This is a genomic window from Cryobacterium sp. PH29-G1 (assembly GCF_030063365.1).
Taxonomy (GTDB): Bacteria; Actinomycetota; Actinomycetes; order Actinomycetales; family Microbacteriaceae; genus Cryobacterium.
The window spans coordinates 56,338-99,524 of sequence record NZ_JASISY010000009.1 but is presented as its reverse complement, the minus strand read 5'-3'; the positions used below and the strand labels follow the sequence as shown (position 1 = coordinate 99,524).

The 43,187-nt window shown below is 66.2% G+C and carries 43 protein-coding genes (1 of these 43 running past the window's edge); 25 read left to right on the top strand and 18 right to left on the bottom strand.

From position 1 onward, the window contains the following. Positions 1-350: 350 nt before the first annotated feature. The 3 genes from QMK22_RS12390 to QMK22_RS12380 all read right to left on the bottom strand — a co-directional run bounded on the left by QMK22_RS12390 (position 351) and on the right by QMK22_RS12380 (position 2,991). Positions 351-1,217: a universal stress protein gene (locus QMK22_RS12390; RefSeq protein ID WP_283497954.1), complete on the bottom strand. Its 867-nt coding sequence runs from the start codon at positions 1,215-1,217 to the stop codon at positions 351-353. A 126-nt stretch (positions 1,218-1,343) separates the two neighbouring features. Then, positions 1,344-1,910 carry a flavodoxin family protein gene (locus tag QMK22_RS12385; protein ID WP_283497953.1) on the bottom strand — a complete coding sequence of 189 codons (567 nt, stop codon included), beginning with the start codon at positions 1,908-1,910 and terminating at the stop codon, positions 1,344-1,346. 25 nt (positions 1,911-1,935) lie between these two features. Then, positions 1,936-2,991, bottom strand: a complete 1,056-nt coding sequence (locus QMK22_RS12380; RefSeq protein WP_283497952.1) for a zinc-dependent alcohol dehydrogenase family protein — start codon at positions 2,989-2,991, stop codon at positions 1,936-1,938. Positions 2,992-3,253: 262 nt separating this feature from the next. Here QMK22_RS12380 and QMK22_RS12375 point away from each other — a divergent pair, with 262 nt between their 5' ends. Beyond that, positions 3,254-4,108: a universal stress protein gene (locus tag QMK22_RS12375; protein ID WP_283497951.1), complete on the top strand. Its 855-nt coding sequence runs from the start codon at positions 3,254-3,256 to the stop codon at positions 4,106-4,108. 67 nt (positions 4,109-4,175) lie between these two features. After that, the gene (locus QMK22_RS12370) at positions 4,176-5,936 is read left to right on the top strand and encodes a GAF domain-containing sensor histidine kinase (protein ID WP_283497950.1); all 1,761 of its coding nucleotides are present in this window, start codon (positions 4,176-4,178) and stop codon (positions 5,934-5,936) included. Here the strand turns inward: QMK22_RS12370 and QMK22_RS12365 are convergent. Both QMK22_RS12365 and QMK22_RS12360 read right to left on the bottom strand, forming a co-directional pair. Further along, positions 5,836-6,522, bottom strand: coding sequence for a response regulator (locus QMK22_RS12365; protein ID WP_283497949.1), 687 nt, complete (start codon positions 6,520-6,522; stop codon positions 5,836-5,838). The two genes, QMK22_RS12370 and QMK22_RS12365, sit on opposite strands and share 101 nt — an antisense overlap. Positions 6,523-6,623: 101 nt before the next feature. Next, positions 6,624-6,941 (bottom strand): metal-sensitive transcriptional regulator, encoded by a 318-nt coding sequence (locus tag QMK22_RS12360; protein ID WP_283497997.1) that lies wholly within the window; start codon positions 6,939-6,941, stop codon positions 6,624-6,626. 131 nt (positions 6,942-7,072) lie between these two features. Between QMK22_RS12360 and QMK22_RS12355 the strand changes: the two genes are divergently transcribed. The 5 genes from QMK22_RS12355 to QMK22_RS12335 all read left to right on the top strand — a co-directional run bounded on the left by QMK22_RS12355 (position 7,073) and on the right by QMK22_RS12335 (position 12,017). Beyond that, positions 7,073-7,297 (top strand): heavy-metal-associated domain-containing protein, encoded by a 225-nt coding sequence (locus tag QMK22_RS12355; RefSeq protein WP_283497948.1) that lies wholly within the window; start codon positions 7,073-7,075, stop codon positions 7,295-7,297. Beyond that, positions 7,297-9,549 (top strand): heavy metal translocating P-type ATPase, encoded by a 2,253-nt coding sequence (locus QMK22_RS12350; RefSeq protein ID WP_283497947.1) that lies wholly within the window; start codon positions 7,297-7,299, stop codon positions 9,547-9,549. Before QMK22_RS12355 ends, QMK22_RS12350 begins: the two co-directional genes overlap by 1 nt. A 176-nt stretch (positions 9,550-9,725) precedes the next feature. After that, positions 9,726-11,402 (top strand): FAD-dependent oxidoreductase, encoded by a 1,677-nt coding sequence (locus tag QMK22_RS12345; RefSeq protein WP_283497946.1) that lies wholly within the window; start codon positions 9,726-9,728, stop codon positions 11,400-11,402. Then, positions 11,399-11,701: a rhodanese-like domain-containing protein gene (locus tag QMK22_RS12340; RefSeq protein WP_283497945.1), complete on the top strand. Its 303-nt coding sequence runs from the start codon at positions 11,399-11,401 to the stop codon at positions 11,699-11,701. Before QMK22_RS12345 ends, QMK22_RS12340 begins: the two co-directional genes overlap by 4 nt. A gap of 1 nt (position 11,702) precedes the next feature. After that, positions 11,703-12,017, top strand: coding sequence for a metal-sensitive transcriptional regulator (locus tag QMK22_RS12335; RefSeq protein ID WP_283497944.1), 315 nt, complete (start codon positions 11,703-11,705; stop codon positions 12,015-12,017). A gap of 92 nt (positions 12,018-12,109) precedes the next feature. Here the strand turns inward: QMK22_RS12335 and QMK22_RS12330 are convergent, their stop codons facing one another. Together QMK22_RS12330 and arsB are read right to left on the bottom strand one after the other, a co-directional pair. After that, complete coding sequence (locus QMK22_RS12330) at positions 12,110-12,514, bottom strand: arsenate reductase ArsC (RefSeq protein WP_283497943.1); 405 nt, start codon at positions 12,512-12,514, stop codon at positions 12,110-12,112. A 54-nt stretch (positions 12,515-12,568) separates the two neighbouring features. Continuing rightward, on the bottom strand, positions 12,569-13,729 hold the full coding sequence (gene arsB, locus QMK22_RS12325) for an ACR3 family arsenite efflux transporter (protein ID WP_502857617.1): 1,161 nt from the start codon (positions 13,727-13,729) through the stop codon (positions 12,569-12,571). Between the two features lie 68 nt (positions 13,730-13,797). On the opposite strand from arsB, the gene QMK22_RS12320 reads away from it, so the two are divergent. The 4 genes from QMK22_RS12320 (at position 13,798) to crcB (ending at position 15,683) form a co-directional block, all read left to right on the top strand. Next, positions 13,798-14,187 (top strand): ArsR/SmtB family transcription factor, encoded by a 390-nt coding sequence (locus QMK22_RS12320; protein ID WP_283497941.1) that lies wholly within the window; start codon positions 13,798-13,800, stop codon positions 14,185-14,187. Between the two features lie 28 nt (positions 14,188-14,215). Further along, on the top strand, positions 14,216-14,716 hold the full coding sequence (locus QMK22_RS12315; RefSeq protein WP_283497940.1) for a universal stress protein: 501 nt from the start codon (positions 14,216-14,218) through the stop codon (positions 14,714-14,716). A gap of 137 nt (positions 14,717-14,853) precedes the next feature. Then, a complete protein-coding gene (locus tag QMK22_RS12310) occupies positions 14,854-15,306 on the top strand; it encodes a fluoride efflux transporter FluC (protein ID WP_283497939.1) in 453 nt (150 codons plus the stop codon). Then, positions 15,303-15,683, top strand: coding sequence for a fluoride efflux transporter CrcB (gene crcB, locus QMK22_RS12305; RefSeq protein ID WP_283497938.1), 381 nt, complete (start codon positions 15,303-15,305; stop codon positions 15,681-15,683). Before QMK22_RS12310 ends, crcB begins: the two co-directional genes overlap by 4 nt. A 78-nt stretch (positions 15,684-15,761) precedes the next feature. Here the strand turns inward: crcB and QMK22_RS12300 are convergent, their stop codons facing one another. The 3 genes from QMK22_RS12300 to xylA form a co-directional block, all read right to left on the bottom strand. Next, entirely contained in the window at positions 15,762-16,637 is an 876-nt protein-coding gene (locus QMK22_RS12300) for a DsbA family protein (protein ID WP_283497937.1), read from the bottom strand. A 253-nt stretch (positions 16,638-16,890) separates the two neighbouring features. Next, positions 16,891-18,348, bottom strand: a complete 1,458-nt coding sequence (locus QMK22_RS12295) for a xylulokinase (RefSeq protein ID WP_283497936.1) — start codon at positions 18,346-18,348, stop codon at positions 16,891-16,893. A 158-nt stretch (positions 18,349-18,506) separates the two neighbouring features. After that, a complete protein-coding gene (xylA, locus tag QMK22_RS12290) occupies positions 18,507-19,703 on the bottom strand; it encodes a xylose isomerase (RefSeq protein ID WP_283497935.1) in 1,197 nt (398 codons plus the stop codon). 68 nt (positions 19,704-19,771) lie between these two features. Between xylA and QMK22_RS12285 the strand changes: the two genes are divergently transcribed. Beyond that, the gene (locus tag QMK22_RS12285) at positions 19,772-20,398 is read left to right on the top strand and encodes a substrate-binding domain-containing protein (RefSeq protein ID WP_349361036.1); all 627 of its coding nucleotides are present in this window, start codon (positions 19,772-19,774) and stop codon (positions 20,396-20,398) included. 32 nt (positions 20,399-20,430) lie between these two features. Here QMK22_RS12285 and QMK22_RS12280 read toward each other — a convergent pair whose 3' ends face one another. Next, a complete protein-coding gene (locus QMK22_RS12280; RefSeq protein ID WP_283497934.1) occupies positions 20,431-21,276 on the bottom strand; it encodes an NAD-dependent epimerase/dehydratase family protein in 846 nt (281 codons plus the stop codon). A 174-nt stretch (positions 21,277-21,450) separates the two neighbouring features. On the opposite strand from QMK22_RS12280, the gene QMK22_RS12275 reads away from it, so the two are divergent. The 3 genes from QMK22_RS12275 (at position 21,451) to QMK22_RS12265 (ending at position 24,892) form a co-directional block, all read left to right on the top strand. Then, the gene (locus QMK22_RS12275; protein WP_283497995.1) at positions 21,451-22,704 is read left to right on the top strand and encodes an ROK family transcriptional regulator; all 1,254 of its coding nucleotides are present in this window, start codon (positions 21,451-21,453) and stop codon (positions 22,702-22,704) included. Positions 22,705-22,726: 22 nt separating this feature from the next. After that, a complete protein-coding gene (locus QMK22_RS12270) occupies positions 22,727-24,004 on the top strand; it encodes a multidrug effflux MFS transporter (protein ID WP_283497933.1) in 1,278 nt (425 codons plus the stop codon). A gap of 183 nt (positions 24,005-24,187) precedes the next feature. Further along, on the top strand, positions 24,188-24,892 hold the full coding sequence (locus QMK22_RS12265; RefSeq protein ID WP_283497932.1) for a phosphatase PAP2 family protein: 705 nt from the start codon (positions 24,188-24,190) through the stop codon (positions 24,890-24,892). A gap of 13 nt (positions 24,893-24,905) precedes the next feature. On the opposite strand, the gene QMK22_RS12260 is transcribed toward QMK22_RS12265, so the two are convergent. After that, entirely contained in the window at positions 24,906-25,463 is a 558-nt protein-coding gene (locus QMK22_RS12260; protein ID WP_283497931.1) for a hypothetical protein, read from the bottom strand. A gap of 158 nt (positions 25,464-25,621) precedes the next feature. Between QMK22_RS12260 and QMK22_RS12255 the strand changes: the two genes are divergently transcribed. From QMK22_RS12255 to QMK22_RS12245, 3 genes are read left to right on the top strand one after another with little or no spacing between them, the layout of a single operon-like run. Beyond that, positions 25,622-27,016, top strand: coding sequence for a TrkH family potassium uptake protein (locus QMK22_RS12255; protein ID WP_283497930.1), 1,395 nt, complete (start codon positions 25,622-25,624; stop codon positions 27,014-27,016). Then, positions 27,009-27,707 (top strand): potassium channel family protein, encoded by a 699-nt coding sequence (locus QMK22_RS12250; protein ID WP_283497929.1) that lies wholly within the window; start codon positions 27,009-27,011, stop codon positions 27,705-27,707. The genes QMK22_RS12255 and QMK22_RS12250 overlap by 8 nt, the downstream gene beginning before the upstream one ends. After that, positions 27,704-27,931 carry a putative acetyltransferase gene (locus tag QMK22_RS12245; protein WP_283497928.1) on the top strand — a complete coding sequence of 76 codons (228 nt, stop codon included), beginning with the start codon at positions 27,704-27,706 and terminating at the stop codon, positions 27,929-27,931. Before QMK22_RS12250 ends, QMK22_RS12245 begins: the two co-directional genes overlap by 4 nt. Here the strand turns inward: QMK22_RS12245 and QMK22_RS12240 are convergent. The 4 genes from QMK22_RS12240 to pdhA all read right to left on the bottom strand — a co-directional run bounded on the left by QMK22_RS12240 (position 27,928) and on the right by pdhA (position 32,206). Then, positions 27,928-28,605, bottom strand: a complete 678-nt coding sequence (locus tag QMK22_RS12240; RefSeq protein ID WP_283497927.1) for a helix-turn-helix transcriptional regulator — start codon at positions 28,603-28,605, stop codon at positions 27,928-27,930. The two genes, QMK22_RS12245 and QMK22_RS12240, sit on opposite strands and share 4 nt — an antisense overlap. A 122-nt stretch (positions 28,606-28,727) precedes the next feature. After that, entirely contained in the window at positions 28,728-30,083 is a 1,356-nt protein-coding gene (locus QMK22_RS12235) for a dihydrolipoamide acetyltransferase family protein (RefSeq protein ID WP_283497926.1), read from the bottom strand. A 9-nt stretch (positions 30,084-30,092) separates the two neighbouring features. Beyond that, complete coding sequence (locus QMK22_RS12230; protein ID WP_283497925.1) at positions 30,093-31,121, bottom strand: alpha-ketoacid dehydrogenase subunit beta; 1,029 nt, start codon at positions 31,119-31,121, stop codon at positions 30,093-30,095. Then, positions 31,121-32,206: a pyruvate dehydrogenase (acetyl-transferring) E1 component subunit alpha gene (gene pdhA / locus QMK22_RS12225; protein WP_283497924.1), complete on the bottom strand. Its 1,086-nt coding sequence runs from the start codon at positions 32,204-32,206 to the stop codon at positions 31,121-31,123. The genes QMK22_RS12230 and pdhA overlap by 1 nt, the downstream gene beginning before the upstream one ends. A gap of 142 nt (positions 32,207-32,348) precedes the next feature. Here pdhA and QMK22_RS12220 point away from each other — a divergent pair, with 142 nt between their 5' ends. The 6 genes from QMK22_RS12220 (at position 32,349) to QMK22_RS12195 (ending at position 40,737) form a co-directional block, all read left to right on the top strand. Further along, on the top strand, positions 32,349-33,074 hold the full coding sequence (locus QMK22_RS12220; protein ID WP_283497923.1) for a helix-turn-helix transcriptional regulator: 726 nt from the start codon (positions 32,349-32,351) through the stop codon (positions 33,072-33,074). A 367-nt stretch (positions 33,075-33,441) separates the two neighbouring features. Then, a complete protein-coding gene (locus QMK22_RS12215; RefSeq protein WP_283497922.1) occupies positions 33,442-37,215 on the top strand; it encodes a nitrate reductase subunit alpha in 3,774 nt (1,257 codons plus the stop codon). Then, positions 37,215-38,897 (top strand): nitrate reductase subunit beta, encoded by a 1,683-nt coding sequence (gene narH / locus QMK22_RS12210; RefSeq protein ID WP_283497921.1) that lies wholly within the window; start codon positions 37,215-37,217, stop codon positions 38,895-38,897. Before QMK22_RS12215 ends, narH begins: the two co-directional genes overlap by 1 nt. Then, complete coding sequence (gene narJ, locus QMK22_RS12205; protein ID WP_283497920.1) at positions 38,894-39,619, top strand: nitrate reductase molybdenum cofactor assembly chaperone; 726 nt, start codon at positions 38,894-38,896, stop codon at positions 39,617-39,619. Before narH ends, narJ begins: the two co-directional genes overlap by 4 nt. Then, positions 39,616-40,374, top strand: a complete 759-nt coding sequence (narI, locus tag QMK22_RS12200; RefSeq protein ID WP_283497919.1) for a respiratory nitrate reductase subunit gamma — start codon at positions 39,616-39,618, stop codon at positions 40,372-40,374. Before narJ ends, narI begins: the two co-directional genes overlap by 4 nt. A gap of 9 nt (positions 40,375-40,383) precedes the next feature. Further along, positions 40,384-40,737 (top strand): DUF488 domain-containing protein, encoded by a 354-nt coding sequence (locus tag QMK22_RS12195; protein WP_283497918.1) that lies wholly within the window; start codon positions 40,384-40,386, stop codon positions 40,735-40,737. Positions 40,738-40,791: 54 nt separating this feature from the next. Here QMK22_RS12195 and QMK22_RS12190 read toward each other — a convergent pair whose 3' ends face one another. Continuing rightward, complete coding sequence (locus tag QMK22_RS12190; protein WP_283497917.1) at positions 40,792-41,484, bottom strand: ABC transporter ATP-binding protein; 693 nt, start codon at positions 41,482-41,484, stop codon at positions 40,792-40,794. Next, positions 41,481-42,551, bottom strand: coding sequence for an ABC transporter permease (locus QMK22_RS12185; RefSeq protein ID WP_283497994.1), 1,071 nt, complete (start codon positions 42,549-42,551; stop codon positions 41,481-41,483). The genes QMK22_RS12190 and QMK22_RS12185 overlap by 4 nt, the downstream gene beginning before the upstream one ends. A 160-nt stretch (positions 42,552-42,711) precedes the next feature. Between QMK22_RS12185 and QMK22_RS12180 the strand changes: the two genes are divergently transcribed. Further along, positions 42,712-43,187: the 5' end (the start) of a sensor histidine kinase gene (locus QMK22_RS12180; RefSeq protein WP_283497916.1), read on the top strand. The gene runs 706 nt beyond the window's last position; 476 of the gene's 1,182 nt are visible here — the first part of the coding sequence; the start codon lies at positions 42,712-42,714; its stop codon lies off the right edge, out of view.

The following is a 43,187-nucleotide window of genomic DNA, read 5'->3' as shown; positions in this document are numbered from 1 at the left end:
GGGGGGGGGGGGGGGGCGCCCCCCCCCCCCCCCCCCCCCCCGCAACTCCCGCCCGTCGCGGTACGCGGGAGTTGCGGCCACGCCCGAACTCCCGCGTACCGGCGTACCTCCCGCGCAAGGCGGCGCGAGGCAGCGGATGCCCGCCACAGCAACTCCGCGCACCTGCATAATCCGCGTGCGCTGGCCTGGATGTCGTGCACCGGCGTGAATGCCGTGCACCGGCGTGATTTGCGTGCATCGGGCCCACCTTATGCAAGTGGGCCCATGATCTAGCATGGGCCCACTTTCCGGGCCCGGGCCCGGGCAAAGGAGGGCGGGCGGGGCGAGAAGGCGGGCGGGCGGCGCGGGGGCTAGACGGGCGGGGCGGGGATTACTACCAGGGGGGACTGGATGTTGAGCACGATGGAGTGGCTCACCGAACCGAGCAACAGCTTCGTGACGCCCTTGAGCCCGTGGTTGCCCACCACGAGTAGAGCGGCACCGTGGGCGGCGTCGAGAAGCGCCGACTGCGGGGCGCCGCGCAGCAGCGAGGCACGAATGTGGAGTGCCGGAAACCGCCGCGACACCGCGAGCAGCGACTCGTCGAGGATGCGTCGATGCGAGCTCTCGATGGACTGCAGAAACCGGGCGTCGGGCTGGGACGTGTCGCGCCACACCAGCGGTTCCTGCCAGGCGTGGATCGCGTGCAGTTCCTGGCCGGTGCGATCGGCCTCCGCCGCAGCGAAGTCCACGGCGGCCGCCGAAGCGGCCGAACCGTCGACGCCGACCACGATGCCCGTCCGGTTCATGTTGTCACTCTCCGGAATGATCGCGACCGGTCCGTTGGCCGAACTGGCCAGCCGGGCGCCCAGCGACCATTCATAGCGCAGGGTTGATCCGCGGCGGCGGTGAGTTCCCACCACGACGAGGGTGTCTGCGCCGCTCAACCCGCGCAACTCCGCGATCGGGTCACCCGAGCGCAGATCGGCGTGCACGGTGAGTGCCGCGTGCTGTTGGCCCACCCGGTCGGCCTCATCCGTGAGCACCTCGCGGGCGCGCTCCACCGTGGACTCCTCCACGAAGTAGTCGGCCGATGACACCGTGTGATCGAGGACGTGCACCAGGGTGAACTCGCCGCCGTCGGCGGATCGGGCGAGGGCCCAATCCAGGGCTGATTTGGCGGGGTCCGTTCCGTCCCAGGCCACCACAGTCTGGCTCGGTGTGGGTGTGTGCGTCATGAGCTCGATCCCTCCCGTGGTGCAGCAGCACGAGGGGGATCTCGTGACCATCACCAACGACTAATACTCAGATTAGTCACGACCGGTTCCCCCGCGTAGGGCCTTAAGTCACGTCGCGAACTATTGTCACGCGGTGTCGAGCGAGCCGGTGTTCAGAAACGGATGCTGCGGCGCGGCGGTCGACCGTTGCAGGAGCACGGCACCCCACGCCTCGGCGCGGCGAACCTCGCCCGGCACCAACGCAATGCTCTTGGTCACCAGAAAACTCGTCGCGCCGGACACCAGATCGGCGCCCGCTTCGAGGAGGTGCTTGCCGATGCTCTTGGCGGCGTGCCCGGTCAGCAACACCGGCCCCTCCTGGCGGGTGTCGAATGCTGCGGCCCGGCAGGTCAGCCCGTGCAGGGAGTCGAGCCATTCCCGCACTCCGTTGCCGGCGGCATCCGCTTCGAGATGGAGGATGTGCTGGGGTGTGACGGCGGCGTCGATGGCGCCCCGCCGGGTGCTGGGCCGACTCATGCCGTGCACGTGGGTGGGGCCGCCGACCACGAGCAGGTCAATATTGCTCAGGTCCACTCCAGCCGCCTGGCTGGCGGGGATCAGGATCACCTCGGCCGGCGCCAGGCCGCGCCCGATCGCCTCGGCGACGAGACGGGTATTGCCGTACATCGATTCGAAAACGATCAGGGCGCGCATGGTGCCTCCAAGAGATTATTGCGAACTAACGGGAAATGACAACCTTGAGCGCCTTGGTTTCGGCGGCGCGACCGAAGGTGTCGTAGGCCTCAAGAAACTGGTCGAAGCTGAAGTGGTGCGTGGCTAGCTTCTCGGCCGGCAGCTTCTTGCTCGCCACGAGCTTGAGCAGCATCTTCGTGGTGTTGGCGTTGACCAGTCCCATGCTGATGTTGATGTTTTGAATCCACAGGTTCTCGAGGTGCAGGTCGACGGGCTTGCCGTGTACGCCCACGTTGGCGACGTTGCCGCCCGGGCGCACGATCTCGGTGGCCATGGTGAAGGTCGCCGGAATGCCGACGGCCTCAATGGCCACATCCACCCCGGCGCCGTCGGTGAGCGCCAACACCTGGTCTTTCCAATCGGCGGCACCGGACACGACCGTGTCGGTGGCACCGAAGTCGCGAGCCCGCTCCAGGCGGTTCTCGTCGAGGTCGATCGCGATGATGGTGGCGGCCCCGTAGAGGCCGGCGGTGGCGATGGCAGCGAGGCCAACCGGGCCCGCGCCGATCACGGCGACCACATCGCCGGGCTTGACCCGGCCGTACTGCACGCCGATCTCGAAACCGGTCGGCAGAATATCGCTGAGCATGACGCCCTGGTCGTCGCTGACCCCCTCCGGCAGCTTGTGCAGGGAGTTGTCGGCGTAGGGCACGCGCACGAACTCGGCCTGGGTGCCGTCGATGAGGTGACCGAACACCCAGCCGATGCCTGAGGCACCCTCGTCGCCGAGACAGTGCGAGTAGAGCCCGTTGCTGCAGTTGCTGCAGTGGCCGCAGCTCTTGATGCAGGAAATGATGACCCGGTCGCCGACCTGCAGGTTGCTCACCGCCGAGCCGACCTCGGTGATCGTGCCGACACCCTCATGGCCGAGGATGCGTCCCACCGTGACGGCGGGAACGTCGCCCTTGAGGATGTGCAGGTCGGTGCCGCAGATGGTTGTGGTGTCCACACGCACGATGGCATCGGTCGCACTGTGCAGCGTCGGGTCGGGAACGTCGGTCCAACTCTTCAGGCCGGGGCCGCCATAGACAAGTGCCTTCACGGATATCTCCTTGATTCGCGAAAATGGGCGGCTGATCCACCCGTCATAGTTACGGTACGACCGAAAAGATCGTGCGACTAGGGTCGAAAGTCCCCTCGCGTCGCCTTCGCCGGTTGCCACCAAATATCAGCCCAATCGGGACTTCCGGCCCTATTGGTTCGATGCGTTGGCTGACAGGATGGACTCAAGGCGATGGGCATCAGCTTTTCGCTCGTAGCGGGATTGCACTGCTGCGCCCCCCGATTTAGAACGAGGTAGAGCGATGAACCGGACGATCGTGGTTGGCATTGATGATTCAGCTGCCGGCGAGACCGCCCTGGCGTGGGCCATGACCCGGGCCGAGACGGTGAAAAGCCCGGTGACCCTCATGCACACCGTGTACGAAACCTGGCTGGCCGACGGTTATGGCTACTACGATTCCATCCTCGACGCGGAGAAGAAGCTGCTCGCCGACGCCGCGGAGCGGGCGGCGACCCTGGCCCCCACTGTCGTCACCCAGACCGAGCTGCGTACCGGCAGCGCCCCGCGCGTGCTCAGCGAGTTGTCGAAAGACGCTGCTCTCATCGTCGTGGGCACGGACCAAAAGGGCCGGGTTGAGGGCGAGCTGTTCGGCAGTGTGAGCCTGCAGATCGCCGCCCTGTCGACCTGCCCCGTCGCCGTCATCCCCGCGCTGCCCGATGAAGTGCGCTCCGGTGTGTACGTCGGCGTCGATGGTTCGGCTGACTCTGTCGCCGCGGTGGCGTTCGCCGCCGCGGAGGCTGACCGCACCGGCCAGGAACTGTTCGCCCTCTACGCGGTGCGCCTGCCGAATCGTCGGGTGCTGCGCAGCATCCCCGCCGACGCCGTGAACGAGCGGATGGAGGAGGAACGCGTCGTGCTGTCGGAGAGCGTGGCCGGCCTCACCGAGCACTATCCGGACCTCGTGGTGCACCAGATTCTCGAATCCGATGAATCACCGGCGCGGGCGCTTGTCTCTGCCGCCAAGCACGCCCAATTGCTCGTCGTCGGCACTCGGGGTCGCGGATCGCTGCAGCGGCTGCTGATGGGATCGGTCAGCCACGAGGTGCTGCTGCACATCACCTGCCCGACAATTGTCACCAGAACCACCCGTTCGTAGGGTTAACCCCCCGAAGTCATGCCAAGGTTAGAACACCAGATGGCGTGCTGAAGGGGGGTCGACCACGATGACGGATCAGACCGCCACCGAACTTGCCCTCACTCAGGACCGCATGCGCGGTCTGCTTGACGCCGTCGTGTCGGTGGCTGAAGACCTCAGCCTGGAGGCGGTACTCGAACGTGTCGTCACCGCGGCCTGCCAGCTCGTGCAGGCCCGGTACGGCGCACTCGGCGTGATCGGCTCCGACCAGGCGCTCAGTCACTTCGTCACCGTCGGCTTCGACGAAGAAACCGTGCATCGAATCGGTCCGCTTCCGGTCGGGCACGGCGTGCTGGGTCTGCTCATTCGCAAACCGCACCCCATTCGCCTGCACGACCTGCACGACCACCCGGACTCGTTCGGGTTTCCCGCCCATCACCCGCCGATGAAGTCCTTTCTGGGCGTTCCGGTGCGCGTTAGAGACACCGTCTTCGGCAACCTTTATCTCACCGAGAAAATGGGGGGCGGCGACTTCACCGACGAAGACCAGGAGCTGGCCGTCGCGCTCGCCGCAGCCGCTGGCGTCACGATTGAGAACGCCCGCCTCTACGACGAAGCCCGGGCCCGCGGACGCTGGCTCGAAGCGGTCGCTGCCATGAGCCGCGACCTGCTGCGACCCGACGACGGCGAGAACGGCCTCGACGTCGTCGCCGAGCGGGTGCTCGCGGCGTCTGGTGCCGATCTGGCCGTGATCGGTTTTCCGACCGATGACAGCCTGTACTGCGCGGCTGCGGCCGGCGCCACGACGGGCAGCAGTGGTACGGCAGCCGGCCTGGTCGGTACGACCGTGCTGTTGCAGACCGACGTTCTGCGCGAACTGCAGGAGACCGGCCGGTCTCTGTCGCTCGCCACGCCGCCCCTGCAGAGTACGGATGCCGCTCCCGAATCCGCCGCCCCGTGGTCGCAGCTGGGCTCCACGCTCATCGCAGCGCTCGGGCCGGCCGGCGCGGGACAGGGCGTGATCCTGCTGTCGCGGGCGCCGGCATCCGCTGCGTACAGCGTCACCGACGTGGAGATGAGCGCGGTGTTCGGCGCTCAGGTCTCGCTCGCCCTTGAACTGGCCTCGGTGCACCGTATGCGCGAAGAACAGGCCGTGCTCGGCGATCGCGACCGCATCGCCCGCGACCTGCACGACCTGGTGATACAGCGGCTGTTCGCGGCCGGACTGAGCATGCAGAGCCTGCGGCGGTTCACGAATGATCCCATCGCGTTGGAGCGCATCAACGCCGTTACGACCGAGCTCGATGACACCATTCGAGAATTGCGCGACACGATCTATTCGCTGCGCGGAATGGCCCAGGACACCGGCACGCTGAGCAGCCGCATTCTGGGCGTGATCAAGGAGGGGGCGCAGAGTATGCCGTTCGCTCCGCGCATCCGCTTATCGGGACCGATTGATTCGCCGCTCGCCGACGATCTGAGCAGCAGCCTGCTCGCGGTACTTTCGGAGGGGCTCAGTAATGCTGCCCGGCATTCCCAAGCGAGCTCGATCGACATTTCGGTTGATGCCCAGCTGGATCGCATCAAGGTCGTCATTGCGGACAACGGGTGCGGTTTCAACAAGCCCACGCGGCGCAGCGGCCTGGACAATCTCAAGGAACGTGCGGCGCTGCTCGGCGGTAAATTCTCGGTGCGCAGCACCCCGGGCGAGGGAACCCGGCTGCGCTGGTCGGTGCCGGTGCCGGAAATTACCGTTGGTGTGCGTCTCCACGTTTCGCAACGTACACGGCAGCCTGGGTTCGGCGTTGAAAATCTAGCTTCGCCAGCATCGACGACACGTAATTCTTAACCGTCTTCTCGGCTAAAAACATGGTCTGACCGATTTCACGGTTGGTCAGGCCCCCGCCGATCAGGTCGAGCACCTTGCGCTCCTGCGCGGTGAGTGACGCCAGTCGGGCGTCTTGCGGGTCGGCCAGACCGGCGATGATGCCGGCCTTCACCGCCGGGTCGAACAAGGATTCACCGGCGGCGGCTCGACGGATTTTACCGAGCAGGTCGGTGCTGCGGATTTCTTTGAGCACGTAGCCGGCCGCGCCGGCCAGCACCGCGCCACGCAGCGCCTGTTCGTCGTCGTAGCTGGTGAGAATAAGGCACTGCTGTGCGGGATCGACCGAGCGTACGTCGCGACAGACCTCGATGCCGGTGCCGTCGGGCAGGCGGGCGTCGAGAATAGCCACATCGGGCTGTAGCTGCAGAATCATGCCGATGGCTTCCGTGGCCAGTCCACTGTCGGCGACGACGTCGAAGCCTTCGCCCTCGAGCAGTTCGCGCAGGCCGCGGCGCACCAGCTCGTGGTCGTCGAGAATGAAAACGCGAATGGGAGCGGCGTCGGTCACCTCGGCCGTCGTCGGGGCTGCGCTGGGTGGCAGGTTCATGGTGATCCTTCGGATGGGGCCGGGCAGTAACTATTAACGCTCTGGGTGTTAACAGTGTTGCGCGCGGTCACGCCCGGAGACTAGGGCCAAAGGTCCGTTCCTTAGGAACGCACCAGGCGGGCGATGGCCGCCGACGCCTCCGTCATCTTGGCCTCGGCTTCGGCGCCGCCGGCCATGGCCGCGTGCAACACGCAGTGATTGAGGTGGTCGTCGAGCAAGCCGAGGGCGACCGATTCGAGCGCGCTCGTCATGGCCGAGATCTGGGTGAGAATATCGATGCAGTACTTGTCGTCGGTGACCATGCCCTGCAGCCCGCGGGCCTGCCCCTCGATTCGGCGCAGGCGCTTGAGGTAGGCATCCTTATTGGAGATATAGCCGTGCGGGCCGTCGTGGGTCTCACCCGGGTCTGACTCGGTCATCACACTGTCCTCTGCATCGTTCGGAACCATACCCACACTTTACCCCCTCGGGGTATAGGGTGGACAAGTACCCCCAAGGGGTATCTCCGAATGAATGCTCATTCGGGGGTTGAAGTCAGTGAGGTTTGACTATGAGCACCACCACCGCCTATTCCGTTGCAGGAATGACCTGCAACCACTGTGTTGCGAGCGTGACCGAAGAGATCGGGCTCATCGCGGGCGCCGAAAACGTGAGTGTTGACCTCGTTAAGGGCGGCACCTCGCGGGTGACCGTCACGAGCGCCGATGCGCTGGACCGCACCCTGGTTGCCGCCGCCGTCGAGGAAGCAGGCTACCAGCTGGTAGCCGCCGCCTGATGGCCGCCGACCTCGGCCAGCCGGTCGACCTTCTCGTGGGCGGTATGACCTGCGCCTCGTGTGCCGCCCGCATTGAGAAAAAACTGAACCGGATGCCCGGCGTCTCCGCCACGGTCAACTACGCCACCGAAAAGGCGAGCGTGGTGTTGCCCGCCGATACGAGTATTGACGATGCCATCAAGACCATTGAGGCCACCGGCTACACGGCCGAGCGGCCGCTGCCGCCCAGCGTGGCGGCCACACCCGAAGGCGCGCCAGACGCCGCAGCCCTCGAGGTGTCGGCCCTGCGCCAACGCCTGATCATCTCGAGCGCGTTGGCCCTGCCGGTGGCCGCCCTGTCGATGATTCCCGTGCTGCAGTTCACGAACTGGCAGTGGCTGGCCCTGACCCTCGCGGCCCCAGTCGCCGTCTGGGGTGCCTGGCCATTTCATCGCGCCGCCTGGGTGAACGCTCGCCACGGCGCTGCGACCATGGACACCCTGGTGAGCGTCGGCGTGCTCGCCGCGCTCAGCTGGTCGCTCTACGCCCTGTTCTTCGGTCTGGCCGGTGCTCCCGGCATGACCATGAGTTTCGAGTTCTCGGCGACTCCGGGTAGCGGCGCCAACGAGATCTACCTCGAGGTGGCATCCGCTGTCACCGTGTTCATTCTGGCCGGTCGCTACGCGGAGGCGCGCGCCAAGCGCAACTCCGGTGCTGCCCTGCAGGCGTTGCTCGAGCTCGGCGCCAAAGAGACCACGCTGCTGCGGGATGGTGTGGAGAGCCGCATCAGTACCGCGCAGCTCGTGGTCGGTGACCAGTTCGTCGTACGGCCGGGCGAGAAAATCGCGACCGACGGCGTGATCGTTGATGGCGCATCCGCTATCGATGCGAGCCTGCTCACCGGCGAATCGGTGCCGATCGAGGTGGGACCCGGTGACAGTGTCGTGGGTGCCACCCTGAACTCCGGCGGGCGGCTCGTGGTGCGGGCCACCCAAATCGGTGCCGACACCGAACTGGCCCATATTGGGCGCATGGTGGAACAGGCCCAGACCGGCAAGGCCGAGGTGCAGCGCCTCGCTGACCGGATCTCCGGAGTGTTCGTGCCGATCGTGATCGGGCTGGCCCTGGCCACCCTGGCCGGCTGGTTGCTGGTCGGCGCCGGCGCGGCGATGGCCTTCACCGCGGCCGTGGCGACTCTGATTATTGCCTGCCCCTGCGCGCTCGGGCTGGCCACGCCGACCGCGCTGCTGGTGGGAACCGGGCGTGGCGCACAGCTGGGCATTCTGATCAAGGGACCCCAGGTTCTGGAATCCACGCGCCGGGTCGACACGATCGTGCTCGACAAGACCGGCACGGTCACCACCGGGCGAATGACCCTCTCGACCGTTGAGGTGTACGAGTGCGGTGACGAAGATGAGCTGCTGAAACTGGCCGGGGCGGCCGAGAGCGGGTCGGAGCATCCGATCGCTCGCGCCATCACCCAGGGAGCGCGCGCGCGGATCGGCACGCTGCCGGACGCGACCACGTTTGCGTCGGAGCAGGGGCTCGGCGTGCAGGCCACGGTGGAGGGACGCGAGATTCTGGTCGGACGACCGGCCTGGCTCACCGACCGGTGGCACATCACCGTTCCGGTCTCGATGCAGGCCATGATGGCCACCGCCGAGGGGCTCGGAAAAACCGCCGTCATGGTGGCCTGGGCGGGCCAGGTGCGTGGCGTGCTCACCGTCGCCGACACGATCAAGCCCACCAGCACCGCCGCGATTGCGCGCTTTCGTGCGCTCGGTCTGACGCCCATGCTCGTGACCGGTGACAATGAGATCGTGGCGCGCAGCGTCGCGGCCGAGTGTGGCATCACCGACGTGACCGCCGGAGTGCTGCCCGCCGATAAGGCCAAGGTGATTCGGGAGTTGCAGGCGCAGGGCCACGTGGTGGCGATGGTGGGTGATGGCGTGAACGATGCCGTCGCGCTCGCGACCGCAGACCTAGGCATTGCCATGGGGTCGGGCACGGACGTCGCGATCGAGGCGAGCGATTTGACCCTGATGCGCAGCGACCTGCTCGCGGCGGCGGACGCCATCCGCTTGTCTCGGCGTACCCTCGGAACGATCAAGGCCAACCTGTTCTGGGCCTTCGCCTACAACGTCGCGGCGATTCCGCTCGCGATGGCCGGGCTGCTGAACCCGCTGATCGCCGGTGCCGCGATGGCACTGTCGTCGATCTTCGTGGTGACCAACAGCCTGCGCCTGCGAGGTTTTCGGGCGCTCCCCGCCTAGCGCCCGCTCCAGTTTCCGGGCCTGCTCCTGTTTCCGGGCCCGGGCCCGGAAACTGGGCCCAGGCTAGATCATGGGCCCGGTTGCATAAGGTGGGCCCTGAGCGAACGGATGCCGCCAAACCGGCTCGCGAGTTGTGCGGCGATACCCGCTGGGGCATCCTGATACTGGAGGCAAATGTGAAAATTGTTATCGTAGGCGGAGTTGCCGGTGGCATGTCGGCGGCTACCCGATTGCGTCGACTCGACGAGACGGCCGAGATCATCGTGTTCGAACGCGGCCACTATGTGTCGTTCGCGAACTGTGGCCTGCCCTATTTCGTCGGGGGAGTCATCCGCGATCGCCGTGAGCTGCTGTTGCAGACCCCCGAATCCCTCCAAGACCGCTTCGCCCTCGACGTGCGCATCGACACCGAGGTCGTGCAGATCGACCGCGTGGCCCAGACCGTCTCGGTGCGCAATCTGCTCACCGGTGCCGAGAGCGTCGAAGACTACGACCGTCTCGTGCTCGCCGCCGGTGCCACGGCCCGCTCCGCCGCGACCGACAGCGCCATTCCCACGCACACGCTGCGCACGGTTGACGACGTCGATCACATCACGGCGGTTCTAGCCGACGTTCATGCCGACGGGGGCACGGCATCCGCTGTGGTCATCGGCGGTGGATTCATCGGTCTCGAAGCCGTCGAAAACCTGGTGCACCGCGGCCTGCACGTGACCCTCGTGCAGCGTGGGCCACAGATTTTCACCCCGCTCGATGGCGAAATGGCCGCGCCGGTGCTCGATCGGGTGCGCGAGAGCGGCGTCGATGTGCGATTGAATACCACCGTCACCGGAGCCGCTGAGCCCGGCAGGGTGGGGCTCAGCGACGGCACGACGGTGCCCGCCGACCTCGTGATCGACGCCAGTGGCGTAACGCCCGACGTGACGCTCGCCGAGCAGGCGGGCCTTCGAATCGGTGAAAGCGGCGGCGTCTGGGTCGACGGCACGCAAGCCACCAGTGACCCGCGCATCTTCGCGGTCGGCGACGGTGTTGAGAAAACGGATGCCATCGACCGCTCCGGCGTGCTCATCACCATGGCCGGACTCGCCAACCGCCACGGGCGTTCCGTCGCCGACAGTATTTCCGGCACCGCCGAGCATGCCGCCCCGGCTCTCGGCACCGGAATCCTCGGAATCTTCGGCCTGACCGTGGCCCTGGTCGGGTGGAGCGAAAAGCGTCTGATCGCGGCCGGCCGCGCCCACCGCATCGTGCACACGCACCCCTCCAGCCACGCCGGTTACTACCCCGGCGCGGAGGGGATGTCCATCAAGCTCCTGATCGATGCCGAGTCCGATGCCATTCTCGGTGCCCAGATCGTGGGCGGTGCCGGGGTGGACAAACGCATCGACGTGCTCGCGGTGGCGATGGCGGCGGGGTTGGGGGCATCCGCTTTGGCCCGCCTGGAGCTTGCCTACGCGCCGCAGTATTCCTCGGCGAAGGACCCGATCAACCAGCTCGGCTACGTCGCCGACAACCTGGCGCGGAAAACCAGCGTGAACGTGCAATGGCACGAGCTGGCGGAGGCGCGCGTCTCGGGCGCGGTGCTCGTGGACGTGCGATCGGCGGGCGAATTTGCCGCCGGCAACATTCCCGGTGCGCTCAACGTGTCGCTCGATGAGCTGCGCGATCGGCTGGGGGAGCTGCCGCGGGTGCGGCTGATCGTGCACTGCCAGGTCGGCCAGCGCGGGCACACCGCAGCGCGTATTCTGTCTCAGCATGGATTCGACGTGCGCAATCTCGACGGCGGCTACCGCACCTGGCTCGCCGGAACATCTAGCCTTAGTTTGTCCCCCACCGTTGAAAGGGTTCTGGTATGAAAGAAATCACCGTCACCGAGCTGTCCACGCTGACCGCACCCGTCGTTATCGACGTGCGCGAAACGTGGGAGTACGACGAGGCCCACGTGCCCGGCGTAACGAACATTCCCATGGGCGAGGTCGTTGCGCGAATCGGCGAGATTCCAGCGGATGTGCCGGTGCACGTCATCTGCGCCGCCGGCGGACGCAGCGGGCAGGTGGCCGAATACCTGGCCGCGCACGGCCACGACGCCATCAACATTGCCGGGGGTACCGGCGCCTGGCGGCAGGCCGGCCTTCCCGTTGAGCAGGGGGCCTGAGATGGCGATCGAAGCCGCTGTTGACCCTGAGCTTGGCGCCGCTGCTGCGGCCGTCGCCACGCAGGCGGCCGAGCAGAAGAAGATTCTGAACCGGTTGCGGCGCGCGCAGGGCCAGCTCACCGCGGTGATCGCCGCAGTCGAGGGCGGCGGCAACTGCCGCGACGTCGTCACCCAGCTCGCCGCGGTGTCGAGCGCTTTGGATAAGGCGGGCTTCGTCATCGTGTCCACGGCGATGCGCGATTGCCTGGCCAACCCCGACAACGAGAACTCGCTCACCGTGCCGGAGCTGGAGAAGTTGTTTCTGACGCTCGCGTAGCAGCATCCGCTTGCCGGGCCCACCTTCTGCAAGCGGGCCCATGATCTATCGTGGGCCCGCTTTCCGGGCCCGGGCCCGGGCAATTAAGAGAGTTAGGGGCGGGCGAGCAGGAGCTCGGCGAGCAGATGCTCGACTCGGGCCTTGATCTCATCGCGAATCGGCCGTACGCTCTCGATCCCCTGACCGGCCGGGTCGTCGAGCTGCCAATCTTCGTAGCGCTTGCCCGGAAAGATCGGGCACGCGTCGCCGCAGCCCATGGTGATGACCACGTCGGCCTGCTTGACCGCCTCGATCGTGAGAATCTTCGGCACGTTTCCGGCGATATCGATGCCCTCTTCGGCCATCGCTGCGATCGCCACCGGGTTGATCTGCTCCTTCGGTTCGGAACCGGCCGAGAACACGTCGACACGCTCCTCGGACAGCGCGGTCAGAAAGCCGGCGGCCATCTGCGAACGGCCGGCGTTGTGCACGCAGACGAACAGTACGGAGGGTTTCATAGAACTCTTCTTTCTCGAGGGTGAACTAAACGAGGGTAACGGAGGGAGCGCGCTCTAGGCGAGGGTGCGCGCGGATGCCGCGGCCGGCGTCGCCGCGTCGGCCGCCGGCATCCGCTCGGCGAACAGCCGGGGCTTGAGCCAGAGCGCAACGTAGACCAGGGCGACGAGGGCCGGAACCTCGATCAGCGGGCCGACGATGCCGGCCAGAGCCTGGCCGCTGAGCGCCCCGAACGTGCCGATTGCCACGGCGATCGCGAGCTCGAAATTGTTGCCGGCAGCCGTGAAAGCGAGGGTTGTGGTGCGCTCGTAGGTCATGCGCAACAGGCGTCCGGTGACAAACCCGACGCCGAACATGACCGCGAAGTAGACCAGCAGGGGCAGCGCAATGCGGGCGACGTCGATGGGGTGATCGATGACTTGCTGGCCCTGCAGGGCGAACAGCATGACGATCGTGAACAGCAGTCCCCAGAGCGCGAACGGACCGACCCGCGGCAGAAAACGTGCCTCGTACCAGTCGCGGCCGCGCCTCGCCTCGCCGATGCGCCGCGACAGGTACCCGGCCAGCAGCGGTATGCCCAGGAACACCAGCACGCTCGCGGTGATCGCCCAGATCGAGAACGACGCGCTCGTCGTTGACAGGCCGAGCCAGGCCGGCAGCACCTGCAGGTAGAACCAGCCGAGCGCGCCGAAAGCCACCACCTGGAACACCGAGTTGACCGCCACGAGAAAGGCGGCCGCTTCCCGGTCGCCACAGGCCAGGTCGTTCCAGATCAGCACCATGGCGATGCACCGGGCCAGTCCCACGATGATGAGGCCGGTGCGGTACTCCGGCAGGTCGGGCAGAAAGATCCAGGCCAGGGCAAACATGAGGGCCGGGCCGACGAGCCAGTTCAGCAGCAAAGACGAGATCAGCAGGCGCTTATCACCGGCTACGGCACGGGCATCCGTGTAGCGTACCTTGGCGAGCACCGGATACATCATGACGAGCAGGCCGATGGCGATCGGCACGCTGACCGAGCCGATCGTGAAGGCGTGCAGCAGCTCGCCGACAGCCGGCACGTACACGGCCAGCAGCAGGCCCAGGCCCATGGCGGCGAGGATCCAGACGGGCAACAGCCGGTCGATCGCGCCGAGCCGAGTGGGGGAAGTCGCAGTACTGTTCACGAATCTCCAGAAATTTCTGACAGCGTGCGGTACCGCAAAGCGCGGTAACATTGATCGTTGTCGATGCCTACGCTAGAACACTGCATCGACCAATGTCAATCTAAGGAGACAGTGTTCAGATGACGTTTACTCGAGCATTGCCTCTGGCTGATATTTCGCCGGGCGCTCCCGCCGGCACCGATCAAGCGGATGCCGTCGCCTGCTCCTCCTCGATGGCCCGGGCGGCCATCGCCCCCGAACACGCCGATGCCTTGGCCCGCTCCATCAAGGCCCTCGCCGACCCGGCTCGGCTGCGTATCCTCTCCATCGTCTCCGCGCACGCCGATCAGGAAGCCTGCGTCTGCGATCTGACCGACCAGCTCACGCTCAGCCAGCCGACGATTTCGCACCACCTCAAGGTGCTCGTGGAGGCGGGTTTTCTGCTGCGCGCCAAACGCGGAACCTGGTCGTACTACAGCCTCGTTCCCGGCTCGCTGGATTCCGTCGCCGGAGTGCTCGTCGCTATCTAACCCGTCATGCGCAGAAAGGGAGCCAGCCGTGAGCACCGTCGTGATCGTCGGGGTGACGCCGGGGCAACCCGACGCTGTCGTGCTGGAAGCGGCTGTTGTGGCGGCTCAGTTTCATGCCGAACTGGTCTGTGCCACGGTGGACGCCGGCCGATACCTCGTTGATGAGTACGCGGATGGCAGCATCATGTCGCTGCCGGTCGATCCCGACCTGCTCGACCTCGACGAGGAGGGTTTTCCGATCGCGCTGAGAACCCACCTCGCGACCCTGCTCGATGGCCGCGATCTGGTGTGGTCGACCCGGGCTGTAGCCGGTGACCCGGCACGGGCTCTCGCGCACCTGGCCGACTCCCTCAATGCTGCTTTGATCGTGGTCGGCACCCGCGAGCGGGGGATGCGGGCCAGCCTGCAGGAGTTTTTCGGCGGCTCCGTCGCCGTGCACCTCGCGCACCGCCAGCACCGGCCGGTTTTGGTCATTCCGCTGGCACCGGTCGCCTTCCGTGATGAGTTGCCGTGGGAGTCGGGCGACTAGGGCGTGTATTCTGGCCACGGCGTCGGACCCCGCCGGAGCATCCGCTCACACTGCTCGCGCTGATGGCTCCCACGGATCGCGACGGAACCAGCGACCGACCAGGTAGGTGAACCATCGATACGATTACGCCGCGTGCCGTGCACCTGAGATGGCGCTACCTGGGCCTCGTCTTTGTCGGCGGAACCGTGGGCACGGCCCTGCGTGAAGCGCTCACCCTCGTGCTGCCGCCGGTGGATCTCGCCGCGGGCGCTCGCGTGCCGCTGACTACCCTCGGGATCAACCTGCTCGGAGCACTATTGCTGGGTCTGCTGCTCGAGGCCCTCGTACGCCGCGGGCTGGACGCCGGCGGTCGTCGCACGCTGCGCCTGCTGGTTGGCTCTGGCCTGCTCGGCGGGTTCACCACCTACAGTTCCCTAGCCACGGATAGCGCGCTGCTGCTCCGTGGCGGCGATATTGGCGTCGCCGTGAGCTATGCGCTCGGCACGGTAGTGCTCGGAGGCCTCGCCACCTGGCTCGGCATCGTGATTGGCGCGGCGCTGCACCGACGCACGCACGGTGGCCGGGCATCCGCCGCGGGGGAGAACGGATGACCCCGCTCCTGTTTATCGCCGTCGCCGCAGCCGGCGGGGTGGGCGCGGTGGCGCGCCTGTATCTCGACGGCCTCGTGGGCTCCCGCCTCGGCGGCGCCTTCCCGTTCGGAACCACGCTCATCAACGTGACCGGCTCGCTTCTGCTCGGCCTGGTCACTGGACTTGCCATGAACCATCTGCTCGCGTCGGAATGGAGCCTCGTGCTCGGCGTCGGGCTGCTCGGAGGTTATACGACCTTCAGTACGGCGAGCATCGAGACCGTGCGGCTAGCGCAGGCGCATCGCTACCTGGCTGCGCTGGCCAATTCAGTCGGCATGCTCGTGGCCGCCGTGGCCGCCGCCGCGCTGGGTCTGTGGGTCGGGCTCGCGCTCGGCTGAAGTCGCCGGGCCCATGTTATGCAAGCGGGCCCATGATCTATCCTGGGCCCGCTTTCCGGGCCCGGGCCCGGAAACTCGCTAGTTGCCGGCGGTAATCTGCGCGGTTACGAAGGCTTCGAAGGCGGCGGCGTCGGTGAAGGATCCGGTGTAGCTCACGCCGTTCACCAGCACGGTCGGGGTGCCCTTGACGAGGTCGATGTCAGAGTTGGGGATGGGCCCCGAGAGTGCGCGTTTCGTCGACGCATCGACCCAGCCCGAGTAGGTCTCGTCGGCGATGCAACTGGCGACATCGGAGGAGGTGACCCCGGCGCCGGCGACCAGGCTGGCCAGCTCGTCATTCGTGAGGCCGCTCGAGTTCTCGGCGGGCTGGTTGGCGAACATGGCCGTGTTGAAGTCGAGAAATTTATTGGGTTCGTAGGTGGCCACGCAGGCCGCCGCGTTCGCGGCGCGAGTGGCGTACTTGGTGCCCGAGGACAACTGGTCGAGAATCGAAATCGGGTGCATCTCGAGCGTGGCGTTCCCGGCGGTGACCCAGCTGGTGATCTGCTCGCCGTTGGTGGCTTCAAAGTTGCCACAGATCGGGCAGAGGTAGTCGAGGTACATCACGATGTTGGCCGTGTCGGTCAAGGTACTCTGGTCGGTCGCGATGGGATCGGCATCCGCTGCCTGGGCCGCCGCCGTGGCGGCAGAGACCGTGGTGCCGTCGCTGCCGAGCAGGATGCCGTCACTGGCCATATTGGCCGGACCCGGCGCCGCCGGAGCATTCACGTTGTTTACGATGATGAGGGCGACGATGGCGACGACGGCCAGCAGGGCGACACCGACACCGCCACGCAGAAAGAATCGGTTGCGTTTGTCCCGCTTGACCTGCTCGGCGCGCATCAGCCGGGCATGCTCGCGGGCCTCCTCACGGCGGTCTTTTTTGGGCGGACGGGCCTGACCGGAAGTGCTCATGCGGGAGTTCACCATTCATTCGTCGCTGTGCCGCGAAAGCAGCCGTTGCCTACGACGTTAGCGGTCGCGCCTAACCGTCTGGTTCATGCTGGCTGACAGGCGGCTGGGAAATCGCCCGGGCGGACGCATCCGCGGTGCCCCGCCGGTGGGGCAAACGGATGCTCGGCCAGCGCTGGATTCTCCGCCGGATCATCGGTTCGCGGCGCCCGGGGGCGCGCTGCCGAAGCGATGCGGATGGCCGCGGCGCAGCGGTTTAGGCGGTCGCGTGCGCCGCGTACTGGGTGCGAATGACCGGCTGAAAGTCCGGGTTCGGCTCGGCTGCAATGGCCGCGGCCCAGGTCGGGCGGGTTCCGGTGAGAGCCCAGGCCGCCTGCACTGCTCCGCCATCGGCGACATATTCCCCCGGCGTCGGCACCACGATCGGCGCCGCGAACACTTGGGCGGCGATCGCGCGCACGGCCGGGTTCTGCGCGGCTCCACCGATCAGCAGAATGCGGGTGACGCTCACGTGCAACGACTGCACCGCGTCGAGGCCGTCGGCCAGCCCGCACAGCATTCCCTCGATCGCGGCGCGCGCGAGGTTCGGTCGGGTCGTCGACGCGAGGGTCATCCCGAAAACGGATGCCGTCGCCTCCGGCAGGTTCGGCGTGCGCTCGCCGGCGAAGTACGGCTGCAGCACGAGGCCTTGTGCTCCGGGCTGGGCTTCGAGGGCGAGTCGGCCCAACTCGTCGTAGTCGACACCGAGTAGAGCCGCGATCGAGTCGAGCACCCGGGCGGCGTTGAGGGTCGCGACCAGGGGCAGAAAGTCTGCGGAAGCCGACGCGAAGCCGGCGACCGAGCCGGAGGTATCCGTTGTGGGTTGATTGGTGACGGCGAAAACGGTGCCGCTCGTGCCGATCGAGACGATGACGTCGCCGGCACTCGCGCCGAGGCCGAGGGCGGCGCCAGCGTTGTCGCCGGCACCGGCGGCGACCACGATCCCGGCCGGGAGCCAGACGGCGTCGGTGCCACCGCGTTGCGATGCGACGCCGGCCTGTTCGTCGGCGCCGAGCACGCGGGGGAGTATGGCGCCGTGGCCGAGGGCGAGTTCAAACAGGTCCAGGTCGTACTCTCCAGTGCTCGGCGACCAGTACGCTGTGCCGCTCGCGTCGGAAGGGTCGGTGGTGAGTGCGGTGAGCACGGGGCCGAGGGGATTGGTGTCGGCCGGGCCATCGGCGGAGGTGTCGGCTGGGCCGAAGCCGCGCAGGCGCCAGCTGAGCCAGTCGTGCGGCAGCGCGACGGCCGCGACCCGGGCCGCGTTGGCCGGCTCGGCGTCCCGCAGCCAACGGAGTTTGCTGGCGGTGAAGGACGCGACCGGAACGACACCGGTGCGGGCGGCGTAGTCCTCGGCGCCCACCTCGGCGAGCAGGTCGTGGGCGGCCGGGGCGCTTCGGGTGTCGTTCCAGAGCAGTGCCGGTCGAATGATCCCGCCGTCGAGATCAAGCACCACCATGCCGTGCTGCTGGGCCGCGATCGAGATGGCGGCGACGTCGTCGAGGCCGCCGGCATCAGCAACCGCCTGCTGCAGGGCGTCCCACCAGGCGGCGGGGTCGACCTCGGTGCCGTCGGGGTGGCTGGCCCGGCCCGAACGCACGAGCGCTCCGGTGTCGGCGTCACGAATGACGACCTTGCAACTCTGTGTCGACGAATCGACCCCGGCAACCAGCGTCATGACATGTCCGTTCGTAGTTTGGGTGGCATAACTCCTGCAATTTGCGGCGTTGCCGAGTCGCTTTGCCGCAATTACGCGGAAGTCGATGCGGCCAGCTGATGATTTGCAGGAGTTATGCGCGGTGGTGGCAGGGGCAGTGGCAGGGGCAGGGGCAGGGGCTAGCGGGCGCCGAGCAGGTGCTCCAGGGCGAGCTGCTGCAGGTGCACGAAGCCGAAGCCCTTGCCACCGAAGTACGCCTCGGTGTCGAAATCCTCGTAGGAACCCCGGTCGGCGAGCAGATCGTCGTAGCTTTCACCGGCGGCGAGGGTGTTGGTGGACAGTTCGGGTACCTTCGACGCGGCGAGGGCGGCCTGCACCTCGGGGTCGGCGCGGAACGCGGCGGCCCGCTGCTTGAGCAGGAGATAGGTGCGCATGTTGGCGGCGGCCGAGGTCCACACCCCGGCGACGTCTTCCGTGCGTGACGGCTTGTAGTCGAAGTGTCGCGGTCCGCTGTAGGTCTGCCCACCGTTCGGGCCGCCGTTTTCCAGCAGGTCGACCAGTGCGAACGCGTTCTGCAGGTCGCCATGGCCGAAGACCAGATCCTGGTCGTACTTGATGCCGCGCTGACCGTTGAGGTCGATGTGAAACAGTTTGCCCTGGTACAGCGCCTGCGCGATGCCGGCGGCGAAGTTGAGCCCAGCCATCTGCTCGTGCCCGACCTCGGGGTTCACGCCGACCAGTTCGGGCCGCTCGAGGGTTTCGATGAAGGCCATCGCGTGTCCGACGGTCGGCAGCAGAATATCACCGCGCGGTTCGTTGGGCTTGGGCTCGATGGCGAAGCGGATATCGTAACCCTTGTCGGTCACGTAGTCGCCGAGCAGGTTCACGGCCTCGCGGTAGCGTTCGAGCGCCGAACGGATGTCCTTGGCTGAGTCATACTCGGCGCCCTCGCGGCCGCCCCACATGACGAACGTCTGGGCGCCGAGCTCGGCGGCGAGGTCGATGTTGCGCAGCACCTTGCGCAGGGCGAACCGGCGCACGGCGCGGTCGTTCGAGGTGAAGCCGCCGTCTTTGAAGACGGGGGCGCTGAACAGGTTGGTGGTGACCATCGGCACGACGAGGCCGGTGTCGGTGAGCGCCTGCTTGAGGCGGTCGATCTGTGACTGGCGGACGGCATCCGTCGAACCGAAATCGAACAGGTCGTCATCGTGAAAGGTGAGGCCGTAGGCGCCGAGCTCGGCCAGGTTGGTGACGGCGTCGACGACGTCGAGCGGGGGCCTCGTCGGGCCGCCGAACGGGTCGCTGCCGTTGTAGCCGACGGTCCAGAGTCCGAAGGAGAATTTGTCGTCGCGGGTGGGGGTCAGGCTCTCGGTCATGTCACTTCTTCCAATTCAGCTGCATCGATGATTTGTTGATTCCTCAAACATATATCAAAGAGCGGCGATTGTCGCGTCAATTTGGTGCTGCAGTTCCCCGGAACGGATTCCCAAGGCCGCACCGCCCAGACAGCCGACGCGGGCGTCTGGGCGAAGTATTCACCGAGGTCAAGGACGCCGGCTTTGACAACGCTGACCTATTCGATTCCTGGATTCGCCCGGGAGACCTCTCCACCGCACGCCTGGACGAATTGAAGGCGACCGCGGCCGCTGTCGGAATCGGCGCCCCGTCAATCTCAGCGATTCGGCGCAGCGTTATCGACGAGGCCAACTGGGAAGACAGCCTCGCCTGCAGCCACCGCACGCTCGACGACGGAGTCGCCCCGACGGCGATTTTCGCGGCGAGCGACAGCATCGCTCTGGGGGTGCTCGCCGAGGCGCATCGTCGCGGGCTGCGGGTTCCCCAGGACCTCAGCGTCGTGGGATTCGACGGCACCAGCAACGGCGCGTTGGCGGTGCCGCGTCTCACATCGGTGGCCCAGCCTTTATTCGACATGGGAGCGTCGGCGCTGCGCTCCGTGCTGAGATTGTCCCGCGGCGAGCGAATCGACGCCAACCATATCGAGTTCGAGACGAAGCTGATCGTGCGGGAATCAACGGCTCCGCCCGCTGCGATGGACCGAGCGAAGCCCTGAGCGCGTCCCGACCGGGGCGCGCGATCGACCGGCTACACGTGGTCGCGCCAGCTGTGCTCGGGGGCGAAGCCGAGCATCCGCTTCGCCTTGTCGATTGACAGGAGCGTCTCGTGCTGTCCAACGTGCTTGGTGACCGAAACGTTCGGAAAGACCTCGGCGGCAAGGGTCGCCGAGGAGCGCGTCATCACGGTGTCGGCCGCCGCGATGATGAAGGCCTCGAAGCCCGGCTGGGCCTTCTCGAGCGCCCGCAGCACGGCCTGGGCGCCGTCGCGGCCGTCGATGTAGCCCCAGAGGTTCCACTTGCGCAGGGTGGCGTCGGCGTCGTAATCGGGGAAGGCCGCGTAGTCGTCGGGATCCATCACGTTGGAAAAGCGCAGTGCGGTGATGCTGAGCAGCGGATCCCAGCGCACGAGCTGGATGGCCATTTGCTCTTCGAGGTGCTTGACCAGCGAATACGTGCTCTCCGGGCGGGCCGGATACTCCTCGTCAACGGGAATGTACGGCGGGTCTATGTCGAACGGCAGGCCCAGGGTCGTCTCGCTCGAGGCATAGACAATCGTCTTGATGCCCGCTCGCCGGGCAGCCTGGAACACGTTGTAGGTCGCGAGCATATTGCTGTGAAAGGTAGTCACGTCCGGCGCGATTCCCGGGGCCGGAATGGCGCCGAGGTGCACGAGAGCGTCGAAGCCATCGGTACGGTCGTCGATGCCGAACATCACGTCAAGAACCTGGCCGTAGTCGGTCAGGTCGATCTTGGTGAATCCGGAACCGCGAGCTCCAGACCGGTCGAGGTTGGTGACTGTGTGGCCCTCGCGGGTCAGGCGCGCGACAACGCTGCGCCCGAGCTTGCCACTGCCACCGGTGACGGCGATTCTCATAAGTACTCCTTCGTCAATTTTCTAAGCGGATGCTGCCCGTCACGCCTCGCTGCTCCGGCCCGCGCCGTCCATGATTTGTTGACATTGGCAACGTATCACTCGCCGGAGCCCGTCCGGGCAGTAACCTGAAGTCTGATCGAAAAAACGAGTCGAGAGTCGAGAGCAGTGAACGCCATGCAGGGCAATAATCACGACGACGTGCGCCGGCACAACCTGTCGATCATTTTGCGCCTCGTACACCGCGGCGGCGCCACCTCGCGCGCCCAGCTCACCCGCCTGACCGGCCTGAACCGATCGACGATCGGTGCCCTGGTCGCCGAACTCGCCGAACACGGACTGGTCGAGGAGCGTACCCCCGACCCGACCAAGCTGGCCGGGCGACCCAGCCCGATCGTTGCGGCGAGCGGCCAAGTCGTTGCCATAGCGGTGAACCCCGAGATCGACGCGATTACCGTGGGAGTCGTCGCCCTCAGCGGCGAGGTGTACCGCACCATCCGTCGTGCGACGGCCACCTCGCCGACCGCGACCGAGGCGGTGCAGCTCACCGCGAGCATCGTTGCCGACCTGCGCCGGGAGATGAGCGAATATTCCATAGTCGGAATAGGTGTGGCCATGCCCGGATTGGTGCGGGCGTCCGACGGTCTCGTGCGCCACGCCCCGCACCTCGGCTGGGTGGATGAGCCGTTCTGCGACCTGCTGGCCGCCGCGACCGGGCTGCCCGTCGTCGTCGCCAACGACGCGAGCCTCGGCGCCAGCGCGGAACGCTACTTCGGCGCCGGGCAAGGCATGACCGACCTGATCTACCTCAACGGCGGGTCGAGCGGCATCGGCGGCGGACTGATCGTAGGGGGCGTCGTCGCCGGCGGCCGGGCCGGCTATGCGGGCGAATTCGGGCACACCCGGGTGAGTTCCAGCAGTCGCACCGACTCCGCCGGCATTGCCGGCACCCTCGAAGCCGAGGTGACCAGGGATGCGCTGCTCGAGGTGCTCGGCCTGCGCGGCAGCGAAACGGATGCCGATGCCCTCGAACGCGCGCTCCTCGCCTCCGATTCGCCCATCGTGCACGCCGAGGTCGCCCGTCAGCTCGACTTTCTTGCGGTCGCTTTGGCCAGTGCCGTGAACGTGCTCAACCCGCAACTGATCGTGCTCGGTGGCTTTCTCGCCGCCCTGCACGCTGCCGATCCCGACCGCCTCAGCCGCGCCGTGGCCGCGCGCACCCTCGGGGCCGCGTTCGACGAGGTGCAAATCGCCCCAGCGCTGCTGGGGTCGAATCTGCTCACCGTTGGCGCCGCCGAGCTGGCCTTTGAAGCCCTGTTACTCGATCCGCAGGAAATCGTGGGGAATATTGCCGCGCAGCCCGTGCTTGGGGTTAGAGCGGCCGAGTTGGTCGCCGCGACCAATTTGCACGACCCGCACCTGCCCGACTAGCCAACCAAGGACATCCGCTTTCGTGATTACTGCCAGCATTCCCGTGATTAGCGCCGCGCAACTCGCTTCGACCGCCGCGCACCCCGGGGACCAGCTGAGTCGTCGCCAGCGCATCGTCTACATTCTTATTCTCGGTGCGCTCACCGCCCTCGGGCCGTTCACCATTGACCTCTACCTCCCGGCCTTCCCCACGCTGGAGAGCGAGTTCGGTGTGTTGCCGTCGGTCATTCAGCTCACTCTCACCGGAACCATGATCGGGTTCGGATTCGGGCAACTGGTCGTGGGGCCCTGGAGTGACAAGGTGGGGCGCCGACTGCCTCTGATGCTCGCGACCGGTGTGCACATTCTGGCCTGCGTGGGCGCCGCCCTGTCGAACGACATCGTGATGCTCGCGGTGTTCCGCGTGCTGCAGGGCTTCGGGGCTGCGGCCGGCGCGGTCGTGGCCATGGCCATGGTGCGTGACCTGTTCGGCGGCAAGCCGCTCGTGCGGATGCTCTCCCGCCTCGCCCTGGTGAGCGGCCTGGCACCGGTGCTGGCGCCGGTGATCGGCTCGCAACTGTTGCTCGTCATGAACTGGCGCGGCATCTTCTGGGTGCTCGCCGCCTACGGCGTTGTCGTCATTCTGGCGGTCGCGTTCTGGATCGTGGAGACGCTGCCCGAGAGCGAACGCCACGCGAAGGGCCACAATACCCTGGCGCAGCGCTATAAGGCGGTACTGAGCGACCGCACGTTCGTGGGCGTCGCGATCATCGGGGCGATGACGTTCACCGGATTGTTCTCGTACCTGTCGGCGTCGCCGTTTTTGTTTCAGGACGTCTATAAGTTCAGTCCGCAGGAGTACGGCCTGCTGTTTGCCATCAACTCTCTCGGCGTGGTCACCGGTGTGCAGCTGAGCTCGCGCCTCATGCACCGATTCAACATTGGGCCGCAGTGGATACTGTCCGTTTCTACTGTTGTCCTCCTGCTGACCGCCGGCACGATCGTGGTGCTTGACGCTGCCGGTATGGGGCTGTGGGGCACGCTGATTCCGCTCTGGTTCTTTATCGCTGCCTGCGGCTTCAGCCTGCCCAGTGTGCAGGTCATCGCGCTCAACGCCCACGGTCACGAGGCGGGAACGGCGGCGTCGCTGCTCGGCGCGGCTAACTTCGGTGTGGCGGGTTTGATCTCGCCGATTGTGGGAGTGCTCGGCGTGGGAACGGCGATACCGATGGCATCCGTTATGGGTGTCACCGCGACGATCTCGATTCTTTCGCTCTGGCTGATCGTGCGCCCGCGCAGCGTGCCCGCCCTCGGCCGCTAACCAGCCCCCGGCGACCGGCCCCTCTCCGTGACCGGGCCCACTGCGTGACCGGGCCCACTGCGTGACCGGGCCCACTGCGTGACCGGGACTACCTTGTGACCGGGCCCACCTTGTGCAACTGGGCCCGCGATAGATCATGGGCCCAGTTTCCGGGCCCGGGCCCGGAACGCCTACGATGGCGGGATGACTAACCCGGAACGTGCCGCAGACCCCGCCGCTCGCCGTGTGTCGCGCCGCTGGCCGGTCATCAGCGGGCTCTCCGCCGTGGCGCTGGCCGCCCTGCTCGGCCTCGTCGTGGTGGTGCGGGCGAACGGCCTCGCGCTCGAGCTGGACACCGAGTGGATGGACGAGATCATCGAGCACCGGTCTCCGGTCTGGGAGATTCCGTCGCTGTTCATGAATTCCCTCGGCGGCGGTGTCTTCGGCGTGATCGTGGTGCCGCTGGTCATCGTGCTGGTCATCCTGCTGAGCAAACGACCGTGGGCCGCCGGGTACTACCTGGCGGCGACCGCTCTGAGCGCCGGCGGTGTGCAGGTCTTGAAACAGGTGTTCGGCCGAGCCCGGCCCGAAGACATGCTGGTCACCTCGGATTACGGGTCGTTCCCTTCTGGGCACGTCGCCAACGCGGCCACCATGGCTGTCTGTCTTGCCATCATCGTTCCGCGGCTGTGGGTGGCGCTCGCCGGCGCCGCGTACACCATCGTGATGCTGCTCAGTCGTACCTATCTGGGGGCCCACTGGCTGACCGACACGATCGGCGGGGTGCTGCTCGGCGCCGGTGTCGCCATCGTATTGTGGGCTCCGTTGGCCGCCAAACTCGACGGTGAACGAGAGCTCGCGGCCCGTCGGCGGCTGGAACATCGGCGACAGAAAGTAGTCGGGCGCTAACGACCCGGCTGGTCTAGATTCCCAGACGCGCGACACGTCGCGCGCATCGGGGCACCAGCAGCGGCCGGAGTCGTGCCAGCTCGCCCATGGTGAGCGGGTCGAGCGGACGCACGACGGAAACGTCGAGCGAGTCGATCAGATTCTCCAGGCCGGAGCGCGGCCAGATCTGGCCGCGCAGGCGCAGCAGCACCCCTCCGGCGGAATCGAGCAGGTACAGGTGGGGAAGGGTCTCGACGGTTCCGCTTTGATACAGCTCGACGAGCACGACGCTATTGATATCGGCCGCACTGATTCGCAGCACCCGCCCCAACAGCTTGCGGCATTCCAGCCCGTGCGGGGTGACGGTCACGCGCATCCGCTTGGCACCGAGTATGCCCACCACGGCCAGGATGGTCAGCCCGAGCTGAACGGCGGCAACATACGGCCAGGTGCCGCGGGGAATGGCGAGCCAGTACAGCACGATCAACACCGGGACAGTGAGGGAGAGGGTCGCCACAACAGAGCGTGCGACGAGCTGGCGGCGGGTTCGCAAAACCGGCAGTTCTCCCGGCTCGGTCCCCTCGTGCACCATCAGTAAAAATCCTTCCCCCGATTTGAGTATGGCGCATTTCGGGCATCATTTCTGCCCTAACTGTCGGGGTAGACGAATCGGTCTGATTCGAGTACGGCGGTCTGCCGGTGAATGACCGGACGCAGCCCTGCCGGTGCGCCCGGCGTAGAGTTGGCTCCGTGCACTCACGGGGCGTCCGCGATCGCGGCAACACAGCAAAGCGGCATCGACTGCACCCGGCGCAGGTGGTCGTGTTCGGCTTTGCCCTGACCATTCTGGGCGGCACGGCCCTGCTGATGCTGCCGAACGCTCGGGTCGGACCCGACGGGGCCTCCTTTGTGGAGGCGCTGTTCACCGCGACGAGTGCGGTGTGTGTGACCGGGCTGACCGTCGTTGACACGGCGAAGTATTGGACACCGTTCGGCCAGATCGTTATTTTGCTGCTCATCCAAATCGGCGGCTTCGGCATCATGTCGTTCGCTTCGGTCGTGGGCCTCGCGATTTCACGCAAGCTCTCGCTGCGTTCACGCATGACCGCGGCGGCCGAAACCAAGAGCGTCGGGCTGGAAGACGTGAAGGGGCTCGTGTTCGGTGTCGTGCGAATCTCCCTCGCCATTGAGGTGACGGTGGCGCTGTTGCTCGCGTTGCGCTTCATGATCGGCTACGGCGAGCCGGTGGGCCGGGCCGTCTGGCTCGGGGTGTTCCACTCGGTGTCGAGCTTCAACAACGCCGGCTTTGCCCTGTTCAGCGACAACCTCATGGGCTTCGCCACGGATGCCTGGATCTGCCTGCCGATCGCGGCCGCCATTATTCTCGGTGGCCTCGGCTTTCCCGTGATCGTGCAACTGCGCCGTCAGCTGCGCACGCAGGTGCGGCACCCGTTCAAATGGTCGATTCGCACCTGGACCATGAACAGCCGCATCGTAGTCTCGGGCACGATCGTCTTGCTTATTCTCGGAACGGTATATATCACCGCCGTTGAATGGTCGAATATGAATACGCTGGGTGCCCTGGACTGGCCGGGCAAACTGCTGGCCGGTTTTTTTCAATCGGTACAAACCCGCACCGCCGGTTTCAACAGTGTGGATATCGGACAGCTCGATTCCGCCACCCTGCTCGGTATGGATGTGCTCATGTTGATCGGTGGTGGTCCGGCCGGAACCGCCGGTGGCATCAAGATCACCACCTTCGCCGTATTGTTCTTCATTCTCTGGACCGAGGTGCGCGGCCAGGTTGCCGTGAACGTCTTCGGCAAGCGGCTATCCCGGGCGGTGCACCGGGAGGCCATTACCATCGTTCTGCTCGCTGTCGGCGTCATTATCTCGGCAACCGCCGCCCTCATGCTGCTGACCGACTTCTCCCTCGACGCCCTGCTGTTCGAGGCCATCTCCGCATTCGCCACCGTGGGGCTCTCGACCGGGATTACCGCGGGCCTGCCCTGGGAAGGTCAGATTATTTTGGTTCTACTCATGTTCGTCGGCCGGCTCGGCCCCATCACCGTCGGTTCGGCCATCGCCCTGCGGGAACGCCATACGACCTACGAACTCCCCAAAGAAAGGCCGATCATTGGCTAAATATTCGCTGTTCGGGCATCGCGACCCGGTGCGCCTCGCTGAAGCAGAGTCGGTCGTGGTGATCGGGCTCGGTCGGTTCGGCAGCGCGCTCGCCCTCGAACTCATGAAAAGCGGCACCGAGGTGCTCGGCATCGACGGTGACGAGGAGGTCGTGCAGTCGCATAATCGGCTGCTCACCCACGTGGTGCGCGCCGACTCCACCAAGGAGGCGACCCTGCGCGAGCTTTCCGTGCCGGACTTCTCCAGCGTGGTCGTGGCCATCGGCGGCGACATCCAGGCGAACATTCTCACCGCCTCGCTGCTGCTCAAGCTCGGCATTCCCAACATTTGGGCCAAGGCCGTCAGCGACCCGCACGGCGAAATTCTCACCCAGCTGGGTGTCAACCACGTCATCTACCCGGAGAAGGACATGGGGCAGCGCGTGGCCCACCTGGTGCGCGGCGCCATGCAGGACTACATCGAGATCGGCGAAAACTTTGCGTTGGTCAAGACGGCCCCGCCGCGTTCGCTGATCGGCGTACCGCTCGGCGAGGCCAAGGTTCGTGCTCGCTTCGGTATCACCGTCACGGCCTATCACCGCCCCGGTAAAGGCTGGAGCTACACCTCGCTGAACACGGTGATCGAAGACGGCGACATCATTCTCATCGCGGGGGAATCGGCGCGGGTTGAAGAGTACAGCCTGATGCGATGAGCGGTCCCTTCGCTTTTCTCGCGGATGCCCCGCTGGGCACCCGGGTTGTCGTGCGCACACGCAGTGCGGGCGGGTACACCGATGCGTTGGGGTTTCTGCGGGACCGCACCGCGGCATCCGTTTCGGTGGAAACCAAACGGGGACTGGTCACAATCGCCATGAAAGACGTGGTCGCAGCGAAAGAAGTTCCCCCGGCACCCGAGCCGCGGGCGCGCCGCAGTTAGCTCGGGTTCTGGTTCGGGGTTGACCAGTCGGTTCCGAGATCGACGACGCAGAGGTGCGGGCCCACGAACGGGCGCAGCTCGACCGCGCTGTCGTCGTGGCCCAGCGTGCGGGCGACCCGCTGAATGAGGCCGAGGTGCACGGCGCAGACCACGCCGGGGTTCGCGCGGGCCGCTTCGCGAAACGGGCAGGCACGCAGCGCAATGGACTGGCCGGCGTCGTCGAGTTCCGGAGCGAATTCGAGCTGGTCGAGCAGCTCGACCAGGGGCGTGGCGCCCTCGTCGGTGGATGCTTCGAGGTCGCCGGAGAAGGCCTCCGACCATTTTTCACCGGCCCGCAGAGCCCGGGCCCGACCGCCGTCGTCGTCCTCGGCGAGCACGCTGGCCAGCGCGTGGCTGAGCTGCTCGTGTGCGTCGCCGCCCGCTGCGGAGACGGCGGTGAAGCGGATGCGCGGCCGGCCACGCTGGCCGGACCGGTCGGGTGCGCGTTCAAGGAGCCCAGCGCCCAGCAGGTGGTCCAGATGAAACCGCGCGGTCGTGACGTGCAGGTCCATCTGGCGGGCGACGGCTGCCGCGTCCTGCGGCTCGCCGGATTCGACCAGAAAGGCCAGCACGTTGCGCCGGACCGGTGACGAAAGCGCGGCGTGCCAGGCGGGACTGCGTTGTTCGGATTCCACGATTTAACAGTAGTCCTGCTTTGGGAGTATGCGTGTGCTTTTTATTCAAAAAGGAATCTGGCCCGCCCGGCGGAGATCGCTGTGCGGGCCAGGTGCCCGGCGGATCCCGGCTAGTCCTGCGGTTAGAGAACGATGCGCAGCGGGTCCTCGAGCAGGATCGCGAGATCACGCAGGAACGCGGCCGCGACGGCACCGTCGAGCACCCGATGGTCGGCGGTCAGGGTCATGGTGACCATGGGTACGGTCACCAGAGCTCCCGCACGGACTGCCGGTACGTCTTTCGCTGCCCCGATCGCCAGAATGCCGGCTTCGGGTGGATTCAATACGGCGGTAAAGGAATCAATGTCGAACATGCCGAGGTTGCTGATGGAGAAGGTGCCCCCGGACATTTGGGCGAGCGACAAGTTGCCGCTGCGGGCCAGGCCGGCTAGGGCGCGGGTCTCGGTGGCGATGGCGCTGAGGGACTTTTGATCGGCGTCGACAACCACGGGGACGAGCAGCCCGTCGTCGGTCGCGACGGCCACGCCGACATTGACGTGCGGGTGGCGCAGAATGACGCCGGCGCCCCACGACGCGTTGACCGCGGGGTGCGCCCGTAGGGTCATGGCGCTGGCCCGCACGAAGAGGTCGTTCAGGCTCACTTTGGTGCCGAGCGCGGTGAGCGAGGCGTTCACCTCGGTACGGAACGCGACGAGGCGCTCGACGTCGACGATGCGGGTGAGGAAGAAGTGCGGCACGGCCTGGCTCTCGGTCAGCCGGCGAGCAGTAACGGCGCGGATGCGGCTGACCGGCACGGCAACGGAATCGGTGGCAGTGCGCGGCCCACCGGGCGTCGCACCGCTGGAAGGGGTGGCACTGGTCGCTGTAGCACCAGGCGCTGTGGCGCTTTGAGCTGCGGCGCCTGTCTCGGGCTGCGCTGCGGGAGCCGAGGTCGGCGTGGGCGTTGGGGTGCCCGTCTCCCGGTCGGCGATAGCTGCGTCCACATCGGTGCGAGTGATGCGCCCCTGCGGGCCGGTGCCCACGATGCTGTGCAGGTCGATGCCGTGCTCGCGGCCGATTTTCCGCGCCAGCGGAGAGGTGCGCAGCTCGCCGGTGGGCGTTGCTGAGGTTGCGGGATCGCTGGTGCCGGAGGGAGCCGGAGCAGAGGGAGCCGGCGCAGAGGCATCCGGTGTCGTCGCCGGTACTGCTGGCGCTGGTGTTGCTGCCGGCGCCGCGGGTTCCGCTCCGTCAGCGACGATGTTGCTGCCGTCGCCGATGCGGGCAACCGGGGCGCCGATCGGCACGAGGGCTCCGGTGACGACGAGCAACTGCTCGAGGATGCCATTGTCGAAGGCTTCGAGATCCATCGTGGCTTTGTCGGTCTCGATCTCGGCGAGCACGTCGCCCTTGTGTATCTCATCGCCGACCTGCTTGATCCAGCGACTGAGTTCGCCCTCCTCCATGGTGTCGGAGAGGCGGGGCATGATGACGTCGGGCATGGCCGGCTCCTAATTGTCGATCGAGGCGGAAGAAACGGGGGCGAGGTTGAGCACCTCGCGCACCACGCGGGCGAGGTCGGCGCTGCTGGGCAGCGCCGCTCGCTCGAGCGATTTGGCGTAGGGCAAAGGCACCTCGGCGGCGGCGACGCGGCGCACCGGGGCGTCCAGAAAATCAAACACGCCCTCGCCGATGGTCGCCGAAATTTCGGCGCCGATGCCGTAGCTGAGCCAGTCGTCTTCGAAGACGACGGCGTGCCCGGTCTTCTGCACCGAGGCGCAGATGGTGTCGCGGTCCAGTGGCCGCAGGCTGCGCAGATCGACGACCTCGATCGAGAGGCCTTCGGCCTCGAGTTGGCGAGCCACCTCGAGGGCGGTCGTGGTGCCGCGCGAGTAGCTCACAATGGTGAGGTCGGTGCCGGGTTTCACGACAGCGGCCTTGCCAATTTCGGCGATTTGTTCGCCGTCGGGCACCTCGCCCTTGGCGCTGTATAGCGAGAGGTTCTCGAGAAAGATCACCGGATCGTCATCGCGAATGGCCGCGGTCAGCAGCGCTTTAGCGTCGGCCGGGGTCGACGGAGCGACGACCTTGAGCCCGGGAATGTGGGCGTACCAGACCTCGAGGTTCTGCGAATGGGTCGCGGCGAGCTGCTGGCCGCCACCGCCGGGCATGCGAATGACCAGCGGAATAGACACCTGCCCGGCGAACATCGAACGCATCTTGGCCGCGTGGTTGACGATCTGGTCGATCGCAATGAGGCTGAAGTTGATGGTCATGATCTCCACCACCGGCCGCATGCCGAGCATTGCCGCACCGAGGGCGGCGCCGACGAAACCCTCCTCGGCGATCGGGGCATCAAGTACCCGATCCGGTCCGAAAGCTTCGAGCAGCCCGGCCGTGATCTTGTAGGAGCCCTCAAAGACACCGATCTCCTCGCCGATCAGAAAAACCTTCTCGTCGTGCTCGAGTTCGGCGCGCAGGGTCTCGTTGAGCGCCTGACGGTAGGTGATCGTGCGGGTTGTTGCTATGTCGGTAGTCATCACAGGGCATCCATAACGGGTTCTCCGGGCAAAGCGGATGGCGCATTCGCCACCGCGGTCGCGTACACGTACGCGAACAGGTCCGTGGGGTCGGGCTCCGGGCTCTCCTCGGCGAAGGTGACCGCCTCGGACACCCGCGCATCGGCGGACTCGTCGATGGCGGCGGCATCCGCTTCGCTGAGAACGCCAGAGGCGATCAACTCGGCGCGAAAGCTCGGAACCGGGTCGGACTGCTGGGCGATCGCCGTATCATCGGCTGAGCGATAGCGGGCCGGATCCACCACGGAATGGCCGCGCAATCGATAACACATGACCTCGAGCAGCACTGGCTGGCGCGACTCGCGCGCTTGTTTGAGGGCAGAGCGGGCAGCATCCCGAACGGCGAGCACATCATCGCCGTCGACCCGCAGACCGGGCATGCGGTACGACGCGGCACGCTTGTACAGCTCCGGTTCGGCGGATGCCTTTTCCACCGTCGTGCCCATACCGAGCCCATTGTTGACGATCACATAAACGATCGGCAGCTTCCACAGGCCGGCCAAGTTGAGCGATTCGTGGAACGCCCCGATGTTGGTGGTGCCGTCACCGAGCAGGCACAGCACGGCGGCAGCGTCGGGACCGGCCGCCTCGCGGTATTTCAGTGCGAGTGCGGCGCCGGTGGCCGGGGGGATCTGCCCGCCGACGATGCCGTAGCCGCCGAACAGGCGTGTTTCGGTGTCGAACAGGTGCATTGAGCCGCCGCGACCGCCGGAGACACCGGTGACCTTGCCGAACAATTCGGCCATCACCCGCTCGGGCGACAGGCCGCGCAGCAGCGCGTAGCCGTGATCGCGATACCCGGTGAACAGGTAATCGCGGGCCTCGACGGCCGCCATCAGACCCACCACGGTTGCCTCTTCGCCGAGGTTGAGGTGGCAGTAGCCGCCGATCCTGGCCCGGGCATACATCTCGCTGGCGCGCAGCTCGAAGGCGCGCACCAGCGACATTCGTTCGTAATAGCCTCGCAGGGGCGCGTTGGGTTCGCTACCCGGTTCATCACCGGGAGCCTCGACGGGGTTCGGTCGTATGCGGGCTTTGGCCGCCATGTGGTCCCACTTTCCTTCTGACTGCGTTCGTTAATCCTACGTCTTTGAGGGGAATATTTTCCTTTCAAATCGGGAGGTGGGTAAGGGGGTGCAAAATCGGCGCAAATGGGGGCCGCCGATCATGTGAAGACATAATGGAGCCATGGCCGCCCAACCCCCGAGTTACAAGACGCTCGCCAGCCTGAGCAGAATGAACCTGCTCTACCAGCTGCAGAGCCGCGGAACGATGACGGTGAACGACCTCGCCGAGGCCACGGGACTGCACCACAACACCGCCCGCGAACACCTCGACCGGCTGATTAACGATGGTTTCGTCACCTGTGCGCCCGAGGCGCGTGACAGCAAGGGCCGCCCCAAGATGCTCTACAGCGCCGCGGGCGGGGTAAATACCGAATTGGGTTCCATTCGCAGCCGCAAAATCGCGGCCGCGCAGGAACGTGCCGAGCAACTGCGCCGGATGCTGCCGCTACTGCCCGTCGGCCAACCCACGTTGGCCGGCTGCACCGGCCCGGCAGCCCAGCGACAGCTCGACGCCCTCGATGACCACCTGGACCAATCCGGTTTCGACGCCCGGATGGCCGCCGACGGCGACCAGCTCAACCTGCACGACTGCCCGTACTCGGAGATGATCAGGGAGCACCCGGAGGTGTGCGGCGTGCATTACCGCCTGATTCAGGGCGTACTGGAGCAGGCCGACGGCCCACTGCGCGCGGTCGGCCTCAACCTCAGCAATGCCCCGCATCACTGTGTGATCGACGTGGTGGCCGCGCCGGCGGCATCCGCTGATGAGCCCGCCGAGGAGCCGGCCGGGACGCACACCGATCCGTCCCGCGCAGCGCCGAGGACGTTCCGAGACCTTCGCCGCTAGAGTTCGGCACCCATGCCGGCAGAGGGCTCGTCCCCCCGTTACCTTGTTCGTAACCTCGGATGGTGTGATTATCTGAGGGAGTTGGCCTGTCGGGTCCGGCATGATTGTTGCCCCCGGTCCGGCCCCGCCCGCCTCGTTTCCGCATGAGCCGCCGCACGTGCGCACAACTCCTGCAATTTCTGCGGCACCGCGCTCTCCACCCCGGAATTACGCGCACGATGAGCAGACGGTGCACGAATTGCAGGAGTTATGAGCCGGGGCCGAAACATTATTCACGGTCTTTTGCGGTTGTCGGCCTGGCGGGCAGCGGCGAGGCTCGTTCTGAGGGTGAGTGCTGCTTCGGCATCCCCGGCAGGCAAGGGGCACCGTGAACAAACGCAACGGCACGACGTTCGGATCATCTCAGCCTGGCACCGACGGCCCGGTCGCCGACTCGCTGCTGAAACTCGGCCGTTTTCTGCGCCGCGGCGAGACCAGCGACGATCTGCGCAGCGTGTTCAAAAACGGCGGCCGCGGTGCCGACACGTTTTACCGTGATCGCTGGACCCACGACAAAGAGGTGCGCAGTACCCACGGTGTGAACTGCACCGGCAGCTGCTCCTGGAAGGTGTACGTCAAAGACGGCATCATCACCTGGGAAACCCAGCAGACCGACTACCCCTCGGTCGGCCCGGACAGCCCCGAGTACGAGCCCCGCGGCTGCCCCCGCGGCGCGGCTTTCAGCTGGTACACCTACTCGCCCACCCGGGTGCGTTACCCCTACGTGCGCGGCGTGCTGCTGAACCTCTACCGTGAAGCGAAAGCACGCCTCGGCGATCCAGTGCTGGCCTGGGCCGAGATCACCGGCAACCCCGAAACCGCACGGCAGTACAAGAGCGCCCGCGGCCAGGGCGGGCTGGTGCGCGCCAGCTGGGATGAAGCCGCCGAAATCGTCGCCGCCGCCCACGTGCACACCATCAAAAAGTACGGCCCAGACCGGGTCGTCGGCTTCAGCCCGATTCCGGCGATGTCGATCGTGTCACAGGGCGTCGGCAACCGGTTCATTTCGATGCTCGGCGGCACGATGCTCTCGTTCTACGACTGGTATGCCGACCTGCCGGTGGCCAGCCCGCAGGTGTTCGGTGACCAGACCGACGTGCCCGAATCGGCCGACTGGTGGAACTCCAGCTACCTGATCATGTGGGGCTCCAACGTGCCCGTCACGCGCACCCCCGACGCGCACTTCATGGTTGAGGCCCGCTACCGCGGCCAGAAGGTCGTCACCGTCTCGCCCGACTACGCCGACAACTCCAAATTCGCCGACGAATGGCTGGCCGTGCACCCCGGCACCGACGGCGCCCTCGCGCTCGCCATGGGCCACGTCGTTCTCAAGGAATTCCTGGTCGATCGCCGCACGCCGCGCTTCATCGAGTATATGAAGAAGTTCAGCGACTCGTCCTACCTGATCGCGCTCACCCCGCGCCAGGATGCCTGGGTTCCCGGCAAATTTCTGACGGCCGACGCGCTGCCCAGCACCGACGCATCCGTGTCGAGTGCCGCCTTCAAAACGGTCATGCTCGATGAGAACGCCGAGCCGTTCGTGCCGAACGGGTCGATCGGCCACCGGTTCAGCGAGGCCGACAAGGGCACCTGGAACCTCGACCTCGAGGGCCGCGACCCGCTGCTCTCCATAGCGGATGCCCCGGACTACGACGGTGCCAGCGTCGCCATCGACCTGCCCCGCTTCGACGTGACGCCCGATGTCGGCCAGGACAGCCCCGGCGAACAGCACGCCGGCGCCGCCGGGATCGTGCGCCGCGGGGTGCCCGTGCGGGAGGTCGCCGGTGTGCTCGTGACGACCGTGTTCGACCTGCTGCTCGCACAGTACGGCGTCGGGCGACCCGGACTGCCGGGCGAGTGGCCCACCGGCTACGACGACGCATCCACCCCCGGCACCCCCGCCTGGCAGGAAGAGATCACCTCGGTGCCGTGGCAGGCTGCCGCGCGTATCGGCCGCGAATTCGCCCAGAATGCCGAAGATTCGCAGGGCCGCTCGATGATTCTGATGGGTGCCGGCACCAATCACTGGTTCCATTCGGACACCATCTACCGCGCCTTTCTCGCCCTCACCACCATGACCGGCTGCCAGGGTGTGAACGGCGGCGGTTGGGCCCACTACGTCGGGCAGGAGAAGGTGCGCCCGCTCACCGGATACGGCCAGTACGCGTTCGGTCTGGACTGGGTGCGCCCGCCCCGCCAGATGATCGGCACCGGCTTCTTCTACCTCGCCACCGACCAGTGGCGCTACGACGGATTGAGTGCTGACACCCTCGCGAGCCCGCTCGGCGTCGGCACTTTCGCGGGCCGTACTACCGCGGACTGCCTGGTCGAATCGGCCAAACGTGGCTGGATGCCCAGCTACCCCACCTTCAACCGCAATTCCCTCGACCTCGTCGATGATGCCGTCGCCGCCGGTCAGGAACCGGCCGAATACGTGGTCGATTCGCTGAAGGACGGCTCGCTCGAGTTCTCCTGCGAAGACCCCGACGCGCCCGAGAACTTTCCCCGCGTGCTCGTGGTGTGGCGGGCCAACGTGCTCGGCTCCTCCGGCAAAGGCAACGAGTATTTTCTCAAGCACCTGCTCGGGGCGCCCTCCGCTGTGCGCGCGGTCGAGTCGATGCCGGCCCGGCGGCCGACAACCATGAAGTGGCACGAAAGCGCCCCGGAAGGCAAGCTCGACCTGCTGGTCACGAGCGACTTCCGCATGACGAGTACCACCATCTACAGCGACGTGGTGTTGCCGCCGGCCACCTGGTATGAGAAGAACGACCTGTCGACAACGGATATGCATCCGTTCATTCACTCCTTCAACCCGGCGATCGCCCCGCCGTGGCAGGCCAAGACCGACTTCGATATCTTTCACGTGCTCGCCGCGAAGATCTCGGAGCTGTCGGTCACGCATCTCGGCGTGCGCAAAGACCTCGTTGCCGCACCGCTCTCGCACGACACCCCCGATGCCATGGCCACCCCGCACGGCACCGTGCTGAACGACCAGCCGCTCATTCCCGGCGTTACCATGCCCAAACTGGTCGTCGTCGAACGCGACTACCCGGCCTTCGCCGCGCAGCTCGGGGCGCTCGGACCGCTCACGGCGAAGCTCGGCATGGTCACCAAGGGGGTGAAATTCACCCCCGACGTGGAGGTCGAGTACCTCGGCAAAAAGAACGGCCTGGTAGCTAGCGGCCCCGCTGCCGGCCGCCCGCGCCTGTCGACGGCCATTCATGCCTGCGAGATGGTGCTGGCCCTCTCGGGTACCACCAACGGCCGCCTCGGCACCCAGGGTTTTCGGCAGCTCGAAGAACGCACCGGAGTCAAACTCGCCCAGCTGGCCAGCGACAACGAGGGCCGCCGGTTCTCCTACCCGGATGTGCAGGGTGCGCCGGTGCCGGTGCTCACCTCCCCGGAATGGTCGGGTTCCGAGCACGGCGGTCGTCGTTACAGCGCCTTCACCATCAACGTGGAACACCTGAAGCCCTGGCACACACTCACCGGTCGCCAGCATTTCTACCTCGACCACGACTGGATGATCGAGCTCGGTGAGCAGCTGCCCATCTTTCGGCCGCCGCTGGATATGCACCGACTGTTCGACGATTCGATCGTCGGCGCCACGACGTCAACGGGAGCGTCCGGATCAGAAGGCCACGCCGAGGTCGCGGTGCGCTACCTGACCCCGCATTCGAAGTGGTCGATCCACTCCGAATACCAGGACAACCTGCTCATGCTCTCACTCTCCCGCGGCGGGCCGACCATCTGGATGAGCCCGCAGGATGCCGAGAAGATTGGCGTACGCGACAACGAGTGGATCGAGTCATACAACCGCAACGGGGTCGTCGTGGCGCGGGCGATCGTGTCGCACCGGATGCCGGAAGGCACGGTGTACATGTACCACGCGAAAGACCGCACCATCAACGTGCCGGTCGCGGAAACCAGCGGTATGCGCGGCGGCACCAACAACTCGCTCACCCGCATCCTCTTGAAGCCCAGCCATCTGATCGGCGGCTACGCCCAGCTGTCCTTCGCCTTCAACTACCTCGGCCCGACCGGGAACCAACGCGACGAGGTCACCGTGATTCGTCGTCGCAGTCAGAAAGTGGACTACTAATGCGTGTTATGGCCCAGATGTCGATGATCATGAACCTCGACAAATGCATCGGATGCCACACCTGCTCTGTCACCTGCAAGCAGGTCTGGACCAACCGCACCGGCGTTGAGTACGCCTGGTTCAACAACGTGGAGACCCGGCCCGGCATCGGCTACCCGCGCGAGTACGAAAACCAGGAAAAGTGGAAGGGCGGCTGGGTGCGCAATAAACGTGGCCGGCTGCAGCTGAAGGCCGGCGGGCGGCTGAAGAAGCTCTCGCAGATCTTCAACAACCCGAACCTGCCGCAGATCGACGACTACTACGAGCCGTGGACCTACGACTACGACATGCTCACCACCGCGCCAGCCGGCACTCAAAGCCCGGTCGCCCGACCGAAGTCGTTGCTGACCGGCCAGAACATGGACATTAAATGGTCGGGCAACTGGGACGACAACCTCGGCGGCTCGCAGGAGACCGCAGCTCTCGACCCGATTCTGGCGACGATGAGCGAGCACGTGAAGATGGAGTTCGAAGAGACCTTCATGTTCTACCTGCCGCGCATTTGCGAGCACTGCCTCAACCCCGCCTGCGTGGCCGCCTGCCCCTCCGGCGCCATGTACAAGCGCGAAGAAGACGGCATCGTGCTCGTCGATGAAGACGGATGCCGCGGCTGGCGCATGTGCGTCTCCGCCTGCCCCTACAAGAAGGTGTACTTCAACCACAAAACGGGCAAGGCGGAGAAGTGCACGCTCTGCTACCCGTTGATCGAGCAGGGCAAGCCCACCATCTGCTCCGAAACCTGCGTCGGACGGCTGCGCTATCTGGGCCTCATGCTCTACGACGCCGACGCGGTGCTCGCAGCGGCCTCGATCGAAAACGACCAGGACCTGCTCGATGCCCAGCGTGCCTGCTTTCTCGACCCGTTCGACCCCGCGGTCATCGCCGCAGCCAAGGCGGAGGGCATGGCCGACGACTGGATCGAAGCCGCTCAGAACAGCCCCATTTACAAGCTCATCTCCGAGTATGAGATCGCGTTGCCGCTGCACCCGGAATACCGCACGATGCCGATGGTCTGGTACATCCCCCCGCTGTCGCCCGTGGTTGACGTGGTGAGCAACTCCGGCAGCGACGGCGAAGACGCCCGCACCCTGTTCGCCGCGATCGACAAGCTGCGCATCCCGGTGGAATACCTCGCCGGGCTGTTTTCGGCCGGCGACGTCGTTCCGGTTGAGCTGTCGCTGCGCAAGCTCGCCGCGATGCGCGCGTACATGCGCGACATTAACCTCGGCAACGAGCCCGACGAGCGCATTCCGAACGCGGTCGGCATGACCGGTGAGACCATCACCGCCATGTATCGGCTGCTCGCCATCGCCAAGTATGAAGACCGTTACGTCATTCCGAAAGCGCACGTGGAGACCGCGCGGGAGCTGGAAGAGCTCGGCTGCTCGCTCGACACCGACGGCGGCCCCGGCATGGGCGGGCCCGGCGCGGCCGGGCACTCCGGCCCCTTCGGCAACACCGTCGGTATGCCGCTCGGCGCCACCGTCGACAACTACAACGAGATGACCGGGCGTTCCGGTACCAACTCGTCCAGTGCCACAGCCCCGACCACCCCGGGCCGGATCAACCTACTCAACTGGAACGGCGGCGGGGTGCCAGAGGGCATGTTCCCGCCGGTAGCGGATGCCGGGAGCCCGGCGTGAGCACCCGCCCGCTCCGTACCCGGATGAATTTCGGCTTTCGGGCGCCGAAGGTGGCACCGAAATCGATCGCGGCTGTTCCGCTGACGCCCGAGCAGGGCGTTATTGCGCACATGGCGGCGTCGATTCTGCTCGACTACCCGACGCCGGAGCGTCGTGCGCAGTTTGCGCTCGTCGAGGCATCCGTTGTGGATCTGCCCCACCCGTTGCGCCGCACCTTCGACGAGTTTTTCGCGGCGGTCAACGACCAGAGCCAGCAGGAGCTTGAAACCCACTTCACCGCGACCTTCGACCTGAAACGCAAATGCTGCCCGTACCTCACCTACTATGCGGCCGGGGATACCCGCCGCCGCGGTATGGCGCTTGTGCGCTTCGTCGAGGCCTACCGGGCGGCCGGCTGGCAGGTCGGCGCCGACGAACTTCCCGACTACCTGCCGATGGTGTTGGAATTCTCGGCGCGCTCCGACTCGCCGATCGCGCAGGAGCTACTCGCCGCGCATCGCGACGGCATCGAGGTTCTGCGTACGGCCCTCGAGAAATTCGACAGCCCCTACGCCCGCATCGTCGAGGCGGTGTCGCTGTCGCTGCCCGTGATCGACGAGGAGACCCGCGAACGCTACCTCAACCTCGTCAATGAGGGACCGCCGACCGAGACCGTCGGTATGACCTACCTCGGAAATCTAAAGCCGTTTTCCGCACATGCAAACGAGGACGTGAGAGTATGACCGCCTGGGATTTCCTGCTCTGGGTCGCTTTTCCCTACGCCGCGACGGGCGTGTTCGTGGTCGGCCATCTGCTGCGCTATCGCTACGACCAGTTCGGCTGGACGTCACGATCGAGCCAAACCTACGAGAATCGACTGCTGCGCTGGGGCTCACCGATGTTCCACTACGGCATTCTCATGGTGATCGGCGGGCATATTGTTGGCCTGTTCATTCCCAAGGAGTGGCTGGAGTTCTTCGGCGTGACCGAGCATATGTACCACCTCGGCGCGACCTGGCTCGGCAGCTTCGCGGCCGCGCTGACCGTGACCGGGCTGGCCATTTTGATCTACCGCCGGCGCCTGACCAAGCGGGTGCTTTTGGTCACGACGGTGATGGACAAAGTCATGTACGTATTCCTGGCCGGCACCATCGCCTTCGGGACGACCGCCACCGTGCTGTACCAAATTTTCGGCGGCGGCTACGACTATCGTGGGTCGATCTCGCCGTGGATCCGCTCGCTGTACAGCCTGCAGCCTGATCCCGCCCTGATGAGTGATGTGCCGTTCTTCTTTCAACTGCACGTGCTCACCGCCACGACCTTGTTTCTGCTCTGGCCGTTCACCCGGCTGGTGCACGTGTTTTCAGCGCCGCTCGGGTACCTCGTTCGTCCCTACGTGGTCTACCGGTCCCGGGATAATCCTCGCGGTGCCGGGTCGCGGGCACCCCGTCGCGGCTGGGAGAAAAGCGAACGCCCCGTGCAACGCGCACGCCGGTAGTATTCCAGCATGTCGGTGCAAATCAAGCGGGCGTATGCTGCGGCATCCGCTGATGATGGATATCGGGTGCTCGTGGATCGGCTCTGGCCGCGCGGCGTTTCGAAGGAGCACGCCCAGCTCGATGAGTGGCTCAAAGACGTCGCGCCGTCGCCGGCGCTGCGCACCTGGTGGGACCACGACCCGGAACGCATGGAGGAGTTTGCGCTGCGTTACCGAGCCGAACTCGATTCGAATGCTGAGACGCAGGCCGGCGTTGCGGCGTTGCGGGTGCGGGTCGCCGCGGGCGTTACCACCCTGGTCTACGGGGCGAAAGACCCGCACGTGAACCATGCCAGGGTGCTCGCGGAGTACCTCGACGAGTAGCCGGGCGGCCCGGCCCGCAACCGGGTGCGGTGTGGGCGAGGGACAGCGGAAGAACTAGACGGTGGCGAACTCGTCGACGAGTGCGCCGTCGACGAGGTGAACGCTGCCGTGCATGCGGGGCAGATGCACGAGGTCGTGGGTGACCAGCAGGGTTGACGTGTTCAACTCATCGGTGAGCCGCAGGATCAGTTCGATGATGCTGGCGCCACGTTCCTGATCCAGAGCGCTGGTCGGCTCGTCGATCAGGAGCACACTCGGATCGTTCATCAAGGCACGGGCAATGTTGACCCGCTGGCGCTGCCCACCGGAAAGCTGATGGGGACGCTTGGTGCGCTGGTCGCCGAGGCCGACCGCGTGCAGGAGCAGGTCGGCACGCGCGGTGGCCTTCGCCCGGTTCTGCCGGCTGCTGCCGGCGCCGAGTTCGTTCATCACGGTGAGCTGCTCGCTCGCGGTCAGGGAGGGGATGAGGTTGGGCTGCTGAAAAACGATGCCGATTTTGTTGCGGCGCAGTTCTGTCCGTTCGCCGGGTGTCAGTCGGGTGGCGTCGATGTCGTCGATGAGGACTTCCCCGGAATCCGGGCGAATGAGGGTGGCAGCGACAGCGAGCAGACTCGATTTTCCCGAGCCGCTGGGGCCTGTGATGCCGGTGACGGTGCCGGGCCGGGCAGTGAGGCTGACGCGGTCGACCGCGGTCAGGCGGGAGTCGCCGTCGGAGAAGGTGAGGGTGATGTTACGGAGGCTGATCATCGGTTGCTCCCAAGGGCGGTGAGGGGGTCGGCGGATGTGACGGAGCGGAGCGCGAATGCGGCACCGGCGAGGCCGAGCACGATCATGATCGCGCCCGGGAGGAGGGTTGTCAGGGGACTCAGCATGAACGGCAGCGCACTGCCGGCGAGCGAACCGAGAACGGCCACGAGCCCCAGGCCGATTCCAATGCCCAGGACCAGCACGATCAGCGCCTGTCCGAGGGCGTCACGAACCAGTGAACCGGTGCTGGCACCGAGGGCCTTGAGCACGGCGATGTCTCCCTTGCGCTGCATCGTCCAGACGGTGAAGAAGGCGCCGATCACGAGCCCGGAAATGCCGAACAGCATCGCGACCATGAGCAGCAGGGATCCGATCTCGGAGCGGAACGCGCTGAGCGCGGTCAACGAGCTGAGAATGCTCTGGGACACTGTCGTGTTGTCGGTATCCGCGGCGGCCCAGTCGGGATCGCCGCTCACGGCGAGCACGGTGGCGTACGCGTCGGGGCTCCCCGTTGCGGCGGAGTAAGCCTGCCAGTCGTGCAGGGTCATCTGCACGACCGGAGTGTGGCTGTACCAGCCGTTTCCGGATATGGTCTGCACCGAGTAGATTGTGCCGGCGATCGTCACGTCGTCTCCGGTTGTGACACCGAGGTCCGTGGCAGCGGGGTCGGAGAGACTCAGGAGGCCATTAGCCGAGGGGGCGGTGGAATCAAATCCCGGTTGCACCCCGAAGACGGCGATGGCGGCACGCGTGTCACCGGCTTCGGCGCGCGTCTGGCTGATCCCGATCGGTTCGGCGGAGGTGACACCATCCGTTGCCGCCCAATTGGCAGCCTCGGGCTCGGTGATGCTGGAGTCGGAAAAGCTCGTGCCGGCGTCTCCGGTGCTGGGGGCGGAGAACACGATCCGGTCGGCGGGAATGGCCAGCACGCCCGATATGTTCTGGGTGGCCAGGCCGCCCGTGAGACCGCTGAGGAACCCGACGAGAACGGTGATGAGGGCGACAACAGAGCCGATGAGGATAAACCGGCCCCGAGCAAAGCGGAGATCGCGTAACGCGACGAACATTTGTGCCTTTCCTGCCATCCCTGTGACGACTCTCCCTACTTTCCCCTCTCGCCGTGCGTGGGTCATCACCCGGCCGGACGGCAGTGTGCGCCCCGAGGGTGGACCGCGCCGTCATCCTTTTGGAGGATGACCATCCTCGGCGATCACGTAACGTTGAACCGTGGCCCCGAACGCATTGACCCCCGTTTTCGTGGGTCTGCGTACCGGTCTGCACACGCTGTTTCTGGTCTTGACCGTTCTGGTGGTCGCCGGCGCGGTGTTCGCGCCCACCGACAGCAGCATCCTTGTCATCGTTCTGGCTGCCGTGCTCGTTCTGACGTACGGCCTCGGCGGGGTGATCGTGCGCTCGGGTGGCGCCCGCGGCAGACGCCTGCGCTGGCTGGCGGTGTTGACGCTCGAGTGGATGGCTTTGCTCTGGCTCAGCCCCGAGGCCGCGTATCTGGTCTTTCCCCTGTTCTTTCTCTACCTGCACCTTCTTGGCCGATGGTGGGGGTCCGCCGCAATCGTGGTGTCGACCGTTGTGGCGATCGTCGCCCTCGGGCTGCGCGGCGGGTGGACCGTCGGCGGGGTGGTCGGCCCACTGGTCGGTGCCGGTGTTGCGCTGCTGATCGGCCTCGGCTACCAAGCTCTCGCGCG

Excerpts from the sequence above, each read along its gene's own strand:
- QMK22_RS12390 (WP_283497954.1), bottom strand. The coding sequence starts at position 1,217 with ATGACGCACACACCCACACCGAGCCAGACTGTGGTGGCCTGGGACGGA.
- QMK22_RS12385 (WP_283497953.1), bottom strand. The coding sequence starts at position 1,910 with ATGCGCGCCCTGATCGTTTTCGAATCGATGTACGGCAATACCCGTCTC.
- QMK22_RS12375 (WP_283497951.1), top strand. The coding sequence starts at position 3,254 with ATGAACCGGACGATCGTGGTTGGCATTGATGATTCAGCTGCCGGCGAG.
- QMK22_RS12370 (WP_283497950.1), top strand. The coding sequence starts at position 4,176 with ATGACGGATCAGACCGCCACCGAACTTGCCCTCACTCAGGACCGCATG.
- QMK22_RS12365 (WP_283497949.1), bottom strand. The coding sequence starts at position 6,522 with ATGAACCTGCCACCCAGCGCAGCCCCGACGACGGCCGAGGTGACCGAC.
- QMK22_RS12360 (WP_283497997.1), bottom strand. The coding sequence starts at position 6,941 with ATGACCGAGTCAGACCCGGGTGAGACCCACGACGGCCCGCACGGCTAT.
- QMK22_RS12355 (WP_283497948.1), top strand. The coding sequence starts at position 7,073 with ATGAGCACCACCACCGCCTATTCCGTTGCAGGAATGACCTGCAACCAC.
- QMK22_RS12350 (WP_283497947.1), top strand. The coding sequence starts at position 7,297 with ATGGCCGCCGACCTCGGCCAGCCGGTCGACCTTCTCGTGGGCGGTATG.
- QMK22_RS12340 (WP_283497945.1), top strand. The coding sequence starts at position 11,399 with ATGAAAGAAATCACCGTCACCGAGCTGTCCACGCTGACCGCACCCGTC.
- QMK22_RS12335 (WP_283497944.1), top strand. The coding sequence starts at position 11,703 with ATGGCGATCGAAGCCGCTGTTGACCCTGAGCTTGGCGCCGCTGCTGCG.
- QMK22_RS12330 (WP_283497943.1), bottom strand. The coding sequence starts at position 12,514 with ATGAAACCCTCCGTACTGTTCGTCTGCGTGCACAACGCCGGCCGTTCG.
- arsB (WP_502857617.1), bottom strand. The coding sequence starts at position 13,729 with ATGTTACCGCGCTTTGCGGTACCGCACGCTGTCAGAAATTTCTGGAGA.
- QMK22_RS12320 (WP_283497941.1), top strand. The coding sequence starts at position 13,798 with ATGACGTTTACTCGAGCATTGCCTCTGGCTGATATTTCGCCGGGCGCT.
- crcB (WP_283497938.1), top strand. The coding sequence starts at position 15,303 with ATGACCCCGCTCCTGTTTATCGCCGTCGCCGCAGCCGGCGGGGTGGGC.
- QMK22_RS12300 (WP_283497937.1), bottom strand. The coding sequence starts at position 16,637 with ATGAGCACTTCCGGTCAGGCCCGTCCGCCCAAAAAAGACCGCCGTGAG.
- QMK22_RS12295 (WP_283497936.1), bottom strand. The coding sequence starts at position 18,348 with ATGACGCTGGTTGCCGGGGTCGATTCGTCGACACAGAGTTGCAAGGTC.
- xylA (WP_283497935.1), bottom strand. The coding sequence starts at position 19,703 with ATGACCGAGAGCCTGACCCCCACCCGCGACGACAAATTCTCCTTCGGA.
- QMK22_RS12280 (WP_283497934.1), bottom strand. The coding sequence starts at position 21,276 with ATGAGAATCGCCGTCACCGGTGGCAGTGGCAAGCTCGGGCGCAGCGTT.
- QMK22_RS12275 (WP_283497995.1), top strand. The coding sequence starts at position 21,451 with ATGCAGGGCAATAATCACGACGACGTGCGCCGGCACAACCTGTCGATC.
- QMK22_RS12265 (WP_283497932.1), top strand. The coding sequence starts at position 24,188 with ATGACTAACCCGGAACGTGCCGCAGACCCCGCCGCTCGCCGTGTGTCG.
- QMK22_RS12260 (WP_283497931.1), bottom strand. The coding sequence starts at position 25,463 with ATGGTGCACGAGGGGACCGAGCCGGGAGAACTGCCGGTTTTGCGAACC.
- QMK22_RS12245 (WP_283497928.1), top strand. The coding sequence starts at position 27,704 with ATGAGCGGTCCCTTCGCTTTTCTCGCGGATGCCCCGCTGGGCACCCGG.
- QMK22_RS12235 (WP_283497926.1), bottom strand. The coding sequence starts at position 30,083 with ATGCCCGACGTCATCATGCCCCGCCTCTCCGACACCATGGAGGAGGGC.
- QMK22_RS12230 (WP_283497925.1), bottom strand. The coding sequence starts at position 31,121 with ATGACTACCGACATAGCAACAACCCGCACGATCACCTACCGTCAGGCG.
- pdhA (WP_283497924.1), bottom strand. The coding sequence starts at position 32,206 with ATGGCGGCCAAAGCCCGCATACGACCGAACCCCGTCGAGGCTCCCGGT.
- QMK22_RS12220 (WP_283497923.1), top strand. The coding sequence starts at position 32,349 with ATGGCCGCCCAACCCCCGAGTTACAAGACGCTCGCCAGCCTGAGCAGA.
- narH (WP_283497921.1), top strand. The coding sequence starts at position 37,215 with ATGCGTGTTATGGCCCAGATGTCGATGATCATGAACCTCGACAAATGC.
- narI (WP_283497919.1), top strand. The coding sequence starts at position 39,616 with ATGACCGCCTGGGATTTCCTGCTCTGGGTCGCTTTTCCCTACGCCGCG.
- QMK22_RS12195 (WP_283497918.1), top strand. The coding sequence starts at position 40,384 with ATGTCGGTGCAAATCAAGCGGGCGTATGCTGCGGCATCCGCTGATGAT.
- QMK22_RS12190 (WP_283497917.1), bottom strand. The coding sequence starts at position 41,484 with ATGATCAGCCTCCGTAACATCACCCTCACCTTCTCCGACGGCGACTCC.
- QMK22_RS12185 (WP_283497994.1), bottom strand. The coding sequence starts at position 42,551 with ATGTTCGTCGCGTTACGCGATCTCCGCTTTGCTCGGGGCCGGTTTATC.